At 70.3% G+C, this 56,281-nt stretch carries 56 protein-coding genes, 1 tRNA gene and 1 other RNA gene (2 of these 58 only partly in view); 26 read left to right on the top strand and 32 right to left on the bottom strand.

The features are described 5' to 3' along the window. Window positions 1–145, top strand: partial view of a S9 family peptidase gene (locus AC5L35_RS29775; RefSeq protein WP_495063035.1) — the 3' end only. 1,715 nt of this gene lie to the left of the window's left edge; only the last 145 of its 1,860 coding nucleotides appear in the window; the start codon falls outside the window, past its left edge; the stop codon is at window positions 143–145. 50 nt (window positions 146–195) lie between these two features. Here the strand turns inward: AC5L35_RS29775 and AC5L35_RS29770 are convergent, their stop codons facing one another. Then, window positions 196–618: an organic hydroperoxide resistance protein gene (locus AC5L35_RS29770; protein WP_495063034.1), complete on the bottom strand. Its 423-nt coding sequence runs from the start codon at window positions 616–618 to the stop codon at window positions 196–198. 133 nt (window positions 619–751) lie between these two features. Here AC5L35_RS29770 and AC5L35_RS29765 point away from each other — a divergent pair, with 133 nt between their 5' ends. Beyond that, entirely contained in the window at window positions 752–1,789 is a 1,038-nt protein-coding gene (locus AC5L35_RS29765; protein WP_495063033.1) for a GNAT family N-acetyltransferase, read from the top strand. A gap of 53 nt (window positions 1,790–1,842) precedes the next feature. Here the strand turns inward: AC5L35_RS29765 and AC5L35_RS29760 are convergent, their stop codons facing one another. Continuing rightward, window positions 1,843–2,928 carry an ABC transporter ATP-binding protein gene (locus tag AC5L35_RS29760; RefSeq protein WP_495063032.1) on the bottom strand — a complete coding sequence of 362 codons (1,086 nt, stop codon included), beginning with the start codon at window positions 2,926–2,928 and terminating at the stop codon, window positions 1,843–1,845. Between the two features lie 248 nt (window positions 2,929–3,176). On the opposite strand from AC5L35_RS29760, the gene AC5L35_RS29755 reads away from it, so the two are divergent. The 3 genes from AC5L35_RS29755 (at window position 3,177) to AC5L35_RS29745 (ending at window position 6,524) form a co-directional block, all read left to right on the top strand. Next, window positions 3,177–4,562, top strand: a complete 1,386-nt coding sequence (locus AC5L35_RS29755) for an ABC transporter substrate-binding protein (RefSeq protein ID WP_495063031.1) — start codon at window positions 3,177–3,179, stop codon at window positions 4,560–4,562. An 82-nt stretch (window positions 4,563–4,644) separates the two neighbouring features. Further along, window positions 4,645–5,613 (top strand): carbohydrate ABC transporter permease, encoded by a 969-nt coding sequence (locus tag AC5L35_RS29750; RefSeq protein ID WP_495063030.1) that lies wholly within the window; start codon window positions 4,645–4,647, stop codon window positions 5,611–5,613. Continuing rightward, on the top strand, window positions 5,610–6,524 hold the full coding sequence (locus tag AC5L35_RS29745; RefSeq protein ID WP_495063029.1) for a carbohydrate ABC transporter permease: 915 nt from the start codon (window positions 5,610–5,612) through the stop codon (window positions 6,522–6,524). The genes AC5L35_RS29750 and AC5L35_RS29745 overlap by 4 nt, the downstream gene beginning before the upstream one ends. Window positions 6,525–6,536: 12 nt before the next feature. On the opposite strand, the gene AC5L35_RS29740 is transcribed toward AC5L35_RS29745, so the two are convergent. The 3 genes from AC5L35_RS29740 to AC5L35_RS29730 form a co-directional block, all read right to left on the bottom strand. Continuing rightward, window positions 6,537–7,331, bottom strand: coding sequence for an SCO4651 family lipoprotein (locus tag AC5L35_RS29740; protein WP_495063028.1), 795 nt, complete (start codon window positions 7,329–7,331; stop codon window positions 6,537–6,539). Between the two features lie 325 nt (window positions 7,332–7,656). Then, on the bottom strand, window positions 7,657–9,135 hold the full coding sequence (locus AC5L35_RS29735; protein ID WP_495063027.1) for a catalase: 1,479 nt from the start codon (window positions 9,133–9,135) through the stop codon (window positions 7,657–7,659). After that, window positions 9,132–9,395: a hypothetical protein gene (locus AC5L35_RS29730; protein ID WP_495063026.1), complete on the bottom strand. Its 264-nt coding sequence runs from the start codon at window positions 9,393–9,395 to the stop codon at window positions 9,132–9,134. The genes AC5L35_RS29735 and AC5L35_RS29730 overlap by 4 nt, the downstream gene beginning before the upstream one ends. Before the next feature lie 111 nt (window positions 9,396–9,506). On the opposite strand from AC5L35_RS29730, the gene AC5L35_RS29725 reads away from it, so the two are divergent. Then, on the top strand, window positions 9,507–10,766 hold the full coding sequence (locus tag AC5L35_RS29725) for an MFS transporter (RefSeq protein WP_495063025.1): 1,260 nt from the start codon (window positions 9,507–9,509) through the stop codon (window positions 10,764–10,766). Between the two features lie 16 nt (window positions 10,767–10,782). Beyond that, window positions 10,783–11,823, top strand: coding sequence for an endonuclease/exonuclease/phosphatase family protein (locus AC5L35_RS29720; protein WP_495063024.1), 1,041 nt, complete (start codon window positions 10,783–10,785; stop codon window positions 11,821–11,823). 103 nt (window positions 11,824–11,926) lie between these two features. Here the strand turns inward: AC5L35_RS29720 and AC5L35_RS29715 are convergent, their stop codons facing one another. From AC5L35_RS29715 to AC5L35_RS29705, 3 genes are all read right to left on the bottom strand, one after another. Beyond that, window positions 11,927–13,039 (bottom strand): aspartate-semialdehyde dehydrogenase, encoded by a 1,113-nt coding sequence (locus AC5L35_RS29715; protein WP_495063023.1) that lies wholly within the window; start codon window positions 13,037–13,039, stop codon window positions 11,927–11,929. Next, entirely contained in the window at window positions 13,036–14,301 is a 1,266-nt protein-coding gene (locus tag AC5L35_RS29710; RefSeq protein ID WP_495063022.1) for an aspartate kinase, read from the bottom strand. Before AC5L35_RS29710 ends, AC5L35_RS29715 begins: the two co-directional genes overlap by 4 nt. Window positions 14,302–14,528: 227 nt before the next feature. Beyond that, window positions 14,529–14,825 (bottom strand): hypothetical protein, encoded by a 297-nt coding sequence (locus AC5L35_RS29705; RefSeq protein ID WP_495063021.1) that lies wholly within the window; start codon window positions 14,823–14,825, stop codon window positions 14,529–14,531. A 321-nt stretch (window positions 14,826–15,146) separates the two neighbouring features. On the opposite strand from AC5L35_RS29705, the gene leuA reads away from it, so the two are divergent. Beyond that, window positions 15,147–16,940 carry a 2-isopropylmalate synthase gene (gene leuA, locus AC5L35_RS29700; protein ID WP_495063020.1) on the top strand — a complete coding sequence of 598 codons (1,794 nt, stop codon included), beginning with the start codon at window positions 15,147–15,149 and terminating at the stop codon, window positions 16,938–16,940. Between the two features lie 93 nt (window positions 16,941–17,033). On the opposite strand, the gene AC5L35_RS29695 is transcribed toward leuA, so the two are convergent. Beyond that, window positions 17,034–17,645 (bottom strand): hypothetical protein, encoded by a 612-nt coding sequence (locus tag AC5L35_RS29695; protein WP_495063019.1) that lies wholly within the window; start codon window positions 17,643–17,645, stop codon window positions 17,034–17,036. Window positions 17,646–17,782: 137 nt separating this feature from the next. Here AC5L35_RS29695 and AC5L35_RS29690 point away from each other — a divergent pair, with 137 nt between their 5' ends. Next, a complete protein-coding gene (locus AC5L35_RS29690; RefSeq protein ID WP_495063018.1) occupies window positions 17,783–18,394 on the top strand; it encodes a DedA family protein in 612 nt (203 codons plus the stop codon). Here AC5L35_RS29690 and AC5L35_RS29685 read toward each other — a convergent pair. The 7 genes from AC5L35_RS29685 to AC5L35_RS29655 form a co-directional block, all read right to left on the bottom strand. Next, window positions 18,372–19,487, bottom strand: coding sequence for an ABC transporter ATP-binding protein (locus tag AC5L35_RS29685; RefSeq protein WP_495063017.1), 1,116 nt, complete (start codon window positions 19,485–19,487; stop codon window positions 18,372–18,374). The genes AC5L35_RS29690 and AC5L35_RS29685 overlap by 23 nt on opposite strands. Before the next feature lie 5 nt (window positions 19,488–19,492). Next, window positions 19,493–20,473, bottom strand: coding sequence for an ABC transporter ATP-binding protein (locus AC5L35_RS29680; protein WP_495063016.1), 981 nt, complete (start codon window positions 20,471–20,473; stop codon window positions 19,493–19,495). Continuing rightward, entirely contained in the window at window positions 20,470–21,393 is a 924-nt protein-coding gene (locus tag AC5L35_RS29675) for an ABC transporter permease (RefSeq protein ID WP_495063015.1), read from the bottom strand. The genes AC5L35_RS29680 and AC5L35_RS29675 overlap by 4 nt, the downstream gene beginning before the upstream one ends. Window positions 21,394–21,406: 13 nt before the next feature. Further along, on the bottom strand, window positions 21,407–22,411 hold the full coding sequence (locus tag AC5L35_RS29670) for an ABC transporter permease (protein WP_495063014.1): 1,005 nt from the start codon (window positions 22,409–22,411) through the stop codon (window positions 21,407–21,409). Between the two features lie 116 nt (window positions 22,412–22,527). Then, on the bottom strand, window positions 22,528–24,201 hold the full coding sequence (locus AC5L35_RS29665; RefSeq protein WP_495063013.1) for an ABC transporter substrate-binding protein: 1,674 nt from the start codon (window positions 24,199–24,201) through the stop codon (window positions 22,528–22,530). A gap of 210 nt (window positions 24,202–24,411) precedes the next feature. Next, window positions 24,412–24,600, bottom strand: a complete 189-nt coding sequence (locus AC5L35_RS29660) for a DUF397 domain-containing protein (RefSeq protein ID WP_495063012.1) — start codon at window positions 24,598–24,600, stop codon at window positions 24,412–24,414. A gap of 116 nt (window positions 24,601–24,716) precedes the next feature. Then, window positions 24,717–25,607 carry a helix-turn-helix domain-containing protein gene (locus AC5L35_RS29655; RefSeq protein WP_495063011.1) on the bottom strand — a complete coding sequence of 297 codons (891 nt, stop codon included), beginning with the start codon at window positions 25,605–25,607 and terminating at the stop codon, window positions 24,717–24,719. Window positions 25,608–26,003: 396 nt separating this feature from the next. Between AC5L35_RS29655 and AC5L35_RS29650 the strand changes: the two genes are divergently transcribed. Then, complete coding sequence (locus AC5L35_RS29650; RefSeq protein WP_495063010.1) at window positions 26,004–26,192, top strand: hypothetical protein; 189 nt, start codon at window positions 26,004–26,006, stop codon at window positions 26,190–26,192. 108 nt (window positions 26,193–26,300) lie between these two features. Here AC5L35_RS29650 and recR read toward each other — a convergent pair whose 3' ends face one another. Together recR and AC5L35_RS29640 are read right to left on the bottom strand one after the other, a co-directional pair. Next, window positions 26,301–26,918: a recombination mediator RecR gene (recR, locus tag AC5L35_RS29645; RefSeq protein WP_495063009.1), complete on the bottom strand. Its 618-nt coding sequence runs from the start codon at window positions 26,916–26,918 to the stop codon at window positions 26,301–26,303. A gap of 167 nt (window positions 26,919–27,085) precedes the next feature. Further along, complete coding sequence (locus AC5L35_RS29640; RefSeq protein ID WP_312859301.1) at window positions 27,086–27,430, bottom strand: YbaB/EbfC family nucleoid-associated protein; 345 nt, start codon at window positions 27,428–27,430, stop codon at window positions 27,086–27,088. Window positions 27,431–27,568: 138 nt separating this feature from the next. Here AC5L35_RS29640 and AC5L35_RS29635 point away from each other — a divergent pair, with 138 nt between their 5' ends. Then, window positions 27,569–28,366 carry an N-acetylmuramoyl-L-alanine amidase gene (locus AC5L35_RS29635; RefSeq protein WP_495063008.1) on the top strand — a complete coding sequence of 266 codons (798 nt, stop codon included), beginning with the start codon at window positions 27,569–27,571 and terminating at the stop codon, window positions 28,364–28,366. A 12-nt stretch (window positions 28,367–28,378) separates the two neighbouring features. Here AC5L35_RS29635 and AC5L35_RS29630 read toward each other — a convergent pair whose 3' ends face one another. The 3 genes from AC5L35_RS29630 to ffs all read right to left on the bottom strand — a co-directional run bounded on the left by AC5L35_RS29630 (window position 28,379) and on the right by ffs (window position 33,349). Beyond that, window positions 28,379–30,751 (bottom strand): HAD-IC family P-type ATPase, encoded by a 2,373-nt coding sequence (locus AC5L35_RS29630; RefSeq protein WP_495063007.1) that lies wholly within the window; start codon window positions 30,749–30,751, stop codon window positions 28,379–28,381. A 131-nt stretch (window positions 30,752–30,882) separates the two neighbouring features. After that, window positions 30,883–33,183, bottom strand: a complete 2,301-nt coding sequence (locus AC5L35_RS29625; RefSeq protein WP_495063006.1) for a DNA polymerase III subunit gamma and tau — start codon at window positions 33,181–33,183, stop codon at window positions 30,883–30,885. 71 nt (window positions 33,184–33,254) lie between these two features. Next, an RNA gene (gene ffs, locus AC5L35_RS29620) (signal recognition particle sRNA small type) lies at window positions 33,255–33,349 on the bottom strand. Window positions 33,350–33,402: 53 nt separating this feature from the next. Between ffs and AC5L35_RS29615 the strand changes: the two genes are divergently transcribed. Then, window positions 33,403–33,487 (top strand) — tRNA-Ser (locus AC5L35_RS29615). 174 nt (window positions 33,488–33,661) lie between these two features. Here AC5L35_RS29615 and AC5L35_RS29610 read toward each other — a convergent pair. The 4 genes from AC5L35_RS29610 to AC5L35_RS29595 form a co-directional block, all read right to left on the bottom strand. Continuing rightward, complete coding sequence (locus AC5L35_RS29610; RefSeq protein ID WP_495063117.1) at window positions 33,662–34,690, bottom strand: aldo/keto reductase; 1,029 nt, start codon at window positions 34,688–34,690, stop codon at window positions 33,662–33,664. Between the two features lie 71 nt (window positions 34,691–34,761). Further along, the gene (locus tag AC5L35_RS29605) at window positions 34,762–35,187 is read right to left on the bottom strand and encodes a nitroreductase/quinone reductase family protein (protein WP_495063005.1); all 426 of its coding nucleotides are present in this window, start codon (window positions 35,185–35,187) and stop codon (window positions 34,762–34,764) included. 222 nt (window positions 35,188–35,409) lie between these two features. Beyond that, window positions 35,410–36,315, bottom strand: coding sequence for an AraC family transcriptional regulator (locus AC5L35_RS29600; protein WP_495063004.1), 906 nt, complete (start codon window positions 36,313–36,315; stop codon window positions 35,410–35,412). 468 nt (window positions 36,316–36,783) lie between these two features. Then, window positions 36,784–36,987, bottom strand: coding sequence for a hypothetical protein (locus AC5L35_RS29595; RefSeq protein WP_495063003.1), 204 nt, complete (start codon window positions 36,985–36,987; stop codon window positions 36,784–36,786). A gap of 110 nt (window positions 36,988–37,097) precedes the next feature. On the opposite strand from AC5L35_RS29595, the gene AC5L35_RS29590 reads away from it, so the two are divergent. Then, the gene (locus AC5L35_RS29590) at window positions 37,098–37,961 is read left to right on the top strand and encodes an alpha/beta fold hydrolase (RefSeq protein ID WP_495063002.1); all 864 of its coding nucleotides are present in this window, start codon (window positions 37,098–37,100) and stop codon (window positions 37,959–37,961) included. Window positions 37,962–38,006: 45 nt separating this feature from the next. Here AC5L35_RS29590 and AC5L35_RS29585 read toward each other — a convergent pair whose 3' ends face one another. Continuing rightward, window positions 38,007–38,495 (bottom strand): acyltransferase, encoded by a 489-nt coding sequence (locus AC5L35_RS29585; RefSeq protein WP_495063001.1) that lies wholly within the window; start codon window positions 38,493–38,495, stop codon window positions 38,007–38,009. Between the two features lie 89 nt (window positions 38,496–38,584). After that, complete coding sequence (locus AC5L35_RS29580) at window positions 38,585–39,265, bottom strand: SDR family NAD(P)-dependent oxidoreductase (RefSeq protein ID WP_495063116.1); 681 nt, start codon at window positions 39,263–39,265, stop codon at window positions 38,585–38,587. A gap of 304 nt (window positions 39,266–39,569) precedes the next feature. Here AC5L35_RS29580 and AC5L35_RS29575 point away from each other — a divergent pair, with 304 nt between their 5' ends. From AC5L35_RS29575 to AC5L35_RS29565, 3 genes are all read left to right on the top strand, one after another. After that, a complete protein-coding gene (locus AC5L35_RS29575) occupies window positions 39,570–39,845 on the top strand; it encodes a GlsB/YeaQ/YmgE family stress response membrane protein (protein ID WP_433277648.1) in 276 nt (91 codons plus the stop codon). 101 nt (window positions 39,846–39,946) lie between these two features. Continuing rightward, the gene (locus AC5L35_RS29570) at window positions 39,947–41,062 is read left to right on the top strand and encodes a bifunctional nuclease domain-containing protein (protein WP_495063000.1); all 1,116 of its coding nucleotides are present in this window, start codon (window positions 39,947–39,949) and stop codon (window positions 41,060–41,062) included. 69 nt (window positions 41,063–41,131) lie between these two features. After that, complete coding sequence (locus AC5L35_RS29565; RefSeq protein ID WP_495062999.1) at window positions 41,132–42,091, top strand: threo-3-hydroxy-L-aspartate ammonia-lyase; 960 nt, start codon at window positions 41,132–41,134, stop codon at window positions 42,089–42,091. 12 nt (window positions 42,092–42,103) lie between these two features. On the opposite strand, the gene AC5L35_RS29560 is transcribed toward AC5L35_RS29565, so the two are convergent. Both AC5L35_RS29560 and AC5L35_RS29555 read right to left on the bottom strand, forming a co-directional pair. Next, window positions 42,104–43,381, bottom strand: a complete 1,278-nt coding sequence (locus AC5L35_RS29560; RefSeq protein WP_495062998.1) for a cytochrome P450 — start codon at window positions 43,379–43,381, stop codon at window positions 42,104–42,106. Between the two features lie 72 nt (window positions 43,382–43,453). Further along, window positions 43,454–44,323, bottom strand: coding sequence for an alpha/beta fold hydrolase (locus tag AC5L35_RS29555; RefSeq protein ID WP_495062997.1), 870 nt, complete (start codon window positions 44,321–44,323; stop codon window positions 43,454–43,456). A gap of 74 nt (window positions 44,324–44,397) precedes the next feature. Between AC5L35_RS29555 and AC5L35_RS29550 the strand changes: the two genes are divergently transcribed. Next, on the top strand, window positions 44,398–44,991 hold the full coding sequence (locus AC5L35_RS29550; RefSeq protein ID WP_495062996.1) for a phosphoribosyltransferase family protein: 594 nt from the start codon (window positions 44,398–44,400) through the stop codon (window positions 44,989–44,991). A 30-nt stretch (window positions 44,992–45,021) separates the two neighbouring features. Here the strand turns inward: AC5L35_RS29550 and AC5L35_RS29545 are convergent, their stop codons facing one another. Further along, window positions 45,022–46,107, bottom strand: coding sequence for an alanine racemase (locus AC5L35_RS29545; protein WP_495062995.1), 1,086 nt, complete (start codon window positions 46,105–46,107; stop codon window positions 45,022–45,024). A 221-nt stretch (window positions 46,108–46,328) separates the two neighbouring features. Between AC5L35_RS29545 and AC5L35_RS29540 the strand changes: the two genes are divergently transcribed. Together AC5L35_RS29540 and AC5L35_RS29535 are read left to right on the top strand one after the other, a co-directional pair. Next, window positions 46,329–47,156, top strand: coding sequence for a methyltransferase domain-containing protein (locus AC5L35_RS29540; protein ID WP_495063115.1), 828 nt, complete (start codon window positions 46,329–46,331; stop codon window positions 47,154–47,156). After that, complete coding sequence (locus AC5L35_RS29535) at window positions 47,153–47,719, top strand: GNAT family N-acetyltransferase (RefSeq protein ID WP_495062994.1); 567 nt, start codon at window positions 47,153–47,155, stop codon at window positions 47,717–47,719. The genes AC5L35_RS29540 and AC5L35_RS29535 overlap by 4 nt, the downstream gene beginning before the upstream one ends. 16 nt (window positions 47,720–47,735) lie before the next feature. Here the strand turns inward: AC5L35_RS29535 and AC5L35_RS29530 are convergent, their stop codons facing one another. Further along, window positions 47,736–50,111: an FdhF/YdeP family oxidoreductase gene (locus AC5L35_RS29530; RefSeq protein WP_495062993.1), complete on the bottom strand. Its 2,376-nt coding sequence runs from the start codon at window positions 50,109–50,111 to the stop codon at window positions 47,736–47,738. A 191-nt stretch (window positions 50,112–50,302) separates the two neighbouring features. Between AC5L35_RS29530 and AC5L35_RS29525 the strand changes: the two genes are divergently transcribed. The 7 genes from AC5L35_RS29525 (at window position 50,303) to AC5L35_RS29495 (ending at window position 55,934) form a co-directional block, all read left to right on the top strand. After that, window positions 50,303–51,136, top strand: a complete 834-nt coding sequence (locus AC5L35_RS29525; protein ID WP_495062992.1) for a methyltransferase domain-containing protein — start codon at window positions 50,303–50,305, stop codon at window positions 51,134–51,136. A 38-nt stretch (window positions 51,137–51,174) separates the two neighbouring features. Further along, window positions 51,175–52,194, top strand: coding sequence for a prenyltransferase/squalene oxidase repeat-containing protein (locus AC5L35_RS29520; RefSeq protein ID WP_495062991.1), 1,020 nt, complete (start codon window positions 51,175–51,177; stop codon window positions 52,192–52,194). Further along, window positions 52,191–52,817 (top strand): class I SAM-dependent methyltransferase, encoded by a 627-nt coding sequence (locus tag AC5L35_RS29515; protein ID WP_495062990.1) that lies wholly within the window; start codon window positions 52,191–52,193, stop codon window positions 52,815–52,817. Before AC5L35_RS29520 ends, AC5L35_RS29515 begins: the two co-directional genes overlap by 4 nt. A 59-nt stretch (window positions 52,818–52,876) precedes the next feature. After that, entirely contained in the window at window positions 52,877–53,605 is a 729-nt protein-coding gene (locus AC5L35_RS29510) for a class I SAM-dependent methyltransferase (RefSeq protein WP_495062989.1), read from the top strand. Between the two features lie 256 nt (window positions 53,606–53,861). Next, window positions 53,862–54,575: a GAF and ANTAR domain-containing protein gene (locus AC5L35_RS29505; RefSeq protein WP_495062988.1), complete on the top strand. Its 714-nt coding sequence runs from the start codon at window positions 53,862–53,864 to the stop codon at window positions 54,573–54,575. Between the two features lie 34 nt (window positions 54,576–54,609). After that, a complete protein-coding gene (locus tag AC5L35_RS29500; protein WP_495062987.1) occupies window positions 54,610–55,383 on the top strand; it encodes a GAF and ANTAR domain-containing protein in 774 nt (257 codons plus the stop codon). Between the two features lie 86 nt (window positions 55,384–55,469). Next, window positions 55,470–55,934, top strand: coding sequence for an STAS domain-containing protein (locus tag AC5L35_RS29495; protein ID WP_495062986.1), 465 nt, complete (start codon window positions 55,470–55,472; stop codon window positions 55,932–55,934). 294 nt (window positions 55,935–56,228) lie between these two features. Here the strand turns inward: AC5L35_RS29495 and AC5L35_RS29490 are convergent, their stop codons facing one another. Further along, window positions 56,229–56,281, bottom strand: the 3' end of a protein-coding gene (locus AC5L35_RS29490) for an AAA family ATPase (RefSeq protein ID WP_495062985.1). It continues 601 nt past the right edge of the window; 53 of the gene's 654 nt are visible here — the last part of the coding sequence; its start codon lies off the right edge, out of view; its stop codon occupies window positions 56,229–56,231.

Below are 56,281 nucleotides of genomic sequence, written 5' to 3'. Positions count from 1 at the left end.
GAGTCCCGGTGGAGCGGCCGTGGGCAACGGCGAGGTCACCTACGAGGTGAGCCGTTTCGACGCAGGCCACGGCTCGCTGGTCGTGGACGAGACGCTGCGCCACATCGCCACGGAGATCGGCTTCGCTCTGCGCGCGGTGAGGTGACGCGCGTGCGCGGATACGGGTGCCGCAGCAGGCGTATCCGCGCACAGGGGTCAGACGGTCGCGTTCAGCTGGACGTCCACGTTGCCGCGGGTGGCCTTCGAGTACGGGCACAGCTGGTGCGCGGCCTGCACGACCTCGTCGGCCGTGGCCTGGTCGAGTCCGGGCAGGTGGGCGGTGAGGATGACGTTGATCGCCATGCTGGTGTCGTCGCGGCCGATGCCGACGGCGGCGTCGACGGTGGCGTCGTCGCTGACCTGCACGCCCTTGTTCTTGGCGGCGAGACGCATCGCACCGTGGAAGCAGGCGGCGTAGCCGGCGGCGAAGAGCTGCTCGGGGTTGGTGGCGCCACCCGGGCCTCCGAGCTCCTTGGGCGCCTTCAGCTCCTGGTCGATGATGCCGTCCGAGGAGCGGACGTGACCGGTGCGGCCGGTGCCGGTGGAGGTCGCCTCAGCGGTGTAAAGGGGTTCTGGCATGTCAAGCCTTCCGTCGGGGGAGATGTGTCGTGCCCAACGTATCTCCCGGGATCCGGCTCTGTCATGGTCCGGTAGCAGACCCGAAACATCTCAGGGGAACCCTGGGTGGTCGATCCCCGAGGAGGTGGAGCACGTGGCGCTCTGGCGAGTGCACGTTCAGCTGGAGGACCGGCCCGGCCGCCTCGGCGAGCTGGCCACGGCGGTGGGTGCCGCCGGCTGCAACATCATCTCGCTGCACGTCGTCGGCGAGCCCGCCGACGACGGCTCGATCACCGACGAGCTACTCGTCAAGGTGCCGGAGTCGGCCGATCCGGCCATGCTCGTGGAGGCGGTGGAGAGCGCCGGCATCCCGTGCACCCTCCTGGTGCGCGCCGACGCCACCGAGCTCTCCGACCCCGCCACCACGGCGCTGGCACTGGCCCGGATGGTCGCGGCCGACCCGGGCAGCGCGCCCCGTGCCGTGGCCACCATGCTGCGCGCCCGGCTGGTCGACCCGGCGGCCGAGGACCACGGGGGGCACACCCACGTCATCAGGGTGGGCGCGCAGCAGCTGCGCCTCGGGCGGGCCTGGCCGTTCACCGCCACCGAGCTCTCCCGGGCAGCGGCGCTGCTGGAGCTCGCCACGCAGCTGGCCATGCGTGCTCCGGCCCGATCGGGGTCACCCGAACAGATCCTGCTGCTGCGCGACGGCTCCCAGGTGCGCATGCGCCCGGCGGAATCCGCCGATGCGCCACTGGTCGCAGCGCTGCACGCGCGCTGCGCCCCGGAGTCGCGGCGGTCCCGGTTCCTCAGCCCCACACGGCAGCTCGCCCCCGGTGAGCTGGAGGTCCTCCTCGGCGAGGCGTCCGGATCCGGCCGAGCCGTGCTCGCGGTCACCGCCGACGGCGGGAGCGCCGTCGGGATCGCGAACCTCGACGGCGACGGGCTCGGCTCGGTGCGCGCCGCCGTGCTGGTGGAGGACGCCTGGCAGGGCCGGGGACTGGGCACAGCGCTGCTGCGCAGGATCGCCGAGATGGCCGTGGAGCAGGGGGAGGCCGAGCTGACCGGCGTCGCCCGTCCGGACGACCTGGGCGTCACCCGGCTGCTGCGCCGCGCGGGCCTGCGCCCGTCGGCGGAGATCGTGGACGGCGAGGTGCGGCTGCGCGCCCCGCTGCCCGCACCGGTCGCCTGAACGCCGAGCGGCCCCGGGACCAGCTGGTCCCGGGGCCGCTCGGCGTGGCTCACTCACATCTCGATGCGTTCCCCGGTGTCGCCGGCGAACAGGTGCAGAGCGCCCTCACGGGGCGCGAGGTGCAGCACCGCGCCCTTGCTGGGCGGGTTACGCCCGTCGACACGCGCGATGACCGGGCGGCGCTCGCCGCCCACCTCGGTGCTGCCGTAGACGTAGGCGTCGGCGCCGAGCTCCTCGACGACGTCCACCTCCGTGAGCAGGCCCGCACCGCTCTCGACGATGTCCATGTCCTCGGGACGCACGCCGACCGTGACCGACCGGGTGGCCCCGACGGCGTCGGCGGCCTGCCGCGGCACGCGGAGGTCGGCGCCGCCGAAGTGCAGCACGTCACCGTCGACGTCCACCGGGAGCAGGTTCATCGCGGGCGAGCCGATGAACCCGGCGACGAACACGTTCTTCGGCGCGTCGTACATCTCGCGCGGGGTGCCGACCTGCTGCAGGATCCCGTCCTTCAGCACCGCGACCCGGTCGCCCATCGTCATGGCCTCGACCTGGTCGTGGGTGACGTAGACGGTGGTGGTGCCGAGCCGGCGCTGCAACGAGGCGATCTGGGTGCGGGTGGAGACGCGCAGCTTGGCGTCCAGGTTGGACAGCGGCTCGTCCATGCAGAACACCTGCGGCTGGCGCACGATCGCGCGGCCCATGGCGACGCGCTGGCGCTGACCACCGGACAGCGCCTTGGGACGCCGCTCCAGGTAGTCCACGAGGTCGAGGATCTTCGCCGCCTCGAGCACCCGCTCCTGGATCGCGGCCTTCGACTGGCCGGCGATCTTGAGCGCGAAGCCCATGTTCTCGGCGACTGTCATGTGCGGGTAGAGCGCGTAGTTCTGGAAGACCATCGCGATGTCGCGGTCCTTCGGGGGAACGCGCGTGACGTCGCGGCCGCCGATGTGGATGGATCCCTTGTCGATGTCCTCCAGCCCGGCGAGCATCCGGAGGGCCGTGGACTTGCCGGAACCGGAAGGGCCGACCAGGACGAGGAACTCCCCGTCGGCGACCTCCAGGTCGAGCGAGTCGACCGCGGGAACGGTGGAGCCGGGGTAGATCCGACTCGCGCTGTCATAGGTCACAGCAGCCATGCTGTGCTCCTTCCACCGGCAGGAACGTGCCGGACGATCCGAGTGTGAGGGAGTAGCAGCGGAAGACTGTCATGTAGATCGTGTTTCGGACAGACCTACTACTCTCCGTATCCATCCAATCCACACGGTGAGGTTACGGGATCGTTACTACGAGCTGTTGCTCGTAGTACTGCGCAACCGCTTCCATGGCGAATTGCACGGCGCGGGCCCCGCGTCCGTTTCATCCCCGATGAGGTGGAGTTGTGGCGATGCCTGCTGTGCCAACGAGAAGGCCGACACGCGCGGCCGGAGTCGCGAGTGGCGTCCTCGCCCTCGCTCTCGTGGTCGCCGGATGCGGCGGCAGCAACGTCGCGGGAAGTGGTCCCAGCGGGCCTGCCCCGGAGTGCGGCGCCTACACCCAGTACGGGGACCTGAACGGCAAGACGGTCACCGTCTACACCTCGATCGTCGCCCCCGAGGACCAGCCGCACATCGACTCGTACAAGGCGTTCGAGCAGTGCACCGGGGCCAAGATCGTGTACGAGGGCTCGAAGGAGTTCGAGGCCCAGCTTCCCGTGCGGGTGCAGGCCGGTAGCCCGCCGGACATCGCCTACGTTCCCCAGCCCGGCCTCCTGGCCACGCTCGTGCGGCAGACGGGCGCGGTGAAGCCCGCTCCGGCAGGCGTCGCCGCCAACGTGGACCAGTACTACCCCGAGACGTTCAAGTCGGCGGGCAGCGTCGACGGCACCCTCTACGCCGCACCGCTGGGCGCCAACGTGAAGTCGTTCGTCTGGTACTCACCGAAGGCGTTCCAGGCCAAGGGCTACACCGTGCCCACCACCTGGGCCGAGATGACCGCCCTGTCGGACCGGATCGTGGCCGAGGGCGGCAAGCCCTGGTGCGCCGGGATCGGTTCCGGCGAGGCCACGGGCTGGCCGCTCACCGACTGGCTCGAGGACGTGATGCTGCGGGAGAACGGCCCGCAGGTCTACGACCAGTGGGTCACCCACGCCATCCCGTTCAACGGGCCGCAGGTGAGCGCGGCGCTCGACCGCGTCGGTTCGGTGCTCAAGAACCCGGCCTACGTCAACGGCGGCCTCGGCGACGTCTCCTCGATCGCCACCACCACGTTCCAGGACGCGGGCCTGCCGATCCTCGACGAGACCTGCTACCTGCACCGGCAGGCCAACTTCTACGCGGCGAACTTCCCCGAGGGCACCGACATCTCCGAGAACGGCGATGTCTTCGCGTTCGAGCTCCCGTCGATCAACCCGGCCACGCCCCAGACCATCCTCGTCGGCGCCGAGTTCGTGGCGGCGTTCTCCGACCGGCCCGAGGTCCAGGCCTTCCAGGCCTACCTGTCCTCGCCGGAGTGGGCCAACGAGAAGGCCAAGGCAGGCACGGCGCTCGGGCAGAGCGGCTGGGTGAGCGCCAACACCGGCCTCGACGTCAACAACCTGGCCAGCCCGATCGACCGGTTCAGCGCCGAGATCCTGCAGGACGAGGGCAACACGTTCCGGTTCGACGGGTCGGACCTCATGCCCGGAGCCGTCGGCTCCGCGACGTTCTGGCGGGGCATGACCGACTGGATCACGGGGACGAGCACGGCCGACGCACTGACGTTCATCGAGCAGTCCTGGCCGGCCGGCCAGTAGGGCTCCACTCCGCTGTGCCGGGGGCGGGTGCGGACCGCCCGACCCCTGGTCTTCCCCTCGGCACGTTCGGAGGTGAGCGGGCTTGACCCTGCTCGACAAGCTCGTCCAACTCCTGGTCGCCGTGGCCGTGTTCGCCGCCGTGGTCGGCGTGGTGCTGCTCGTGGCCGGCCGCGGGAAGGGGTACCGCTCCGAGAAGGTCGCCGGTTTCGCGTTCGCGGCCCCGGCGATCCTGCTGCTGATCGTCGGGCTGCTGTACCCGGCAGCCCGCACCGCGGTGCAGTCACTCCTCGACGCCCGCAGTGCGGGCTTCGTCGGCCTGGACAACTACGTACGGATCTTCACCCAGCCCGACCTGCTTCTCGTCCTGCGCAACACGGTGCTCTGGGTCGTGGTCACCCCGATCCTCGCCACGGCCACCGGGCTGGTCTACGCGGTGCTGGTGGACCGCACGCGCTTCGAGTCGTTCGCCAAGGCGCTGATCTTCCTGCCGATGGCGATCTCGTTCGTCGGAGCGTCGATCATCTGGAAGTTCGTCTACGAGTACCGGCCGAACCAGCAGAACATCCAGCAGACCGGGCTGGTCAACCAGTTCCTCGTCTGGCTCGGGTTCGAGCCGGTCAACCTCATCCTGCAGCAGCCCTGGAACAACCTGTTGCTGATCGTGGTGATGATCTGGATCCAGGCCGGGTTCGCGATGACCATCCTGTCCGCCGCGATCAAGGCCATCCCGAGCGACGTCGTCGAGGCCGCACGGCTCGACGGGGTCGGCGGGGTGCGCCTGTTCTGGTACATCACCCTGCCCAGCATCCGGCCGGCCGTGGTCGTGGTGGTCACCGCGATCAGCATCGCCGTGCTCAAGGTCTTCGACATCGTCCGCACCATGACCGGCGGGCAGTTCGGCACCAGCGTGGTGGCCAACGAGTTCTACGTGCAGAGCTTCCGGCTCTCCGACCTGGGCATGGGCTCCGCCCTCGCCATGCTGCTGTTCCTCCTGGTGGTGCCGATCGTCGTCTACAACGTCCGGCAGATGCGGAAGGCGAACGCGCGATGACCCTGCTGGACACCCGGGACGAGGCGACGACCGGCATCGTCACGGCAGCGACGACGCGGACGGCGACGGCACGCAGCCGGCTGTCGTCGCGGTGGGCGTCGCTCGCGGCCCTCGTGATCGCCGTCCTGTGGACGATCCCGACGTTCGGACTCTTCCTCTCCTCGTTCCGCCCCGAGCGCGACGTGCAGCGCACCGGCTGGTGGACGTTCTTCGCCCACCCGGCCATCACCTTCGACAACTACGCCGAGGTGCTCTTCGGCGGCAGCCAGCCACTCATCGGCTACGTCGCGAACTCGGTGCTGATCACGCTGCCGTCGGTGGCCATCCCGATCGTGCTGGCCACGCTGGCGGCGTACGGGTTCGCCTGGACGACGTTCCCCCTGCGCGACACGCTCTTCGTGGCGATCTTCGCGCTGCAGATCGTGCCGCTGCAGGTGACGCTGCTGCCGCTGCTGGAGATCTTCGTGGGCAGCGGCCTCAACAACACGTTCTGGACGGTGTGGATCGCGCACTCGACGTTCGCGCTGCCGCTGGCGATCTTCCTGCTGCACAACGCCATGCGTGAGATCCCGACCGAACTCGTGGAGGCCGCGCGCGTGGACGGCGCGGGCCACGTGCGCATCTTCACCACGATCATGCTGCCGCTGCTGAAGCCGGCGATCGCGGCGTTCGCCGTGTTCCAGTTCCTCTGGGTGTGGAACGACCTGCTGGTGGCGCTCGTGTTCGCGGGTGGAACGTCCGATGTGGCGCCGCTGACGGTGCGGGTGGCCGAGCTCGCCGGCACCCGGGGTGCCGACTGGCACCTGCTCGCCGCCGGCGCGTTCGTCTCGATCGTCATCCCGCTGCTGGTCTTCCTCGGGCTGCAGCGCTACTTCGTGCGCGGCCTGCTCGCGGGAAGCGTCAAGGGCTGAGCGCCTGCGCTGTCAGCGCCCGCCGGCCGGTCCCTGCACCGTGGCCGGGTCCGGCCGTTCCACGGTGACGGGCACGCCGAAGTCGAAGTACTCCGAGACGACGTTCATCGAGCTGACGGTGCCGCCCTGGTTCATCGTCATCTGCATCTGGAGCTTCCGGACGCGACCCTCCTGGTCCACGTAGAGGTCACCCGGAATCGGTCCGCCACTCTGCAGCGCGGCCGCCGAGTCGCCCGGCATACCCGAGGCCGACGCCAGCGCCGCGGGGTCGATGGTGAAGGCCACGTGGCGCACCTCCGTGCCCCGCAACTGCTCGGTGCCGACCATCCGGACGTCGTCGGAGACCTTCTGCAGGGTGGCGAGCTGCTGGGCGGGGTCGTACTGCTGGCCGCTGACCGCGGTGCCCTCGGTCTGCGTCCGCGCCCAACCGCCCTCCCCGGGAAGCCGCGTGTAGAAGGTGGCGCCGTCGATGATCACGTCGACGGTGCCGGGGCCCGTGCCGGGACCGGCGGTGGTCATGGCGAGGTCGCCGATCTTCCGGTCGAAGTCGTAGGTGCCCGACCCGCTGACGGTGCTCTGCTGCCCGGCCGTCTCGACATTCATCTGGAGCTCGTACCGCGCCGTGCCGGCCGCGACGGTGGCCTCGGACGCGGCCGCAAGGAGCTCGGCGGCCCCGGCGTCCTCGGCGACGGCCGCGGGGTTCTGGGCCGCCGGGGGGGCGGCGGGGGTCCCGCTGCACCCCGCGAGGAGCGCGATCGCGACGACACCCGCTCCGACCAGTGATCCGCTGCGCTTCGATCCGGACAAGGGTCCTCCTCGACGTGAGGGGGCGGATGAGGACCCGCTCGGACCGGGCCCCCCTGAGCCGATCCGATCGGTACTCGGGGAACCACCCGTGCCCGTCCCCGTTGGGCCTGACGACCCGTATCGCGATGGGCAGTTTGCCCGAGTCGCAGACGATCACCGCCCCCGGGGTGGGGTGGGGACCGCGGGGTCACCCGTTCTCGATCTCCGCGAGCGGGTCACGCTGGGCGGGACGTGTGCGCCCCGACGATCAGGCCGGAAGAACGAGGCCCCGCTCCCCTGAGCGGGAGCGGGGCCTCGTCGATGACGTCAGGCGTGCGGCGTCAGATCACTTCTCGTAGGCGGGACCGCCCGTGCGGACGGCCTGCTCGATCTTGTCGCCAGTCTCCTTGTCGACGTTCTTCCAGTACTGGAAGGCGCGCTCGAGTACCGGCTCCGACACGTCGTTGCGCAGGTGGCCCGCCACGTTGCCGACGAAGCGCTCACGCTGCTCGTCGCTGAAGACCTTGCGGACCAGTGTGCCGGGCTGGCCGAAGTCGTCGTCCTCGGCGTGGAGCTTGTACGCCGAGCGGATGACCTCGTCCTCGACCCCGTACGTGGATGCCGTCTCTCCCGCGATCGCCGGGTTGGCGTGGGGACCGCCGTAGGAGTTGGGCACGTACACCGGGTCGGCGGTGTTCGCGTACCGCATCGCGCCGTCCTTGGAGTAGCTGTTGACGGGCGACTTCGCGGCGTTGACCGGGAGCTGGGTGTAGTTGGCGCCGATCCGGTAGCGGTGCGCGTCCGGGTAGGCGAACAGGCGTCCCTGCAGCATCTTGTCCGGCGACGGGCCGATGCCGGCCACGAGGTTCGACGGCTCGAACGCGGCCTGCTCGATCTGGGCGAAGTAGTTGTCCGCGTTGCGGTCCAGAACCCAGCGCCCGACCTCGATGAGCGGGTAGTCGCCGTGCGGCCACACCTTGGTGAGGTCGAACGGGTTGAAGCGGTAGTCCGCGGCGTCCTCGTACGGCATGACCTGGACCTTCAGCGTCCAGCTCGGGTGGTCGCCCGCCTTGATCGCGGCGTACAGGTCGCGGATGTGGTGGTCGGCGTCCTCACCGGCGATACGGTCGGCGTCGGCCTGGGCGAGGTAGTCGATGCCCTGGTCGGTCCTGAAGTGGTACTTGACCCAGAACTTCTCCCCGCCCGCGTTCTCCCACAGGTAGGTGTGAGAGCTGTAGCCGTTCATGTGGCGCCAGCTCTTCGGGATTCCGCGGTCGCCCATCAGCCAGGTGACCTGGTGCGCCGACTCCGGCCGCAGCGTCCAGAAGTCCCACTGCATGTTGTTGTCGCGCAGGTGGTTGTCGGCGCGACGCTTCTGCGAGTGGATGAAGTCGGGGAACTTGATGGGGTCACGGATGAAGAACACCGGCGTGTTGTTGCCGACGATGTCGTAGTTGCCCTGCGACGTGTAGAACTTCACGGCGAAGCCGCGGGGGTCGCGCCAGGTGTCGGGCGAGCCGAGCTCACCTGCCACCGTCGAGAAGCGCACGAGGCTCTCGGTGCGCACGCCGGGCTGGAACAGCGCGGCCCTGGTGTAGTTGGCGATCTCCGGGTTGGTGACCTCGAGGAAACCGAACGCGCCGCCGCCCTTGGCGTGGACGACACGCTCGGGCACGCGCTCGCGGTTGAACTGCGCATTCTTCTCGATCAGGTAGTGGTCCTGCAGCAGGATCGGGCCGTTGGTGCCGATGGTCAGCGAGTCGTTGTCGCTGGCTACCGGGATGCCGACGTTGTTCGTCGTCGGCCGCGGTTCGGTCGCGGTCACGGAGTCTCCTTCTGGTGCTGGTTCGGGTGGCGGGACCGCCGGCAGCGCGGGCAGGTGCCCCAGAACACGACCTCGGCCTCGTCCACGAGGTAGCCCGCGGAGTCGCTGGGAACGAGGCACGGGCACGTCCCGACGACGCGGTCGACGTCGGTGGTGTCACCGCACGAGCGGCACACCAGGTGGTGGTGGTTGTCCCCGGTGCCCGTGACGCGCAGACCCGCGGCCCGGAGGCGGTGGGTCACGTCCACTGGAGATGCCATCGCGGCCCAGTCGACCAGCTTTTCTGGAATGGGTCAAGTTAAACCTGGGCCAACTCTGTCGAGTTCTGTCGGACCCGTGGTCCACCATGACCATGTGTTGAGGACGACCAGGTGACAGCGACCGACGAGAGCAGCACCGGCCTGGCCGCCTACCGCACGGTCCTGCGCCTGCCCGGGGTCGCCCCGCTCACGGCCGTCGGTTTCCTCGCACGCATCCCCGCATCGGCCGCCGCGATCACCCTCACCCTGCACGTGGTGCTCGATCTCGGGCACGGCTATGCCGCAGCCGGTCTCGTCGGCGCGTCCACCACCGTCGGGATGGCCATCGGGGCGCCACTGCTCGGCAGGCTGGTCGATCGGCGCGGCCTGCGCACGATGCTGGCGCTCACCCTGTGCGCCGAGGCGGTGTTCTGGACCGTCGCGCCGTCGCTGTCCTACCCCGCGCTCCTGGTGGGGGCGCTGCTCGGTGGCCTGCTCGGGCTGCCCGTGTACTCGGTGGTGCGCCAGTCGCTCGCCGCGATGGTGCCCACCCGGCACCGCCGTCCGGCCTTCGCGCTCGACTCGATGTCGGTCGAGCTCTCCTACATCATCGGCCCTGCTGTCGGCACCGTGCTCGCCCTGCAACTCTCCACCGGCATCGCGATGTGGGTCGTCGGGGCAGGCTGGCTCGTCTGCGGTGTTGCACTCCTGCTGCTCAACCCACCCACCCGCTCCCCGGAGAGCCCGTCCGACGCACCGCCGGGCCGGGTCCGCGAGTGGCTCGACATGCGCCTGTTCGCCGCGTTGCTGGCCACCACCGCGGCTGTCGTGCTGATCTTCGGCACCGAGCTCTCGATGATCGCCGCACTGCAGACCAGCGGTCAGGCAGCGGCCATCGCGATCGTCAACACCGTGTGGTGCCTTGCCTCGCTCACCGGAGGCTTCCTCTACGGGGTCGCCCGCCGCTCCCCGTCACTGTTCGTGCTGGTCGCCGCGATGGGAGTCGCCACCCTGCCGGTGGCACTCGGCGGTCCGTGGTGGAGCTACGCACTGCTGCTGGCGCCCGCAGGCCTGCTCTGCGCACCGTCCCTCGCCGCGAGCTCGGAGGCCGTCAGCAGGCTCGCCCCCGAGCACGCCCGTGGGGTGGTCACCGGCCTGCACGGCTCGGCCATCACGGTCGGTGCCGCGATCAGCACCCCCACGGCGGGCGCACTGATCGACGTCGGGTCCCCGGCGCTCGCGATCACCGTGGCCGGCACGGCCGGAATCGGCGTCGCCGGGGTCGCGGCCCTCCTCGCCCGCCGGGGTGCACGGGCCCATCGGCACGCGCCCGCCACCGCGCTGGTGCCCTCCGGTGCAGTGGGACCCTCAGTCGACTCTCAACCGATCTAGGGCAGACTCGCGGCCGATGACCGCACCGCCGGGCCGCCTCGACGCGGCGGCCCCCACCCCGCCACCGCCGCCTCTGCCGACGCGCCACAAGCACGTCCTGCGCTACGCGGCCGCGGTCGTATTCACGCTCGCTGTGGCCGTGTTCGCCCTCCCCGACCTGCTGTTCCAGCTCGACCGGCGCAGCCCGTTCGTGCAGCTCGTCCCGTTCCGGCCGTGGGTCCTGGTCGGTGTCGCCGCGCTGCTCGTGCTGCTGCTCGTGGTGATGGTGTTCGAACGGCGCGTGCTGCCGTTCGTCGCCGGAGTGCTGGCGGTGCTGCTCGTGGGCGGCGCGATGATCCTGCCGCGGGTGGTGGCCGACCCGGTGCCCACCAGCGGCACGTCACTCACGGTCCTCGCGTTCAACACCTACGAGGGCAGGGGCGACGCCCACCAGCTCGCGGCGCTGATCGAGCAGCAACGGCCGGACGTGGTGGCGCTCAGCGAGGCGGGCGAACCCTTCTCGAACCAGCTCGCGCCGCTGGTCGAGCCGCTGGGGTACCACCTGCACACCTCGCCCGGCTCACGCCGCCGCGACGTCAACGCCGTCACGGCGGTGGTGTCCGACCACCTCGGCGACGTCCAGGTCCGGATCGGCACGGAGACGACGACGTTCCCCTACGTCGAGCTCAGCGGCGCGGGTCTGGGCAACACACGCGTCACCGCGTTCCACTCGGTGGCGCCCGTCCCCGGGTCCGTGCCGGACTGGCGCACCGACCTCGGGCTGCTCCGGCAGTGGTGCACCGGTCCGACCCCGGCCATCGTCGCGGGCGACTTCAACGCCACGCTGGACCACTCGGTGCTGCGCGACGCCATCTCCGGATGCGGCGACGCCGGTGCGCAGCGCGGTCAGGGCCTCGTTCCGACGTGGGGCCCCACGCCACGCCTCCGCGCCCTGATCGGGCCGCAGATCGACCACGTGATCGCCAACCACGGCATCACCGCCGAGTCGTTCGGCGTGCACGACGTCGACGGCAGCGACCACCGCGCGATCATCACCCGGCTGCGGCTGCCCGGCTAGGGGGCGTCCCGTGGATCTTGGTCGATGAGAGCCGTGATCCAGGCGCGGCTATCGCGATTGAAGATCCGCGGGACGCCCCTAAGCGGGCCAGCCGCAGCCGGCGTCAGATCCGCGCTGCCACCGTCTCCGCGATCTCGTAGGTGTTGAGGGCCGCGCCCTTGCGCAGGTTGTCGCCGCACAGGAACAGCTCGAGGGTGTTGGGGAAGTCCAGCGCCTGCCGGATCCGCCCGACCCACGTCGGGTCGCCGCCCACCGCGTCGGCCGGCGTGGGCCACTCCCCGGCGGCCGGGTCGTCACGCAGGACGATCGTGGGCTGCTCGCTCAGCACCTTCTGTGCCATGGCCACCGACACGTCACCGGCGAAGGTGGCGTGCACCGCGAGGGAGTGGGTGGTGACGACGGGGACACGCACACAGGTGGCCGACACCTTCAGATCCGGGATGCCGAGGATCTTGCGGGCCTCGTTGCGGACCTTCAGCTCCTCCGACGACCACCCGTCGTCCTTGAGGGAGCCTGCCCACGGCACCACGTTGAGGGCCAGCGGCGCCGGGAACGGCGACGCGGCGGGGTCGAGACCGGCATCGGTCAGCGCCTGCGCGACGTCGCCGCCACGCATCCCGACCTCCCTGCCGCTGACGGCGGCGAGCTCGGCGTAGAGGCGGTCGATCCCGCCCTGTCCGGCGCCGGAAGCGGCCTGGTAGGAGGCCACGACGAGCGCCTCGAGACCGAACTCGCGGTGCAGCGCGCCCATCGCGGCCATCATCGACAGCGTGGTGCAGTTGGGGTTGGCGATGATGCCCTTGGGCCGCTCGCCGACCTTGTCGGCGTTGACCTCGGGCACCACGAGCGGCACCTCCGGGTCCATGCGGAACGCGCCGGAGTTGTCGACGACCACGGCGCCTCGGGACGCCGCGATCGGCGCCCACTCCGCGCTCACCTCGTCGGGCACGTCGAACAGCGCGATGTCGACGCCGTCGAAGACCTCGGGGGCGAGGGCCTGCACCGTGACGTCCTGCCCGCGCACGCGCAGCACCCGGCCCGCTGACCGGGCCGAGGCCACCAGCCGGATCTCCGACCACGGCACAGAAGGACGGCCGCCGATGATGTCGATCATCGTGGTGCCGACGGCCCCCGTGGCACCGACGATCGCGACGACCGGCCCGGTGGTGTCCGTGGACGCGTTCCGGTCCGACGTCTCGCTGGTGTAGTCGCTCATCGTCCGCTCCCCGCATGCACTACTGCCTGCTCCGCTCCGCCGAGCTCGAACGCGGCGTGCAGTGCACGTACGGCGTCGTCGAGCTGCTCCACCCGGCAGATCACGGAGATCCGAATCTCGGACGTGTTCATGGTCTCGATGTTGATGCCGGCGTTCGACAGGGCCTCGCAGAACGTGGCCGTGACGCCCGGATGGTTGCGCATTCCCGCCCCGACGAGCGACACCTTGCCGACCTCGGCGTCGTGCAGCAGCTCGATGAAGCCGATCTCCGGCTGCGCGGCGGTGAGCACGGCGACGGCACGCGGGCCGTCGGTACGCGCCAGCGTGAACGTGATGTCGGTGCGCCGCGCCCCGGAGTGGCTGATGTTCTGCAGCACCATGTCGATGTTGATCTCGGCCTCGGCCACGGTGCGGAAGATGCGGGCGGCCATCCCCGGCGTGTCCGGCACCCCGGTGATGGTGATCTTGGCCTCGGACCGGTCGTGCGCGACCCCGGTGATGATCGCGTTCTCCACGGGAATCTCCTTGATCGAGCCGCTGACGAGCGAGCCCTGCTTGTCGTTGTAGGAGCTGCGCACCCGCAGCGGGACGTCGTACCGGCGCGCGTACTCCACGGAGCGCAGGTGGAGGATCTTCGCTCCGCAGGCGGCCATCTCCAGCATCTCCTCGTAGGTGATGCTCTCGAGGTGCCGCGCGTTGGGCACGATCCGCGGGTCGGCGCTGAAGATGCCGTCGACGTCGGTGTAGATCTCGCAGACGTCGGCCTCCAGCGCGGCGGCCAGCGCCACCGCGGTGGTGTCGGAACCGCCGCGGCCGAGCGTGGTGACGTCCTTCGAGTCCTGGCTGACGCCCTGGAAGCCGGCGACCAGCACGATCGAGCCCTCGTCGAGCGCGTCGCGCAGGCGCTTCGGGTTGACCTGGACGATCCGCGCGTCGCCGTGGCGGGACGTGGTGATCATTCCGGCCTGGGAGCCGGTGAACGAGCGGGCCTGAGCACCGACGGAGTGGATCGCCATCGCGACGAGCGCGTTGGAGATGCGCTCACCTGCGGTGAGCAGCATGTCCATCTCGCGCGGCGGCGGGGCCGGGGACACCTGCTCCGCGAGGTCGAGGAGTTCGTCGGTGGTGTCACCCATGGCCGACACCACCACCACGACGTCGTGGCCCTCTTTGTGGGTCCGGACGATCCGCTCGGCGACCTTCTTGATGCGGTCTGCGTCCTGGACTGACGATCCGCCGTACTTCTGCACGACGAGGGCCACCGCCGACCTCCTGTCCTGAGCCGCGTGGGCGCGGCACCGTGGGGCTACCGTCCCCGTCGGGGACGCGGTGAGCGCTCCGGCCGAGGTGCTGGTCGGAATCTCACCTTACCGGGCAGGGACGCGGCAACCGTTGCGAATGGTCCACGCCACAGGGGAAAGCTGGGCGGTTGACGCCGGGGCGTCCCGGCCGTCGGACCGGTGGATCCGTGGCGGGACGCGGGGGACGTTCAGGGGATGCGACGCACGATCCGCACCACCACGGTGGTGATCGCGAACCAGATCAGCGCGGCCGTGCCGTAGTTCAGCACGATGCCCAGCTTCGGGTCGGCGGGCAGGAACAGGTTCGCCAGCCCCAGGTTGAACTGGTCAGCCAGTTCGTGGATCGACATGGCGAGGGTGTTGGCCGGGTTCGCGTCCAGGAGCGTGAGCACGATGTGCAGCACGAGGACGAGCACGATGAGCATCCCGACGATCCGCAGAACGCTGCCGAGGGCGTCGACGCCTCGGCGTGCCGTGGTTCCCACTGTCACACTGTCCTCCCCATGGCACTCGCTCCTCCGGTACCCCCGTTGTACCCGCAGGGCGGCGTGACCGGCACGAAGACGGCCATAGTGACACGCTCCGCATCTTCGTCCTACCGGTCGGTATCACTCGATCGGGTGGCACGGCCCGGAGGGCCGGGTTGCGGAGCTCCCCCCTGTGGGGGTTAACCTCAGAAACGTGGCACTCCTGCTCCTTCGTCGCCGCGGCGGGGTCTGACCGACCGGCCCCTCGTCGCGGGGTCTCGGCGTGCGTGCCGGTCACGTCAGGAACGTCTGATCGGCCCACACAGGAGTACATCCCGGATGACCACCTCGCCCGACGCCTTCACCTCGGCGGCCTCCCGCCTGCACACCCCCTCCCGCCCCGCGCCGGACCGCCAGCCCGTCTGGAACCCGCAGCGCGGATCGGACATGCCCATCCACCGCTACCGCCCGTTCCACGAACAGGTGGAGCCGGTCTCGCTGTCCGACCGCACCTGGCCCGACAAGCGCATCTCCTCCGCCCCGCTGTGGTGCGCCGTCGACCTGCGCGACGGCAACCAGGCCCTGATCGACCCGATGAGCCCGGCTCGCAAGCACCGCATGTTCGAGCTGCTCGTACGCATGGGCTACAAGGAGATCGAGGTCGGGTTCCCGGCCGCGAGCCAGACCGACTTCGACTTCGTCCGCGAGATCATCGAGCGCGACCTGATCCCCGACGACGTCACGATCCAGGTGCTCACCCAGGCCCGCCCCGAGCTGATCGAGCGCACCTACGAGGCCTGTGAGGGCGCTCCCCGCGCGATCGTCCACCTGTACAACTCCACCTCGATCCTGCAGCGCCGCGTCGTGTTCCGCTCCGACCGCGCGGGCATCGCCAAGATCGCCACCGACGGGGCCGAGGAGGTGCTGCGGTTCGCCGAGAAGTACCCGGCCACCGACTGGCGCTTCGAGTACTCCCCCGAGTCCTACACCGGCACCGAGCTCGAGTACGCCGTGGACGTCTGCAACGCGGTCTCCGCGATCTGGCAGCCGACCCCCGAGTCGCCGATGATCGTCAACCTGCCTGCGACGGTCGAGATGGCCACGCCGAACGTCTACGCCGACTCCATCGAGTGGATGCACCGCCACCTGGCCCGCCGCGACGCCGTGGTCCTGAGCCTGCACCCGCACAACGACCGCGGCACCGCCGTGGCCGCCGCCGAGCTCGGCTACCAGGCAGGCGCCGACCGCATCGAGGGCTGCCTGTTCGGCAACGGCGAGCGCACCGGCAACGTCGACCTGGTGACGCTGGGCATGAACCTCTTCACCCAGGGCATCGACCCACAGATCGACTTCTCCGACATCGACGAGATCCGGCGCACCGTCGAGTACTGCAACCAGCTCCCCGTTGCCGAGCGGCACCCCTGGGGCGGCGACCTCGTCTACACCGCGTTCTCCGGGAGCCACCAGGACGCGATCAACAAGGGCTTCGCCGCGATGCAGGCCGACGCCGCGGAGGCGGGCGTCGAGGTCGACCAGTTCCGCTGGGAGGTGCCCTACCTGCCGGTCGACCCGAAGGACATCGGCCGCACCTACGAAGCCGTGATCCGGGTGAACTCGCAGTCCGGCAAGGGCGGCGTCGCCTACATCATGAAGGCCGAGCACCAGATGGACCTGCCGCGGCGGCTCCAGATGGAGTTCTCCCGCGTGGTCCAGGAGGTCACCGACTCCGAGGGCGGCGAGGTCTCCCCCAAGGAGATGCGTGACGTCTTCGACACCGAGTACCTCGGCCGCGTCACGCCGCTGAAGCTGATCCGCCACCGCCTGACCAGCGACGGCGAGGGCACCGACGAGATCGTCGCCACCGTGCGCGTCGAGAACGACCTGCACGAGATCACCGGCAGCGGCAACGGGCCGATCGCGGCGTTCGTCGACGCGCTCGCCGGCATCGGCTTCGACGTGCGGGTGCTCGACTACCACGAGCACGCCATGTCAGCCGGCGACGACGCGCGGGCCGCCGCCTACGTCGAGTGCGCCGTGGAGGACACGGTGTTCTGGGGCGTCGGCGTGGACAGCTCGATCGTGAACGCCTCGCTCAAGGCCGTGGTCTCGGCGGTCAACCGCGCGATGCGCTGACGCCCGTCCCCCGGCCCCACCCCGTTGCAGCAAAGCCACTTTCATGCCATCTGGTTGCGTGAACGTGGCTTTGCTGCAACTCGGTTCGGGGTGTCAGGCCAGGCTGCGGCCCTCCGCGAAGAAGGCCGCCACCGCTGCCGCGTCCGGGAGGTCGGAGGCCGAGCGCGCCGCACCGAACGAGGCGTTCCAGAACTCCCCCTCTCGTGGGGTCCACGGCCCCACGTACGCGTACGGGAAGGCGTGCCCCGCGTCGCCGGGTGAGATCCCGTAGTTGACCTCGTCCAGGTCGATGCCCAGGTCGAAGTGCTCCGGCCAGAGCACGGGTGTCGCCTCCGGCAGGAACGCCCGCAGCCCCGCGTCACCGCGACCGAACCAGCCCAGGATCAGCTCGGCCGCGGCGGGGTCGATGGCCAGCGGCTCGTCCAGGGCGACGCCGGACGTGTCGCTGTAGAGCCCCTCGGGTGGCCCGGCGTCCACGCCGGCGGCCGCCCCGAGCTCGCCCAGCGTGCCGCGCAGTGGCCAGCGCCCGGCCGGGCCGACGAGTTCGGTGCCCTGCACCCGCAGGGCAGACGCCACCCCGGCGAACCCGCCGTCCGACACCGTCAGCCTGATCGTGCCGTGTGCGCGGTACTGAGGGCCGGCGATCACGCTCTCCGCCACCCCGTGCAATGCCCGCCGAGTCGCCACGAGTACCTGCTCGTCCATCCGTCCTCCTGTTGACGCCCGTTCCCCGCACCCCCATCGTCGCCCACGCCGCCCCGGAGCCGAACAGCTGTTCCGGTGGTGGTCAAGTGAGCAGTGCGGCTCCGAGGTGCGGATTCGTGATCGGGTAGCGTCAGTCTGTGCGACTGCCGGTAGATCCGACCGCCGCGTATCTGGTCGTCCTGTTGTGGACGAGCCTCCCGTTCACCCCGGCCGAGCCGGTGCTGGTGCTCGGCGGCTCGTGGTCGGCAACCGGTGCGCTGTGGCTGCCGCTCGTGATCGCGGCCTCGGCCGTCGGTTCCCTGCTCAGCGACCTCGTCAAGTACGCCGTCGGCTGGTACGCCGGGCCCGCGCTGCTCGCGCGGCTGCGGCGGCGCCCTGCCGGGGCCCGGGCGGTCGACTGGGTGGAGGCCCGGATGCGCACCGCCGGGGCCGGGGTGATCGTGCCGTCGTACTTCGTGCCGGTCGGGGTGGTGGTCTCCACCCTTCTGTGCGGCGCGCTGCGCCTGCCGCTGCGCGCGGTGGTGCGGGCGTCGGTTGTCGGCGCGGTGCTCTGGTCGGCGATGTACGTCCTGATCGGCTACGCCGGCGGGAGGGTCACGGGTGACCCGCTGCTCGGCCTCGCGATCGGCCTGCCCGTGGCTCTCCTGCTCGGCGCCCTGCTGGCCCACCGCGCCCGAGCGCGATCCGCCGAGGACCGGCGGCGGGCGGCCGTGACGACACCGCCGATCAGCGACCCAGGATCTCCGTGACCGAGCCGGGGAGATCCGGGACGACGCCGGGCGCGAGCACGTCGTCGACCGCCTCGACCTCAACGCGGTGCGGCTGGAGCCGCCCACTGCGGATGTCCTCGGCGTAATGGCAGGCCACCCGGTGCCCCGCGGGTGCACCGGCGATCACGCGCAGGGCCGGACGCTCGTCGTCGCAGCGCGTGGCCTGGCGCCACGGGCAACGGGTGTGGAACCGGCACCCCGTGGGGGGCGCGGCGGGTGAGGGCAGGTCCCCGGTGAGCAGGATCCGCTCGCGGTGGTCCTCCACCTCGGGGTCGGGCACCGGCACCGCGGACAGCAGGGCGCGGGTGTAGGGGTGCTGCGGGTCGTCGTAGAGGTCCTGCGACGGCGCCTCCTCGACGAGCCCACCGAGGTACATCACGCCCACCCGGTCGCTGACGTGGCGGACGACGGCCAGGTCGTGGGCGATCACCAGGTAGGTGAGGCCGAGCTCGGCCTGCAGCCTGCCGAGGAGGTTCAGCACCTGGGCCTGCACCGAGACGTCGAGCGCCGACACCGGTTCGTCGGCGACGATCAGGTCGGGTTCGACGCTGAGCGCGCGGGCGATCCCGATGCGCTGTCGCTGGCCACCGGAGAACTCGTGTGGATAGCGGCGCAGCGCGCCTGCCGGCAGCCCGACCGAGTCGACGAGCTCGCGCAGCCGCGCCCCGTCGGCCGCGGGGCCGCGCGACAGCCCGTGTGCCTTCATGCCCTCGGTCAGCAGCGACTCGACGGACTGCCGAGGGTCCAGGCTGGACATCGGGTCCTGGAACACCATCTGGAAGCGGCGGCGCATCAGCCGCAGCTGTTCGCCCTTGAGCTGGGCGACGTCGACACCGTCGAACGTCACCTGCCCCGCCGTCAGATCCACGAGCCGCAGGATCGCCCGGCCGAGGGTGCTCTTGCCGCAGCCCGACTCGCCGACCAGGCCGTAGGTCTCCCCGCGTCCGATGTGGAGCGACACGCCGTCGACGGCGTACACGTGCCCCACCGTGCGGTCGAGCACCAGCCCCCGCTTGATCGGGAAGTGCACCGCGAGATCGCGGACGTCGAGCAGCGGTTCGCTCGTCTCCATGGTGGTCACTCCGCGCTCGCCGGGACCGGATTGTGGCACCGCAGCAACCGGCCACCGCTCGTCTCGGCGACCGGGGTGACCTCGGTGCAGGTCTCGGTCGCCCGGGGGCACCGCGGCGCGAAGGCGCAGGCATGCCCCCACGGCAGGTTGTCGACCACAGAGCCTCGGATGGCTTCGAGCTCCTCCCCCTGCGGCGCGTCCAGCCGCGGGATCGAACGCAACAGCCCGTGCGTGTACGGGTGCCGGGGTGTGGCGAACAGCCGGTGCCGCTGCGCGCGCTCCACGATCCGGCCGCCGTAGAGCACGTTGACCGTCTCGCACAGCCCCGCGACGACCCCCAGGTCGTGCGTGATCATGATCAGGGCCGCGCCAGTCTCCCGGACGAGCTCGGAGAGCAGCCCGAGGATCTGCGCCTGGATGGTGACGTCGAGGGCGGTGGTCGGTTCGTCGGCGATGAGCAGCCGCGGCTGGCAGGCGAGCGCGATGGCGATGAGTGCGCGCTGCCGCATGCCGCCGGAGAGCTGGTGGGGGTAGGAGTCGAGGCGTCGCCGCGGGTCCGGGATGCCCACCCGCTCCAGCAGCTCCGCAGCTGCCTGCCGGGCCTTGTCGCCTGCCATCCCCCGGTGTCGGCGCAGCACCTCGGTGACCTGCAGGCCGATCGGGATCACCGGGTTGAGCGACGAGAGCGGGTCCTGGAACACCATCGACAGGTCGCGCCCGCGGCGCGCCCGCATCTCCGACTCGGACAGCGTCAGCAGGTCGGTGCCGTCCATCCGCACCGAGCCGCTCAGCCGTACCCCGCGGGCCGGCAGGAGGCGCATGATCGCCAGCGACGTCACGGACTTCCCGCACCCGGACTCCCCGACGAGACCGACCACCTGGCCGGGAGCGACGTCGAAGCTCACCCAGTCGACGGCGACCGTCTCGGGTTCACGGCGGCGGGTGAAGGCCACCTGCAGGTCGCGCACCTCCAGCAACGCGGTCATCGGCGCCCCTTCGGGTCGATGGCCTCGCGCAGCGACTCCCCGAGCAACGTGAAGCCCAGCGCCACCACGATGATCGCGGCGGCCGGGAAGAAGGCGAGCGCAGGCCGCACATCCAGGTACGTCTGCGCCTGGGCCAGCATCAGCCCCCACTCGGCGCGGGCGGGGTCGGCGTCGCCCAGGCCGAGGAAGGACAGCGCCGCCGCGTCCAGGATGGACGTGGCGAGCGTCAGCGTCGCCTGCACGATCACCGGGCCGATCGCGTTGGGCAGCATGTGCCGCAGCACCACCGCGCTCCGCTTCACCCCGAGGGACGTGGCCGCGACGACGTGGTCGCTCTCCCGCTGGGCGAGCATCGACCCGCGGAGCAGCCGAGCGAAGATCGGGACGCCGACGATCGCGACGGCGATGATGACGGTGGTCTGCGACGGGCTCGCGGCCAGCGCGGCCACCGAGATGGCGAGCAGCAGGCTCGGGATGGCCAGCAGGACGTCGGTGATCCGCATGAGCAGGGAGTCGACCCAGCCGCCGAACGCGCCCGCGACGGTGCCGATCACGATGCCGACCACGAGCCCGATCAGCGTGGCGAGCACTCCGACCAGCAACGTCTGCTGCGCAGCCAGGATCACCCGGGAGAAGAAGTCGCGGCCCAACTGGTCGCTGCCCAGGGGGAAGCCGTCCTGTGGGCCGGGGATGGCACCCGGGCGCAGGTTCTCCTGCAGCTGCGGGAACGTCTCGGCGGCGCCGTGCGGGGCGATGAGCGGGGCGAGAGCGGCGACCACGACGAACAGGCCGACGATCACCGCACCGGCGATCGCCGCCGGCTCGTGGCGCAGCCGCCGGAACGCCTCCGAGGTGAGGCTGCGCCCGGCGGACAGATCGTCGATCCGCGCCTTGCGGCGCTGCGCCCAGGTGACGGTCATGACAGGACTCCGCTCACGACAGCCGCACCCGCGGATCGATGATCGCGTAGGACAGGTCGACGAGCAGGTTCACCAGCACGTACACCAGCGCGCCCAGCAGCAGCAACGCCTGCAGCCGCGGGTAGTCGCGCTGCTCGATGGCTCCGGCCAGCAGGGTGCCGATGCCGCCCCAGACGAACACCTTCTCGGTGAGCACCGCCCCGGCCAGCAACAACCCGACCTGCAGGCCGATCGTCGTGGACACCGGCAGCAGCGCGTTGCGCAGGACGTGCCTGCCCCGCACCGTGCTCGGCGAGAGCCCCTTCGAGTTGGCCGTGCGCACGAAGTCGGAGCCCAGCACGTCGAGCACCGAGGCCCGCGTGATCCGGACGATCACGGCGAGCGGGATCGTGGCCAGCGCCACGGCAGGCAGCACGAGGTGGCTGAGCGCGTCGAGGCTCGCGTCCCACTCCTGGGTGAGGAACCCGTCGAGCACCGCGAACCCGGTGACGTTCGTGGCGTCGACGTCCACGGCCTGCCGGCCGGACGGCGGGAACCAGCCCAGCTGGACCGCGAACACGCTCTTGAGCAGGTAGCCGAGGAAGAACACCGGTACCGCGACGCCGAGCAGCGTGCCGATCACGGTGGTGACGTCGAGCGGGCGGCCCCTGTGCTGCGCCGCGACGTAGCCCAGCGGGATCCCCAGCACGACCGCGATCACCAGCGCCGTGAGCGACAGCTCGATGGTGGCAGGCAACGCGCGTCCGATCTCGGTGAGCACGGGCTCGCCCGTGATCGTCGAGGAGCCGAAGTCGCCGGACGCGACCCGGACGAGGAACCGCCAGTACTGCACCAGGACGGGCTGGTCCAGGCCGAGGACCCGGTTGAGCTCGGCGATCCGCTCCGGGGTGGCACGGTCACCGAGGAACGCGGATGCCGGACCGCCGGGCAGGCTGCGCAGCCAGGCGAAGACGAGCAGCGACAGCAGCAGCAGCGTCGGGATCACCTGCACGAGGCGCCGCAGCACGAACCGCAGCATGTCCCCCTCCTGCTGTGTCGATACGGGCTCCCGCCGGCACCTGGGTGCCGACGATCACTGATGGCGAGCGAGGGTGGCACCGCCGACTTCGGCGGTGCCACCCGGGGTCCTGTCGATCAGCCCTTGCTGACCGTGTAGAACCGCTCGTCCGTCAGCGGGGACGGGATCACGCCGGTGACGTTCTCCCGCACCACGATCGCGGGCGGTGAGCTGCTCAGCGGGACGGCCGGCAGGTACTTCGTCATCAGGTCGCGGTTGACCTGCTCGTACGCCGCGGCGTGGCCCGCCGGGTCGACCGTGGCGTCCGCGGCGCCGACCTGCTGGAACAGCGCCTGGTCGGTGATGCCGAACTCCGGCTTGTTGCGCCCGAAGAACGTGCCGAGGAAGTTGCCCGCGTCGTTGTAGTCACCGGTCCAGCCGAGGAGGTGCAGGTCGTGGACGCCGTTTGCGGTGACCGAGTCGAGGTAACCGCCGTTCCACGGCTGCGGCACCGCGTTCACCGTGATCCCCACCTGGCGCAGGTTCTCCTGCAGCGTGGTGAAGATGTTGGTGGGGTTGGGCATGTAGGGCCGCGTGACCTCGGTGGGGTAGTAGAAGTTCACCGTGAGGTTGGACTGGCCGGCCTCCGCGAGCAGCGCCTTAGCACGCTCGGGGTCGTACGGGATCGGCTGGATGTCGCTCGCGTAGCCGTCCACCGTCTCCGGCAGGAACTGGCTGGCCACTACGGCGCCCTCGGGGAGCTGGTTGCGCACCAGGGACTCACGGTCGATCGCGTAGGCCAGGGCCTGGCGGACCCTGATGTCCTGCAGCGCCGGATTGTTCTTCTGGTTGATCCCCAGGTAGAGGATGTTGAACACCGGCCGGACGAGCACGTTGTAGCCGCTGCCCTTCAGCGACTCCCAGTCGGCGGGTGACGGGTAGTCGTAGCCATCGATCGTGCCGGCCTGCAACTCCTGCTTGCGCGCGTTCTCGTCAGGGATCACGCGGAAGATCAGCTTGTCGACCTTGGCAGGCTCACCCCAGTAGTCGGGGTTGCGCACGAGAGTGATCACGTTGGCCGTGCGGTCGTAGCTCTCGAACTTGAACGGCCCGGTGCCGGTGGGGTGCTCGGTGGCGTAGGGGCCGTAGGTGAAGGCCTCGCCGCTCTGCTCGATCTGGTCGGCGTTGTACTGCTGCAGCGCTGCCGGGCTCGAGATCGACAGCGACGTGAGCCCGAAGGCCGCCGGGAACGCGCCCTTGGCCTTGTTCAGCTTGATCACGGCCGTGGCGGGGTCGGGTGCGGCGCACGAGTTGAAGACCGGCGTGCCGGTGGCGCTCGCCTGGTTGTTGGTGAATCCCTCGAACGTGTCGCTGTAGTAGATCGCCTGCGCCTGGGCCGCCGCGTTGGGCAGGTTCACCCAGCGGTTGAAGTTGAAGCAGACCGCCTCGGCGTTGAAGTCGGTGCCGTCGTGGAACTTGACGCCCTCACGGAGCTTGAACGTCCACTCGGTGAAGTCGGCGTTCGCGGTCCACTCCTGTGCCAGCGAGGGCGCGAGCTCCGCGGTGCCCTGCTTGTAGGTGATCAGGGTGTCGTACATCTGCCGGGCCGGCCGGAACGTCTCGCCGTCCTGGGCGAAGATCGGGTCGAAGTTGTCCGGCGCGCCGGGAACCCCGAAGACCAGCGTGCCACCGGTGGCACCGGACCCGCCCTGAGCAGCACCGTCACCCCGCTCGGACTGGGCGCACGCGGCCAGTGTGACGGCAAGTGCTCCGGCTGCGAACACGGCGGAGAGACGTCTAGCTGACCTCATGCGGGCAACACCTCTTCGGGTCGGAGACCCACGTCGGGTAAAAGGCAGGGATGCAGACGGTAATGGGCGGCCATACCGATCGGTAGATCTTCGTGTCACGGTTGGGCTACAGCTGGGTGCTCAGCCCTTACGCGGCGTGGTCGCCGAACCTCCCGCCAACGCAGGGAGGGGCCGTTCCTGCCCGGAACGACCCCTCCCTGCGACTGCCCGTCACGCCAGGTCGAACTCCCCGGCCTTCACGCCTGCCACGAACGCGGTCCACTCGTCACGGGTGAAGAGGAGCGACGTGCTGCGCTCCGGATCCTTGGTGTCACGCACCACGACCGGCCCCTCGGGCGAGCGTCCGACCTCGACGCAAGCGCCGCCACTGCAGTAGCTGCTGATCTGGTACTGAATCACCGGGGGGCCTTCCTCAGGTAGTGCGCTTTCCCAGACAACGAGTTATGACTCCCCGACGGTTCTCCGAGACGGGTGGCGAGGGGCGTCGGCGCGAACATACCGTCCACTTGCGACTCTCACGAAGGGGAGTCGCCCCACCGGTAACCGCCGATGATCCTCCGAGACTCCCCAGGCGAGAGGGAGCTCCGGAGGACATCGGCGAACACGCCCCGGTAGTGGTCCACATCGGACTTCGCATCGAGGAAGGTCTCCCCTGCCTGGCCCTCGATGTAGACCACATCGGACCCCAGCTCTTCCGGGATCTCGAGTAGCGAGAAACGTCCGAAGTGTGCTCGGATCAGTCCCGAGTCAAAGGGCAGCACGCGGACGGTCACCGTCGGGAGGTCGGCCATCTCGAGGATGTGCTCGAGCTGCGCCGCCCACACCCCGGCTCCTCCGACCGGGCGCCGTAGCACCGCCTCGTCCAGCACGGCGACGTGTTGCAGCGGAGAACGGTCGGACCGGCGCAACGCCTCCTGCCGCTTGAGGCGCAACTCCACCAATCGGTCGATCTCCTCCGCGGAATGGTGCGGAAGCAGGATCGACAGGACCGTACGGGTGTAGTCCTGCGCTTGCAGGAGCCCGTGCACGAGCGTCACCTCGAACGAGCGCACTATCGTCGCATCGCTTTCCAGCGCGGCGTACCGGCTCGGGGAGTCCATCACGAACCGCTCCGGCGGCACGCCGTCGGTGAGCGACTCCCACCAGCCGTGCTGCCGCCCGTCCCGGACGAGCCGTAGCAGCATGTCGCGCTCGGTGTCGGAGGCCACGCCGTAGATCCGCATCAGCTCGCGGACGTCGGGCACCTTGGGGATCCCCTTGCCCGTCTCCAGCCGCGAGATCTTGGACGTGGAGCAGGTCATCAGCTCCGCGACATCGTCCAGCGTCAGCCCGGTCTTGAGCCGGAGACGCCGGAGCTCAGCTCCCAGCCGGCGACGAGACCCGACGGGGCTCTGTGGTGCAGCCATCCCTCTCCCGATCGCCGGTCCACCACTGCTGCGGCCGGGTGATCAGAGCGTCGCCCGCAGCTTTGCAATTGCATAACGCACTGTCTTCAGGCAATCTAAGCATCCGTAGGTTGGTTGTGGTACTCACCACGCCGACCGCGGCTCCCAGGAGAGGAGGCCGCTGTGATCACCTACCTTCCGCTGCTTCCCCCGTCCTGGGATCGACGTCCTGCGTTCCATGCAGCGGCCGCCCCGGGACCCGGAGCGTCTGCATCCCGTCCCGGTTCGAACCCGGGATCCCCCACTGTCCGACAACCAGTCGGAGTGAGTTGCAACGGGAAGGGGCTCGACGGTGATGTCCAAACTGAGCAGCAGCAGCACCCGCGAGGTGGCCGTCCACCAGGGCCGGTGGTCGCCATGATCGCCGTGATCATCGGCGGGGTCGCCGTGATGGTGGCGATCGCGATCGCAGTCGGGATCATCGACAACGTGCACGCCCGCTCGTGGCGCGAGGTCGCGGCGGAGCGGCGGAGGAACTGGGAGGCCCGTCAGCCCGAGTACCACGGCGTCGACGACCACGACGCCGAGTCATGGGACGAGGACTGACGCGGCGCGGTCGCCGGGGGGTGATCGCGCCGGCGGCGGTGCCGGCTCTGCAGTCCGGCGCCGCCGCGGTGCCCGGCCCACGAGGGTCGGGCACCGCGCGGACGCCCGTCAGAGGGCGCGTCGGCCGGACAGTGCCCGGCCGAGGGTGAGCTCGTCGGCGAACTCCAGGTCGCCGCCCATAGGCAGACCGGACGCCAGCCGCGTGACCGACAGGCCGGGGAAGTCGCGCAGGAGCCGCACCAGGTAGGTGGCGGTGGCTTCGCCCTCGGTGTTGGGGTCGGTCGCGATGATCACCTCGGCGATGTCCGTCTCGTCCTGGGCCGGACCGGTCCCCCCGAGGCGGGCGAGCAACTCGCGGATGCGCAGGCCGTCCGGCCCGATGCCCGCGAGCGGGTCGAGTGCACCACCGAGTACGTGATAGCGCCCCTTGAACTCACGGGTGCGCTCCACGGCGAGCACGTCCTTCGGCTCCTCGACGACGCAGACGATCGTGGGGTCACGGCGCGCGTCGGAGCAGTATCGGCAGCGCTCCCGCTCGGACACGTTGCTGCAGACCTCGCAGAACCGCACGCCCTCCTTGACCTTCTGCAGCACGTCCTGCAGCCGCGACACGTCCACGGGGTCGGCCGCCAGCAGGTGGAAGGCGATCCGTTGAGCGCTCTTCGGCCCCACCCCGGGCAGCCGGCCCAGCTCGTCGATCAGGTCCTGGACCGGTCCTTCGAACACGGGCTAGTGTCCCGCGCCGGAAGTCTGGTGCGTATATCGGCGGATCCAGGTTTCTGCCGGGTGCGCCGGTGGACGGTCCTCGTACCGGGTGTACTCGGGCCGGTCGCCGGTGCGGCCGGCGGGGAGCTGGGCCGTCGAGATATGTGGTCGACTTGCGGCGCGGGACACTAGCCGAGTCCCGGAAGTCCGAGGCCGCCTGCGGCGTCGCCGAGACCGCCTGCCAGCGGCCCCATCTTCTCCGCCTGCATCTCCTGTGCGGCTCGCGCGGCGTCGTGCAGCGCGCCGACGAGGAGGTCCTGCAGGGTCTCCACGTCGTCGGGGTCGACGATCTTCGGATCGATCCGTACGGAACGCACCTCGCCCGCGGCGGTGGTGGTGACCTGAACCAGTCCGTTGCCGGCCTGGCCGATGACCTCGGCCTCCGCCAGCTCGGCCTGGGCGGCCATCAGCTGCTCCTGCATCTTCTGCGCCTGCTGCAGGATCATCTGCATGTCGGGCTGACCCGGTTGCACCAGCGGTCTCCTCGCAGTCGTGCCCGGCGCGTCGGACGCGGCCGGCTCAGGGCAAAAGGCTAACGCTTCCGCAGCACATCGACGCCCCCAGGCGGGGAGATGGCGTGGCGCAGTGGCCACCGTGCCACGCTGAGGGTCGTGCGCACCTCCCGCCTGTGGCTCTGCGCCGTCGCGCTGTCGGCGGTGCTGGGTGGCTGCGCGACGCCCGCGCCGCAGGCGCCCCTCCCTGCGGCCGCCGGCCCGGCACCGTCCCCGGCCGGAGCGCCGTCGCCCGTGTCCGTGGCACCGCCGGTGGTGGTGCTCGACCCCGGCCACAACGGCCGCAACGCCCGGAACCTCGCAGCCATCAACCGGCAGGTGCCCGACGGGCGTGGGGGCACGAAGGCCTGCAACACCACCGGCACCCAGACCGACGCGGGATATCCCGAGCACGCCTTCAACTTCGACGTCGCATCGCGGGTGGAGCAGCAGCTCACCGCGGCGGGTGTCCGGGTCGTCATGACACGCACCGACGACGACGGCGTCGGCCCGTGCGTCGACGAACGCGGCCGGGCGGGCGACAGCGCGGGCGCCGCCGCGATCGTCTCCATCCATGCCGACGGCGCTCCCGCCCGGGGAGCCGGATTCCACGTGGCCTACTCCGACCCCCCGCTGAACCCGGCGCAGGAAGCACCCGCGCACGAGTTGTCCGCGGCGCTGCGCGACGCCATGCGCAGCGCCGGGTTCGTGGACTCGAACTACATCGGCCGCGACGGCCTCTCCCCGCGGTCCGACCTCGCCGGGCTCAACCTGGCCACCCGCCCGACGGCACTCGTGGAGTGCGCCAACATGCGCAACCCCGCCGAGGCCGCGCTGATGAGCAGCCCGGAAGGCCGGGCCCGGTACGCGAGTGCGCTGGCGCAGGGTGTGCTGGCCTACCTGCACCGCCCCGGCTGACCGCTCCGGCGGTCAGGCAGCGGCACGGGCGCGGCGGGCGTCGATGTGCTGGTTGACGCGCGCTGCCAGTTCCACCAGCAGCGCACCCACCGCCGCCACCACGAGCGCCAGCAGCATCGTCGGGCGGTGGCCGGGGTCGAGCTGCCAGAAGTCCTGCCCGAACAGGACCGGGAGGAACAGCGCGTAGCAGAAGGCCACGACCGACGCGGCGATCATCACCGTCTTCCACCACACGAACGGCCGGGCGACGACGACGAGCACCCACGTGGCCACGAGGTACAGCGTCACCACCGCGGCGGTGCTCTGCTGGATCGGCGTGGCCGTCGCGTCGGTCCGGGCGAGCAGGTAGGTGACGAAGGTGGCCAGCCCGGTGATCACCCCCGCCGGTAACGCGAGCCGCAGCACCCGGCGCACGAAGCCCGTGCGGGCCCGTTCGGTGTTCGGCGCGAGCGCGAGGAAGAACGCGGGGATGCCGATCGTCAGCGAGCCGATCAACGTCAGGTGCCGGGGCAGGAACGGGAACGGCACCTCGACCACGCCGATGAGGATCGCCAGCAGCACCGAGTAGACGGTCTTGGTGAGGAACAGGTTGGCGACACGCTCGATGTTGCCGATCACCCGCCTGCCCTCGGCGACGACGTGCGGCAGCGTGGCGAACGAGTTGTCCAGCAGCACGATCTGCGCGACGGCACGGGTGGCCGGGCTTCCCGAGCCCATGGCCACGCCGATGTCGGCGTCCTTGAGCGCGAGCACGTCGTTGACCCCGTCGCCCGTCATCGCGACGGTGTGCCCGCGCGACTGCAGGGCGCCCACCATGTCGCGCTTCTGCGCCGGTGTGACGCGGCCGAACACCGTGCTGCGCTCGAGCGCGCCTGCCAGCTGGACCCGGTCCTCCGGGAGCTGGCGGGCATCGACGGGGGCGCCGGCGTGCGGCAGGTCGAGCGACGCCGCCACCGCGCCGACCGACACCGCGTTGTCCCCCGAGATGACCTTGACCTCGACGTCCTGCGCCGCGAAGTAGGCGAGTGTGCCTGCCGCTTCCGGCCGAACCCGCTGTTCGAGGACGACCAGCGCGGCGGGCTCGACGGTGCCGGGCGCCGTCGCGGCGTCCACCGGGCGGTCGGAGCGGCCGAGCAGGAGCACCCGCAGGCCATCGGCCCCCACCCGCTCGGCCTCCGCACGCTCGGGACTGCCTGCGGGCAGCAGGACGTCAGGGGCGCCGAGCACCCAGTCCCCGTCGGCGCCGAAGCTCGCTCCGCTCCACTTGCGGGCCGACGAGAAGGGCGCCGTCGCCGACACCGTCCAGCCGGGCGACGGGCACCCCTCGCCCACCGCTGCCAGGCTCGCGTTGGGCCGCGGATCGGCGGCGGCCAGCGCGCCCAGCGACCGGCGCAGCTCGCCGTCCTCCGGCGCCCCTCGCAACGGCTGAACCCTGGCCAGCCGCATGCCGTTCTCGGTGAGCGTGCCGGTCTTGTCGGCGCACACGACGTCGACGCGTGCCAGGCCCTCGATGGCCGGTAGCTCCTGGACGAGGCACTGCCGGCGGCCGAGCCGGACCACCCCGACGGCGAACGCGATGCTGGTGAGCAGCACCAACCCTTCGGGCACCATCGGCACCAGTGCCGCGACCATCCCGCGCAGCGCGTCGTCGATGTCGCTGCCCACCGTGTGGAGCTGGCTCCAGATGATCAGCGCAGCGGCAGGCACCATCAGGTAGGTGACGATCTGCAGGATCCGGTCGATGCCCGACCGCAGCTCGGAGTCGACGAGGCTGAACCGGCTCGCCTCCTCGGCCAGCTTCGCCGCGTAGGCCTCGCGCCCCACCTTCGTGGCCTGTTGGGCGCCGGTGCCGACGGTCACGAAGCTCCCCGAGAGCACCTGGTCGCCCGGCTGCTTGTGCACCGGGTCGGACTCGCCGGTGAGCAGCGACTCGTCCACCTCGAGACCGTCCGAGGCCAGCACCACGCCGTCCACCACGACCTTGTCGCCCGGCCCGAGCTCGATGACGTCGTCGAGCACGACGGCACTCGGTGACAGCTCGACCGACGCCCCGTCGCGGCGCACCCGGGAGCGGGCCTCCCCGATGATCGCCAGCCGCTCGAGGGTCCGCTTCGCGCGCACCTCCTGCACGATGCCGATCAACGTGTTGATGATGATCACGAAGCCGAACAGACCGTCCTGGACCGGTCCGATCACCAGGATGATCGCGAACAGCACACCCACGATGGCGTTGAACCGGGTGAGCACGTTGGCCCGGATGATCTCGCCGACACTGCGGCTGGCCCGGGCGGGGACGTCGTTGGTGTGGCCGCCTGCGACCCTGGCGGCGACCTCGTCGGCGGTCAGCCCGACGAGGACGTCCGTGCGCGCTTGTCCATCGGCCACGTGGCGGCAGCCTACGCAGAGCGCGGTTGCCACCCGCTCGGACGCCCGCTCACCGACGCGACGTCACCCGGTGGCGCACCCGGGGCCGGCACGGAGGGCCGTGGACAGCCGGACCGGTCGGCCGCGCTCGGTCAGCGCTGCTCGATCGCCCGGGCTCCCAGCTGCGAGCTCAGGAGCTCGATCGCCGCCTCCTCGGGGTCGCGCCGCCGCTCCACGGGCAGGTCCACCGGGCCGGTGGCCGCGTCGGCGATCATCGACTCCTCGTCGTCCGGCGGTGGCTCCTCCTCGGGCGGCTCGGGCGGGAGTGGTTCGCCGTCGTCGGGGGCGGCCGAGCGACGCACGGGCGGCGGCCGGGACGGCCGGCGCTGCGGGGCGGCAACGGGGGACGGTGGCGGACCGGCCGCGGCAGGCGCGGACGTCACGGCGTCACCGTGCTCGCAGCGCACCCGCCAGCGGACACCCAGCACCGCGTGCAGAGATTCGGCGATGACCTCGGTGTTGCTCTGCTCCGAGAGCAACCGGGCCAGCGGGGCGGTGCCGATGCTCAGCACCAGGGTGTCGCCCTCCACGGCCCGCACGGTGGCGCTCACCAGCAGCGCGGCCGTGCGCTTCTTCCGGTCCTTGGCGGCGGCCAGCACCTCCGGCCACGCCCGCCGCACCGCCGCCGCGTCGAGGGGGGCGACGGCCGCGGGCTCGGCCTGGCGAGCGGGGCCACCACCGTCGTACCGGGCGGCCGCGTCGTCCGGAGCCGGCGGAACCGGCCGGTCGGAGGCGGCGGGCGCAGCCCGTTCGGGGACGGGGCGCGCGGAGGCGGGACGGGCAACGGGCTCCCGTTCGGCGGAACGGGCCGGTGCAGCGTGTTCCACGGCGGGACGATCACCGGCCGCGCCCGGGCGTTCCGTCGAGGGTTCACCGGCCCGGCGACCGGCACCGGCGGCCTCACCGGCAGGACGATCGACGGCCGAGGGGGGAGCCTCGGTCTGGTCCGGTGGCACCGGCTCCCGGCCCTGGCGGCCGGCATCGGCGGGCTCAGGAGCAGGGCCGGTGGCACCCCGCGGATCGGCGGCGGGACGATCTGCGGCGACCCGCTGCGGGGCGGCCTGCGCGGGCTCGGCGGGCGCTGCCCCGGCTCGGCCGTCCCGAGCCTCCGCAGGCGCACCAGCGCCCGCAGGCTGCTCGGCCCGCTCGCTGCGGCGCTGGAACCGCGGTCGCACCTCGGCCGGCTCCTCGCGATCGGCCACCGTCTCCCCCGGAGCCAGCGGAGCGGACGCGATGGCGTTGCGCCGCTCGAGCCGCTCGAGGCGTTCCAGCAGCCCCGGCTCGGCCACGGTGGCGGCGGGGAGCAGCATCCGCGCGCACAGCAGCTCCAGCAGCAGCCGCGGCGCCGTGGCCCCCCGCATCTCGGTGAGCCCGGTGTGCACGATCTCGCCGTAGCGGGTGAGCGTGGCCTGGCCGAGCTTGCCCGCCTGCTCGATCATCCGCGACAGCTCGTCCTCGGCCGCCTCGACGAGCCCGCGCTCGGCCGCCTCGGGCACCGCCTGCAGCAGCGTGAGGTCGCGCAGGCGTTGCAGCAGGTCGGCCGCGAAGCGGCGGGGGTCGTGCCCGGCCTCCACCAGCCGGTCGACGGCCTCGAACACGGCGGCGCGGTCGCTCGCGGCGAGCGCGTCGACCACGTCGTCGATCAGGGAGACGTCGGTGACCCCGAGCAGCGCCACCGCCCGCTCGTACGTGACGCCCTCCGGTCCGGCCCCGGCGAGCAGCTGGTCGAGCACCGACAGCGAGTCGCGCGCCGAACCGCCCCCCGCGCGGATGACGAGAGGGAAGACGGGGGGTGCGACGACCGCGCCTTCCTCGGCGCAGATGCGCTCCAGCAGCTTGCGCAGCGTGCCGGGCGGGATGAGGCGGAACGGGTAGTGGTGGGTGCGCGAGCGGATGGTGGGCAGCACCTTGTCCGGCTCGGTGGTGGCGAACACGAACACCAGGTGTTCCGGCGGCTCCTCCACGATCTTGAGCAGGGCGTTGAAACCCTGCGTCGTGATCATGTGGGCCTCGTCGATGATGAACACGCGGTAGCGCGACTCGGCGGGCGCGAAGAAGGCGCGGTCGCGCAGCTCCCTGGTGTCGTCCACCCCACCGTGGGACGCGGCGTCGAGCTCGGTGACGTCGATGTTGCCCGGACCGCCCGGCGCCAGCGAGATGCACGACGGGCACACGCCGCACGGGTCGGGAGTGGGGCCGAGCTCACAGTTGAGCGACCGCGCCAGGATCCGCGCCGACGACGTCTTGCCGCAGCCACGGGGGCCCGAGAACAGGTAGGCGTGGTTGATGCGGCCCGCCGCGAGCGCCGTGCTCAACGGCTCCGTGACGTGTTCCTGCCCGACCACCTCGGCGAACTTCGCCGGGCGGTACTTGCGGTACAGAGCCAGCGCCACGGGCGCGAGGCTACCGACCGGCACCGACAGCAGGCCGCGGGGGAACGTAGTTGGCCACACGGGCCGGAGACGAAAGGGGACCCCGCGCACCCGACAGAGCCCGTTGACCCTTGCTGCCTTCCGGCCCTGGGGGAGTTCACAGGATGGACGCCGCGCGGGGTCCGTGGAGGAGTGTAGGCGGTCGTCGGCGGCGCGAGCGACCCGGCTATGCTCCGACACGGAGGATTCGCCTAGTGGCCTATGGCGCACGCTTGGAAAGCGTGTTGGGTTCACGCCCTCGCGGGTTCGAATCCCGCATCCTCCGCTCTCTGAGCAGCACGAACGCCCGGGTTACCCGCTCACGCGGGGCCCGGGCGTTCGTCTTCAGTCTCAGTTGCAGTCTCAGTCGGCCCCCGTCGGACCCCGGATCAGGCCACCCACCCGCGTGGCCACGTCGTCCCGAACGGTGTTGGTGCCGGATCAGTCATGCGGGTCTCGCTCACGCTGCGGAGCGTTCGGCGACCGGCCGGCGACGCAGGCCCACGGTCGTCACAGCCGGCGGTGCGTAGGCCACCTCGTTGGGACCGGCATCAGTACCGGGCGGGGCGATCTCGTCGATCCGGCCGAGGATCTCGTCGTCCAAGGTGACGTCGGCGCTGGTCAACAGGTCGTCGAGCTGCTCCATGGTGCGCGGCCCGATGATCGCCGAGGTGACGCCGGGGTGGGCGATCGCGAACGCCATCGCGAGGTGGGTGATCGGCAGACCCGCCTTCTCGGCGAGCGGGATGAGCTGTTCGACGACATCGAGCTTGCGTTCGACGTCGAAGTGGTGCGGCATCAGGCCGTAGCGGTAGCTGTCGGACTGCTTGCCCTTCCGGAACCGTCCGGTGAGCAGGCCCTGGCCCAGAGGGCTCCAGACCAGCGTGCCCATGCCGTAGCGCTGGCAGACCGGCAGCACCTCGCGTTCGATGCTCCGGTTGACGATCGAATACGCCGGCTGCTCGGTCCGGAATCGCTCGAAGCCACGACGCTCGGCGACCCACTGCGCCTCGACGATGTCCGAGGCGGGAAAGGATGACGTGCCGATGGCGCGCACCTTGCCGCTGTGGATCAGGTCGGACAGTGCCGACAGTGTCTCCTCGATATCGGTTGTCGGGTCGGGGCGGTGGATCTGGTACAGGTCGAGGTGATCCGTCTGCAGGCGTCGCAGGGAGTGCTCGACCGCGGTGGTGATCCAGCGCCGCGAATTGCCCCGGTGATTGGGATCGTCGCTCATCGGCAGATGCACCTTGCTGGCGAGCACGATGTTGTCGCGGCGGCCCTTGAGAGCCTTTCCGACGATCTCCTCGGACTCACCGGAAGAGTACGCGTCAGCGGTGTCGATGAAGTTGATCCCTGCGTCCAGGGCCCTATGGATGATCCGGATCGAGTCGTCGTGGTCGGAGTTTCCCATGCGCCCGAACATCATGGCGCCCAGGCAGTAGGGGCTGACCTGGATTCCGGTTCGGCCCAGTGTGCGGTACTTCATGTGCCGTATCCTTGCACTCGATTTTTGCGCGTACGGTGATTGATCAACCCGACGCCTGGTGGTTTCTGCTGCTACACGGCCCGAAACCGTTCGTCGTCGAACACGACCTCGACCAGCGGGCTGCGCGCGAGCCACTCGTCGGGCTCCTGGCGCCTGGTGACCCGCGCCGCAAGCTGGGGCCGATCCTGCAGGTCGACCACCGCAGTGATCACTCTGAATCGTGTCGGCTCGTCGACCGGTACGGCGGTCGCGGGCAGGTCGGCGGTGACCCCGTGCTTGAGGTGCACCACGAACCGCGGATTCGCGCGCAGGTTCGCGTACCAACTACGGGCAACAGGCATGCCGCTCAGGTACCAGCGCCCGTCGATATGGTGGAGCCAGATCTCGATGCGGCGCGGGAGGCCGCTGCGCGCGCCCATCGTCGTGATCTCGATCGTGCGTTCAGCGGCAGAGGAGTCGGGCCCGATCTCGAGGGCGCGGGCAACGGCATCTTCCATGGTCACAGTCCTGTCCGCCGATCGTCTTCGTGCGCCACGGCACAATTCCCGATTCCGGACGGGTCCAGCCTGCGGTACCGCATACTTCTCCCCGTGGTGGCGCTTGACAACCGTCCCGGAATCGGTGGAAAGTTCCGGCGCCTTCATCAAAACAGCGACGCCATCGGAAGGCCGGCAAGACGGTCTCGCTCACTTACACGATCCGCTACGCTCAGAAGATTCTCATGGCAGCACCGCAAACATTGCGCCCGCCCCGTCACGCATGCGAACCGCGTCGATGCTGGGCGGGACGCCGAATTGACGGCGGTATTCCCGACTGAACTGGGAGAGGTTGTCGTATCCGACGCGCTGGCTGACGCTGGTGATGTCGCGTGGACGGTTCGCCAGCAGCAACCTGGCCGCCTGTAGCCGTATGTGCTTCTGGAACTGGATCGGGGTCATCGCGGTCACCGCTTGGAAGTTCCGGTGGAAGGCGGAAACGCTCATCCCCGAAAGCCGTGCCACTTCCTCGACCCGGAAGGGCTTGGTGTAGTTGTCCCGGATCCAGCCCACCGCGCGCCTGATGTGGCTCAGGCTGCTGTCGGCCAGGCCGAGTTGGCGCACGAGGTCACCTTGGTCCCCGGTGATCAACCGCCAGAGGATCTCGCGCTTGAACAACGGGGCCAGCGCCTTTCGGTCCCGTGGCTGGTCGAGCAGACGCAGCAACCGCACGACAGCGTCGAGCAACTCGTCCGGGGCGTCAGTGACCGCGATTCCCGGTCCCGGAGCTCCGGGCGACCGCGGCAGGTCACCCGGGCCGGCCGCCAGCAGCAGCTCAGCGATGGCGGCAGGGTCCAAGGTCATCCCGAAGCCGAGCGAGGCCTCGCCGGGCGCCGTGTCGACGAAGTGACCGCTCAGCGGGAGATCGACCGAAGCGACGAGATACTGCCCGGCGCCGTATTCGAAGACGCGGTCGCCCAACGCCAGTCGCTTGTCACCCTGGGCGATGATCGCCAGCACCGTGCCCGACATCGCGGTCTCCGGCGCGACGGCGTGGTCGGCCCTGCAGATCCGGACGCCATCGATAGCGGTAGTTCCGTCGGGTCGCACATGACGGTCCAGCAGATCGCGAAGCTGGCTCAGAGACATGTCACAGATTCCAGCACACGATCGACCCGCGACCGTCGCTGGTGAGAGGAATGTGCAAGAACGCGCGAGTCTTGTCCAAACGGCGTGGAGGCTCAGGTCGGGTTCGGGTGGAACCGGCTCGACGTCCCGCCGACCGGCTCGAGCACTCAAGCCGACAGCGCATACGGCCGTGACGGATCGATCCAGCCGGCCATGGACTACGACGGCAACGGTTGCTACCCCACTCCTGTGCCATCGGGCCGGACGGGACGCTCAATCCGGGCCTCAACACGACCGGCGCCGGCACCGGGAGCTGCCCAGGATGGTGCGCGTACCTCTATCGTTTGATCCGAATGCCTGAGCCGGGGAACGTCGAGATCCGCCGATGACCGACAACCGCGTCATGGACACATAACGCGGAATCAGACCGTGCTCGAACAGCGACACGGGACCACAACGCGGCCAGAAGGACGCCGAACGCCTGGATCATCACACCCGGCCAGCAGCGAACGGCATCGGCCTCATACGGAAGGTCGAGTACGTGACGCTCACCCCGTCCCGTTCCAGCCCCCGTGACGCCACGGTCTCGACGTGCAGCCCGGCGCGGCCGGCGAGGCCCAGGATGTGGTCCTGATCGCCGGAGGTGCCGAAGAACATCAGTACCCGGCCACCGGGGTTGAGCCGCTCACGCACTCCGGCGAGGAAACGGCCGATCGTCGCGTACCCCGGAAGATAGGTCTCCCGCCGGCCCGGCAGCAGCGAATTTCCGCAGGCCCGTCGCACTGGGAGCGATACCGTGCGCGGTGCTCGATGAGGAATTCCTTCGCACGGCGGACGACGTGTCACTGTTCGTTCGCAGCCATGGCGATCCTGGCGCCCCCGTCCTGCTGGTGCTCCACGGCGGGCCGGGGTGGGACCACTCCTACCTGCTGCCGGCGCTCGACGATCTGATCGACATCCGCCGCGTCGTTCTGTTCGATCTGCGTGGCTGCGGCCGCAGCAGCCGGGATCTCCCCACCGACGCGTACCAGCCCGACCTCTGTGTCGAGGACGTGGCGTGGCTCGTGCACGAACTCGGCGCCGGCCGGGTGGACGTACTCGGCTTCTCCTACGGCGGACAGCTCGCCATGATGGTTGCCGAGCGCCACCCGCATCTCGTGGATCGGCTGATACTCGCATCGACCACCGCTTATCCGGATATCGAGGACGACCTCGCGAAGAACACCGAGTACCTGAGACGTGTCGCAGCGGTCGATGCCGAGATAGCGGCGATCTTCGCGGATCGGTCGACCGACCAGGCGGAGAAGACCCGCCTCATGGCGATGGCCACCGCGCCGATGAACGTGTGGGACCTCGGGTTGCTCGACTCGTGGCGTGCCGTGCTGTGGAGGGTCCGGTTCTCCGGCGCATGGAATCCGGGCTGGCTCGCGGGCAGGTTGCGATCACCCCGGCCCGCCGACCCGGAAGCGGTGCTACGCGAACTCCGTCGTCCCACGTTGATCCTGCACGGTGCGCAGGATCTGGGCTTTCCCGTGCAGGTAGCTCGTCGGCTACACGCCGCAGTGCCGCACAGTGAACTGTCTCTGGTGCCGGAGGCCGGCCATGCTGCGCACTTGGAACGGCAGGCCGACTGGGTCGGCCGGGTACGGTCATTTCTGACCCGCTGACCAGCGACACCGGCGGAGCCGGCTTCCTCGTGGTCTGCCGGACGGTCACCCGGGCTCGTCGGCTCCGGGCGGCGGTGCCAGTGACCGGATGAACCTCGCCGGGTTGCCCGCCACCACCGCATACGGTGCAACATCCTTCAGCACCACCGATCCGCCACCGACGACCGCATGCGCCCCGATCGTCACAGGCCCTGCGACCAGCACGTTGGTCGCCAGCCAGACACCTTCGGCGATCTCGATGTCGTAACCGCTACGGGGGATGGCCTGTTGCCGTTCGATGCCGAACTTGTCGACCTCGTGCACGCCGGCCAGCACGCACACGTTGTGACCGAAGAAGACGTACTCCCCGACGGTGATGTGGCCACCTCCGGTGTTGAAGATGGCGTTGTTGACAACGGCGGTTGGGTGGATCCGCAGCCGGGCGGGGTCGCTGTGGACGCGGTAGCGGTAGAGCGCATCGAGGCGTTCCTCCTCGATGCGCTCCGCCACCAACCGGTCCACCGTCGGCTTCAGCACCCGCTCCAGCAGTCTCATCGAAGCTCGGGTACCCGAGTTTCCGCTGATCACGCACCTGTCGAGGCCGAACACCAGAGCCGGTAGCCGCCCCCGATGGACCGCCGCCGTCACTGAGCGGTCCAGCCCCCGTCCATGACCATGACGGCGCCGGTGATGAAGGCGGCATCGTCTCCGGCGAGGTAGGCCACGAGCGACGCCGGTTCGTCCGGGGTGGCGAACCGGCCGATGGGGTGCACGCCGCGCATCGCCTGCTCGAACTGGGGCGTCGCGGACATGATGTCCCTGACTCCTGGGCTGAGCACCGTGCCCAGCGCGATCGCGTTGACGCGCACGTTCTGCGGCGCAAGCTCCAGTGCCGCCGCGCGCGTCAGCCCGTGCACACCGTGCTTGGCCGCCACGTACGAGCTGATCAGGGCGCCGGAACCGACGTTGCCCACCGCGGACCCGTTGTTGATGATCACGCCGCCGCCGCGGCGCAGCAGTGCCGGGATCTCGTTGCGCATCGAGTAGAAGACGGTGTTGAGGACGCCGTCGATGTCCGCTCGCCACGACTCCGGCGTACGGTCCGCGACCGGCCCGAACGCGCCGCCGGCTGCCGCGTTGTTGAAGGCGATGTCCAGCCCACCGAAGTGCTCCTCGGCGATGCGGACGGCAGCCGCGATGTCCTCGTCGGACAGCACATCGGTCCGGACGGCGAGCGCCTCACCTCCCGCGGTCGCGATCTCCGCGGCGGACCGCGGAGATGCTCGAGATGGGCGAGTACCTGCAGCGGTACCGGCAGGCGGCAGAGGACGACGCCGTCCTCGCCACCGCGTTGCTGCGCGTGATCAACATGCTCGACGGACCGGACCGGACCGGCTGGTGGCTCCCGACCTCCAGGAGCGGGTGGTCCGTGGTGCGGGGCAGGCACGGCCGCTGCAGGCCGACGGCGCGCGGATCGGGTAGCGGCGCTCCGCATCCGGCCGAGTGCGATCGTCCGACCGGAACAAAGATCGGCGACGTTGTGTCGATCACGCTTGATCCCGTGAGGGACCGGGAACTCGGCCACAACGGGTCGTCAAGAGCGACCCCTGGGGCGCAACTGGAGGAACCGTGACCGTCACGGGCATCATCACTGCCATCGTCGTGGGGCTCATCATCGGCGCACTGGGCCGCCTGGTCGTGCCCGGCAAGCAGCCGATCCCGATCTGGCTGACCATCGTCATCGGTATCGTCGCCGCCTTCATCGGCTCGTTCATCGCCGGCGCCCTGGGCCTGGCCACCGGAGGCGGCTTCCACATCGGGGAGCTCATCCTCCAGGTCGTGGTCGCGGCCCTCGGGGTCTTCCTGGTCACGGGTATGTACAGCCGCAGGTCCGTGCGTCGCTGAGCTCAGAACACCGGCCGAACGCCGGGTCCGCCTCGTGAGGTGGACCCGGCGTTCGTCGTTGGGCGGCTAACCCCGGACGCGGCGGCAACCACTATGAGGACGTGTGGAGGGCAAGCACAGCCGGCGATGACGCTGCGCTGGTACACGCAGCGCGTCACGGCGACCGGTCCGCGTTCGCCGTACTGGTCGAACGGCATCTCGACCTCGTCCGATCACTGTGCGTCCGCTGGCTCGCCGACCCCACCGGGGCCGAGGACGTGGTACAGGACGCGGTGCTCGCCGCCATGACGAGCCTGGACAAGCTGAACCGGCCCGCCAGCTTCGGGCCCTGGCTGGCCGGCATCGCCCTGAACACCGCCCGCACACTGGCCCGGCAGCAGTCACGGAGCCCGATCTCGCTCGAGGTTGCACTCGGCGGCCGGTGGATCGCCGAACCGCAGGACGGTGGCCCGGGACCGGACGCCGTGGTCGAGAACCGCCTGCTCGCCCGGCGGCTCACCGAGGTCGTCGCGGCGTTGCCGGCGGGGCAGGCCGCCGCGGTCACCGCGTTCTACCTGCACGGACTGAGCATCGCCGAGACCGCCGAGCATCTCGGCGTCTCGGTGACGGCCGTCAAGAACCGGCTGTACAAGGCGAGGGAGAGCCTGCGGCGCAGCGTGCCCGAGCTCGCCTGCCGACCCACGATGGAGGAGCCCGCCATGGAACCCGAGTCCGCCGGCCCGATCCCGATGCAGGTCACGGCAGTGCGCCGTGTGGACAGGGAGGCCGATGTCGTGCACATCGTCGTCCTGTCCGACGCCGATGGACGGCACACGCTGCCGATCTGGGTCGGCGCGGCCGAGGCCACGTCGCTCGCGCTCGCACTCGACGGAGCCGACCTGCCGCGCCCGAACACCTACCAGCTGACGGTCGCCCTGCTGGCGGCCGCAGGCGGCCGGATCGAGGCCGTCGAGATCACCGCCCTCACGGCCGGGGTTTTCTACGCGCGCCTCGCGCTGGCGGACGGCTCGGCGGTCGACGCCCGCCCGAGTGACGCGCTGAACATCGCAGTGCTCGTGGACGCGCCCGTCCGCGTCGATCCCGAGGTCGTCGCGGCCGCGAACAACAGTCCGCGGCGCCCGGCTCCCGGACCCAGTGACCATCCGGCGATAGCAGCCGAGGCCATGGCGGCACTGGCGTCCCTCGCGCACACGGCGGACCGCGGCTCCGGCACATAGTCAGGGCCGGGCAGGACGGCGTCGGGCTCGTCGACCACGATGCGAAGGACGCACCGAGACGGGAGCACAATGCCGACACCGCCCACCTACGCCGACGTGCAGGCCGCCGCCGAGCGGATCCGGGGCCACGCCCACCGCACCCCCGTGCTGACCTCGCGACTGGTCGACGGTGAGGTCGGCGCGTCGGTGTTCTTCAAGTGCGAGAACTTCCAGCGGATGGGCGCGTTCAAGTTCCGCGGCGCGTACAACGCCTTGTCGCGCTTCGACGAGGCGCAACGGCAGGCGGGCGTGATCGCGTACTCCTCGGGAAACCACGCCCAGGCCGTTGCGCTCTCCGCGCGCATCCTGGGGATGCCCGCCACGATCGTCATGCCGCACGACGCCCCGGCGAGCAAGGTGGCCGCCACCCGCGGGTACGGGGCGTCGATCGTCGTCTACGACCGGTACACCGAGGACCGCGAGGAGATCGGCCGCGCCCTCGCGGCCGAGCACGGCATGACGCTCGTGCCGCCGTACAACCACCCTGACGTGATCGCAGGGCAGGGCACCGCCACGAAGGAGCTGCTCGAGGAGGTGGGCGAGCTCGACGCGCTGTTCGTCTGCCTCGGGGGCGGTGGGCTGCTCTCCGGTGCGGCGCTGGCGGCCCGCGCGCTCTCGCCGTCCTGCCGGATCTACGGCGTGGAACCGGAGGCGGGCGACGACGGGCTGCAGTCGCTGCGTAGTGGGTCGATCGTGCACATCGACACGCCCGACACCATCGCCGACGGCGCACAGACCCAGCACCTCGGCGACCTGACCTTCCCGATCATCCGCCGGGATGTGGACGACATCGTCACCGCCTCCGACGACGAGCTGGTGGAGGCGATGAGGGTGTTCGCCGCGACGCTCAAGATCGTGGTGGAGCCGACCGGATGCCTGGCCTTCGCGGCCGTGCGCAGGCTCGCCGGGGAGCTGTCCGGGCAGCGCGTCGGCGTGATCGTGAGCGGCGGGAACATCGACATCCCCCGCTACGCCTCCCTCCTGGCGTAGCCGCCTGCCGACTCAGTGGAGCGTGACGGGGAGCGCGTCGACCCCGAAGACGAACGACAGCTTGCGGTAGGACAGGTCGCCGGGGTCCTTGGCGAGCTTGATGTCAGGGAACCGGCGGAGGAGGGCCGGGTACGCCGCGCGCAGCTCCATCCGCGCGAGCTCGGCACCGATGCAGCGGTGGAGGCCGTAGCCGAATGCGAGGTGCGGCCGGGTGTCCCGCGTGGGGTCGAACCGGTCGAGCCCGTGCCCGTCGCGGTTGGCTCCGCTCAGCGAGCACAGCACGATGTCGCCCTTGGCGATGGTGCGACCACCGATCTCGATCTCCTCCTTCGCGAATCTCGGGAAAGCGACCTGCACGACGGTGAGATAGCGCAGCAACTCGTCGACGAACGGGTCGATCGCGTTGTCGTCGTCGCGGACGGCGATACGGCTCTCCGGCTGCTGCAGCAGCACGATGGTGCCCAGCGCGAGCATGCTCGCGGTGGTCTCGAGGCCGCCGGTGAGCAGGCCGTCGGCGAGCCCGGCCAGCTCGTGGTCGCTGATGTCGTCGCCGTGCTCCCGCACGAGCATGCCGAGCAGGCCGTCGCCGGGAGCGACACGCTGCTTCTCCACGATGCCGAGCAGGTACTCCATGGACTCGGAGATCGCGCCGATCGTGCCGGTGACCCCGCCGAGCAGGTCGAAACGGGTGGTGCTGAGCCGCTGGAAGTCGGCGCGGTCGGAGTAGGGGACGCCGAGGAGCTCGCAGATCGTGAGCGACGGGATGGGGAGCGCGAAGGACTGCAGGATGTCGACGACCCCGTCCGACTCCGCGATCCCGGCCATCTCGTCGAGCTGACCGGCCACGATCGCCTCGATACGCGGGCCCAGCCTGCGTAGCCGGTGGCCGGTGAACTCGGGAGTGAGCATCCGCCGGAGGCGCGTGTGCGCCGGTGGGTCGGTGAAGCCGAGACCGCCCGGGTTCTGGTCGGCCGTGATGCCCACCGTGCCGACGAGGTTGGTGAAGTCGTTGCTGAAGGCGCTCCCCGCCCCGAGCACCGCCTTGCTCTCCTCGTAGCCCGTGATCAGCCAGGCGCGCAGGCCGAACGGGAGCTTGAGCTGGCTGACCGGCTCGTCCTCGCGCAGGGCTCCCAGCGCCTCCACCGGGTCGAGCCCGATGCGTTGGAGCGGCACCAGCGCCGAGTCGGGGAGCATCGACAGCAGTGCGTCCGGCGACCCGCCGCCCGCCCGTCTGCGTCCCAAGCGCCGGCGAGCCAGAAGGCCTATGATCCGTCCGCGAACGCCACCCATGATCCCGACTCTAGGCAAGTACCCGGACATCCGGTCTCTCGCATGCGTCCGAAACGCCACAGATGCACAGCCTCAGGCTCGGAGGAAGGCGAGAATCGCGTCGGCGAGCTCGTCCGGCGCCTCCTCGGCCATGTGGTGTCCGGAGTCGATCGGACCGCCCCCGCGTAGGTCAGTGGACCACTCGCGCCACACCGCCAGCGGGTCGCCGTGGAGGTCCTCCAGGTCGTCGCGGCTCGACCACAGGACGAGAAGCGGGCAGGTCACGCGGCGTCCGGACGCCCGGTCGGCCTCCTCGTGGGCACGGTCGATCCCCAGGCCGGCGCGGTAGTCCTCCAGCATCGCCCGCACGGTGGCCGGGTCGTGGATCGCACGGTGGAACTCCGCGTACGCCTCCTTCCCCATGCTCGCCGGATCGCCGCCGTACCAGGCGTCGGGGTCGGCGAGGATCGCGCGCTCGGGCTTGTCGGGCTGCGCGAAGAAGAACCAGTGCCACCACGCCGATGCGAAACGCGCGTCGCACCGGGCGAGGTGCTCGGTGATCGGGATGCAGTCCAGCACCGTCAGCCGGTCGACCACCGCCGGGTGGTCCAGAGCGAGGCGCAGTGCCACATAGCTGCCCCGGTCGTGGCCCACCACCGCGAACGTCTCGTGGCCGAGCTGACCCATGAGGCGGGCCATGTCGTGCGCCATCGCCCGCTTCGAGTACGGCGCGTGGTCATGCGTGGTCTCCGGCGTGGACGAACGGCCGTAGCCGCGCAGGTCCGGCACCACGACCGTGTGGCCACTCTCACGCAGCCGCGCTGCCACCAGGTGCCACGTCGCCCCCGTGCGTGGGTGCCCGTGCAGGAGCAGGACCGGCGATCCCGCACCCCCGTACCGGACGTGCAGTGCGGCCTCCCCGACGTCGACGGTTCTGGCCGTGAACCCCTCGAAAAAGCCCACTGCTGCACCTTTCGGTCGCGTTAGCATCGCCACGATGACCGGCTCGCCGGTGCCCGTCCAACAGATATGACCCCATGAGCACACCCGATGACCTGAACCATGCCGTCATGGGGCTCATGGCCGCGCGGACGGGGCACTTCCTCCTGGAGTCCGGCCACCACGGCGACCTGTGGCTCGAACTCGACGGCCTGTTCTGGTCGGACGGGATCAACGCGCCCGCCGAGCGCCTCGCCGACCGGATCCGGCCGCACGCCGTGGACGTCGTGTGCGGGCCGCTCGTGGGCGGGGCCCTGCTCGCCCAGCTCGTAGCCTCCCGGCTAGGACTCGCCTTCTGCTACACCGAACGCACCTCGACAGGCGTCGGGCTCTACTCGGCGACCTACCGGTTGCCCGCCGCCCTTCGCTCACGGCTTCCGGGACGACGCGTGGCCGTCGTCGACGACGTCGTGAACGCGGGCTCGGCCGTGCGCGCCACCGTCGCCGATCTCACCGCGGCGGGCGCGGAGGTGGTCGCGCTCGGCGCGCTGCCGGCGCTGGGACCGACCCCGGCCACGGTCGCCGCAGGGGCAGGCCTGCCCCTCGAGGTCCTCGTGGCCCGGTCCAACGAGATCTGGGAGCCGGACCGGTGTCCGCGATGCACCGCCGGAAAACCGCTGCACCAGCCGTGACCAGGTGCGCCACCACCGTGGCCGAGAGGGTCAGGTGTTGGCGTTCCGGGCGGCCACCTTCCAGCGGTCGACCGGGACGCCCTGAGCGAGCACGACCAGTTCATCTGCCAGGTTGACGGCGGAACACACGTGGTTGGGAGCCACCCGCACGACGTCGCCCCGCTGCAGCGGCGCTCCGTCCTCGGGAAGGACGACGGTGGCGTGATGTTCGGAGAGCGCGACGATCCGGGCGCCTGGGTGGTCGGGGAGCCGACCGCCGCCGGTGGCCCAGGCCGGCTGGTCGGCTCCCAGCACCTTGCTCCCCGCATCGAGCACGACATGGCGCCCGGCCCCGCTCACCACCGTGCTGACCGCCGTGAGAGCAACGTCGGACCAGCCGCAACTGCCCAGCTCGGCCTGCTGCGCGTCGTTGAAGACGTACACGCCGGGCCGGATCTCGGTCAGCGCGGTGGGATCGGCCATGGCCGCCGACGGTGTCGAACCGCCGCTGACGACCTCCACGTCCAGACCTTCCTTCCGCAGCGCCGCGGCCGCCCCGGCCAGCGCGTCGGCTTCGTCGGCTGCCGCCTGCTCCCGGCGACCGGGCCCGTAGCTGTGGCCGGGGAAGGTGAACACCCCCGATACCCGGAGCCCTGCGCGGGTCGCGGCCGTGGCGACCTCAACGGCCCGGTCCGGCTGCACCCCGCTCCGGTGGTGGCCGCTGTCGATCTCGACGACGGCCGCCACGTCCGTGCCTGCCACGGCTCGGGCGAGGACCTCCGCACCCTCAGCTGAGTCGACACCCACCCGGAGCGACACCTGCTCGGCCACCGCCCTCAGCCGGGCTCCACGTGCGCCCGAAACCCAGATCGGATAGGCGATGAACAGGTCGCCGAAGCCGGAGGCGGCGAAGATCTCGGCCTCGCCCACCGTGGCGACGGTCAGGCCGGCTGCGCCGTGCCCGACCTGGCGGCGGGCGATCTCCGGGCACTTGTGCGTCTTCGCGTGCGGGCGCAGCGCGAGACCCCGCGCCCGTGCCACACCGGCCATCCTCGTGAGGTTGCGCTCCAGTGCGTCGATGTCGACGGCAAGGAAGGGGGTGTCGAGGCCGTCACCGATCAAGCCGGTCGCAGTCATGCCGCCGATTGTGACCTTCCGACGGCGCGACCCACCGCCCCGGCTGGAGGAAACCGGTGACCTTGCCATCGGCAGCTGTGCCGGATGCCCCGGCCTGGTCATCCTCGACGACTTACGGGAGGATCAGGCCGAAAAGGTGGCATTCCGTTTCAATTCTCTCGGGCAGCGTTTTCCAGCGACGTACGATCAGGCCACCCGCCCCTGTTCAGAGGAAACCTCGGATGAGCGCAGGATCGCCCAGATCATTGACCGCGTCCTTTACGGACATCGACCGCAGCTCCGAGGAGCTGAGGGGCCAGGCAATCGAGTACCTCAGCGGCACGGCGAGCAACCCCGAGATCCGACGGATGCGCGCCACCGCCTTCCAACTGTTCGCGGCGACGGAGGGGGAACGACTGCTCGATGCGGGGTGCGGGTTGGGCGAGGTCGCACGTCACCTCGGTTCGGCGGTGGGGCCCCGAGGAGCGGTGGTCGCCCTCGACCGCTCCGCCGACGTCATCTCAGCGGCGGAGGCACAGCACGACGGCGGCCCCGTCACCTACGTCGTGGGCGACGTCACCGCCCTCGACTTCCCGGACGACCACTTCGACGGCGTCCGCTCCGAGCGGGTACTCCAGCACCTGGCCGACCCCGGCGCGGCGATCGCGGAACTGGTGCGGGTGACCCGCCCGGGCGGCCGGGTCTGCGTGATCGACACGGACTGGCCGTCACTGACGCATGACGGCTTCGCGCATCTCGACGACCCGTCCGTCCGGTCGTCGAACATTCTCCTGTCCACCGCCGGGCGCACCGCGCGCTCACTCATGGTGAAGGCCGGCCTGCGCAATGTCACCACCGCGCCTGTGACCGTGTGCTTCACCTCGCCCACCGACGCGGCCACCGTCCTCGCGTTCTTCGATCCGAAGCGGGCAAGAGTGGTTGACTTGATCCCGGAACAGCTGCTGGAATCGTTCTTCGCCTCGGTGGAGCGAGCCGCCGAACGCGGCGATTTCCTGGTCGCTTTCACGATGTGGATATCGCTGGGCCAAAAAGGAGAAAACACCGAATGACCGGAGTTCGAAAGCCAGCGACAACCGGTCTCGAGATCGAGACGCTCCCCGCCGCCGCGGCCGATGACACGGGCACCGTGGCGACACTGACCGACCTGGTCAACGTGGTCTACGCGGTCGCGGAGGACGGCCTGTGGATCGACGGCACCAGCCGCACCACGGTCGAGGAGCTCGCCGGCCTCATCCGGGCGGAGGAGATCGTCGTGGCCCGTTCGGACGGACGGACCCTGGGGTGCGTCCGGGTCCAGCGCCTCGACAGCGACGTCTACGAGTTCGGCATGCTCGCAGCCGACCCCGCTCACCGCGGCGTCGGCGTGGGCCGGGAGCTCGTGCGGTTCGCCGAGCAGGCCGGACGGGACGCCGGTTGTTCCGTGATGCAGCTGGAACTGCTGGTGCCCCAGGACTGGACGCATCCGTCGAAGCAGTTCCTGGCGGGGTGGTACGGCCGCATCGGCTACCAGGTGGTGCGCACCGGGGCGATCGAGGAGTCCTACCCGCACCTGGCCCCCTTGCTCGCCACCCCGTGCGACTTCGTGATCTACAACAAGGACCTCACGGCGTAGGCCGAGCATCTCGGCATCAGGACATGTGTGCCGGCTCCGGATCCGTCTTGTGGGACGAGTCGGATCCGGTCCGGTCCTGACCGCCTGCCGTGGTACTGCTCCGCCCACCCGTTCCCTCCGGGACGACCGCCACGATGACCGACTTGTAGGTCGGCTGGTTGCTCGAGACGGCTGTCGAGTCGAGTGGCACGAGTGCGTTGGTTTCCGGGTAGTAGGCAGCCGCCGAACCGCGGGGGGTGTTGTACTCGACGATGCGGAACGAGGGAGCGCATCGGACGAGGTCGTCGCCGTCCCATCGGGTGACGAGATCGACCTTGTCGCCGGGGCCGAATCCGAGCGCGGTGATGTCCTCGCGGTGCATGAAGATCACGCGGCGGCCTCCCTCGATACCGCGGTAGCGGTCGCTCAGGCCGTAGATCGTGGTGTTGAACTGGTCGTGACTGCGGAGCGTCTGCAGGATCAGGTGTCCTGGTGGTACCTGCAGGACCTCGATGGGCGACGCCACGAACTCGGCGCGGCCGGACTCCGTGGTGAACGTGCGCGAGTCCCGTGGCGGGTGTGGCATGACGTAGCCGCCGGGACGGCGGACGTTCACCTCGTAGCTCTCGCATCCTGGCACCACACGCGAGATGAGTTCCCGGATACGGCGGTAGTCGTCCCGCATCGCCTTCCAGTCGATGCCGTGCCGGTTGCCGATCGCGGCCTCGGCGATGTGGGTCAGGATGGCGACCTCGGATTTCAGGTGCGAGCTCGCCGGCTTCAGCGGACCCCTGGAGGAATGCACCGCGCAGGTGGAGTCCTCCACCGTGATGAACTGCGCACCGGTGGCCTGGACGTCCTTCTCCGTGCGGCCGAGGGCGGGCAGGATGACAGCGGTCCGCCCGCAGATCAGGTGCGAGCGGTTGAGCTTGGTCGAGATCTGCACCGTCAGCCGGGTACGGCGCAGAGCCTCCGCCGTGACGTCGGTGTCGGGTGTGGCCTGAACGAAATTGCCGCCGAGGCCGATGAAGACGTGCACCTTGCCGTCGCGCATCCCGCGGATCGAGTCGACGGTGTCGAACCCGTTCTCGCGGGGCGGATCGAAACCGAACTCCTCCTGCAGCGAGTCGAGGAAATGTCCGGGAGCACGCTCCCAGATGCCCATCGTGCGGTCTCCCTGCACGTTGGAGTGCCCACGGACCGGGAACAGACCGGCGCCCGGCTTGCCGATGTTGCCCTGCGCGAGCGCGACGTTCACGACCTCCTTGATGGTGGCGACGCCGTTGCGGTGCTGGGTGAGTCCCATCGCCCAGCAGAACACGGTTCGGTCCGAGTCGCGCAGCATCTGTGCGGCTTCGATGATCTGTTCCCGGGAGAGGCCGGTGCTCTCGGTCACCGCGTCCCAGTCGATGGCCGCGACATGCTGCTTCCACCCGTCGAAGCCGGTCGTGTGCCGGGCGATGAAGTCGTGGTCCAGAGCGTCCCATTCGACGAGCAACGCCCCGAATGCCTGGAACAACGCCAGGTCCCCGTTGAGCTTGATCGGCAGGTGCAGGTCTTCCAGGTCGGTGCCCCGCCCCACGACACCGCGGGGCACCTGGGGGTTCCTGAAGTTGACCAGTCCGGCCTCGCGAAGCGGGTTGATCGAGATGATCTTCGCACCGTTGCGCTTTGCGGTCTCGAGCGCGGAGAGCATCCGGGGATGGTTGGTGCCGGGGTTCTGTCCCGCGATGACGATCAGCTTCGCGTCGTAGACGTCGCTCATCACGACGCTTGCTTTCCCGATGCCGATCGACTCCTGCAACGCGATGCTGGTCGACTCGTGGCACATGTTCGAGCAGTCGGGCAGATTGTTCGTGCCGAACGCCCTGGCGAAGAGCTGATACACGAACGCAGCCTCGTTCGAGGCTCGGCCCGAGGTGTAGAACGTCGCCTCGTCGGGGCTCGCCAGGCCTGCCAGCTCGGCGCCGATGAGGGCGAACGCGTCGTCCCACGAGATGGGCTCGTAGTGCGTGCCGTCGGGCCGCTTCACCATGGGCTGGGTGATCCGGCCCTGCTGGCCGAGCCAGTACTCGGAATGGCTGTCGAGGTCGGCGATGCTGTGCGCCGCGAAGAACGCCGGCGTCGCCCGGTCCTTGGTCGCCTCCTCCGCCACCGCCTTCGCGCCGTTCTCACAGAACTCAGCGCTATGCCGGTGCCCCGGATCGGGATCGGGCCAGGCGCAGCTCATGCAGTCGAAGCCCTCGGCCTGGTTGAGCGCGAGCAGCGTCCGTGCGGTGCGCCCGGGGCCCATCCGTTCGAGCGAGCGCTTCATCGAGACCGCCACCGCCGTCGTCCCGGCGGCGTGGTCCTCCTGCGGGTGGACCTCCAGGCCCGATTCGTCGTAGTCAGCCGTCTGTCGCTTCTTCCGCATGGTGTGCCGCAGTTCCTTACGTCGGGGGCTGTGCCGGCCCGTTGGGCGCCACAGGTCGTCGTCGACTCGACCGCCGGATGCGGGGGTGGCGTCCGTCGAGGGGGGCGACAGGTTCGCTGGCTTCCCGTTCTGAGCAGCGCTCAACCACTGCTTGCCAGTCCCGAGGACAGGACGGGAGCGACAATGCGGGAGTGACCGAACAGGGCTGGTCCTGGGACTCGACGCTCTACACCGGTAGCGCCCCGTTCTACCCAGCCGGCCGCGTGGCCTACCCGCCGGAGCTCGCTGATCGGCTGGCCGACGCACTTCACCTCGACGGATCCGGGCGCCTGCTCGACGTCGGCTGCGGTCCCGGCTCGCTGACACTGCTGATGGCCCGCTTCTTCGCCGAAGCCGTCGGGATCGACGCCGACCCCGAGATGGTGGCGGAGGCCGCTCGTCAGGCAGACCGGGCCGGCGTCACCAACGTCACCTGGTGCCACCTGCGCGCCGAGCAGCTACCCGCCGGCATCCCTGCCCCCACAGTCGTGACGTTCGCCCAGTCCTTCCACTGGATGGACCGCAACCGCGTAGCGGGGCTGGTGCGCCACATGCTCGCCGACGGTGGCGCGGTGGCGCACGTCAGCGCGATGACCCATGAGGGCGTGGACACCGACGACCAGCTTCCCCACCCACGTCCACCGCGCGCCGCCATCCGCACGCTGATCAGCGAGTTCCTGGGTGACGCTCGCCGGGCAGGCCGATCAGTACTCCCCAGCGGCGAGACCGCGGGTGGCGAGGAGCGGATCTATCGCGGTGCCGGCTTTCGCGGCCCCGAACGCCTGGAACTACCGGCGCGGACAGTACGGCGCACCACCGAGGAAGTCCGGGCGTCGATCTACTCGCTCTCCAGCGCCACGCCGCATCTTTTCGGAGCGGAGTTCGACGCCTTCGACGCGCGTCTCCGTGCATTGCTCGACCGGACCGCCTCCGACGGCGTGTTCAGCGAACGCCTCCGTGGCATCACCGTCGACATCTGGCGCTGATCCATCGAAAACGGAGCGACGCTGGCTAGGGTCGCTCCATGGTCACCGAGACCCTGATCGCGTGGCTCCGCGACTCCGATCCGGCATTGCGCTGGCAGGTCGAGCGCGATCTCGTGGGCGAACCACCCGAGGTGTGGGAAGCGACGCGGGCGACGATTGCGACCACCGGCTTCGGTGCGCGCCTCCTCGCGCTCCAGGACCCGGACGGGCAATGGGCGGGCGGGGCGTACTTCCCCGCAGACTTCGACTTCCAGAATCCTGAAGCGGCAGACGATGCCGGGCAGCCCTGGACGGCGACGACGTGGACGCTCACCTCGTTGCGGGAATGGGGTCTCGACTCCACGGTGCTGCGCGAGCGCCGCACAGCCCAGCTTCTCGCCGAGAACAGCCGGTGGGAGTACGACAACCTGCCGTACTGGGGTGGCGAGGTCGACTGCTGCATCAACGCCGTGACGGTCGCCAACGGCGTGTGGCTCGGCGCCGACATCACCGGCATCGTCGACTGGTTCCTCGAGCACCGACTACCTGACGGCGGCTGGAACTGCGAGTGGGTCGAGGGCTCCACACGATCGTCGTTCCACTCGACGCTCAACTCCCTCAAAGGGCTGCTCGCCTACGACGCCGCAACCGGAGGCACGGACGCCACGCGCGCCGCCCGGCGCGCCGGCGAGGAATACCTCCTGCAGCGCGGGCTCTTCCGTCGTCGCTCGACGGGCGAACCGGTGGCCCCGTGGGTCGGGCACTTCTCCTACCCGTACCGCTGGTTCTACAACGTGCTCAACGCGGCCGAGTACTTCCGCGAGGCGGCACTGCTCGACGGCGCGCCGCCGGACCCGCGCATGGCTGACGCGATCGAACTCATCCGCGCCGCCAGGCAGCCGGACGGCACCTGGCTCCAGGCCCGCAGGCACCCCGGGCGGGTGTGGTTCGAGGTCGACGTCCCGGCGGGCGAGCCGTCGAAGTGGCTGACCCTTTCCGGGACGCGGGTGCTCGACTGGTGGGACGCCCAGCCTGACGCATGGGAGAGTGCGCCGGTGCCGATCGAGGTGCCATCGTGACCGCGGAGTTCGATCGGGGCTTCTGGGAGGAACGCTGGTCGCAAGCCCTGCGCGAGCACGGGGACGCCGTCGCGAAGCGGCCGCCGAACACCCATCTGACCGAGGTGGCCGGGAACCTGAGTCCCGGTGTCGTCCTCGACGCGGGCTGTGGTCACGGCTGCGACACGCTCTGGCTCGCCGCGCGCGGGTGGCAGGTCACCGCGGTCGACTTCTCCGCCACCGCCCTGGCTCATGCCCGGTCGACAGCCGAGACCATCGGTGCGGACGTCGCCGAACGCATCGACTGGGTCGAGGGCGATCTCGCGACCTGGACCCCGCCAACTGGACGCTACGACCTCGTCGTCTGCCTGTACGTCCACGTGGCGGGGTCGGTGGAGGAGATGGTGGAACGGATGGCGGAGGGGGTCGCGCCCGGCGGCACCCTGTTCCTCGTCGGTCACCGCCCGATCGACCCGGCCACCGGAGCCGCGACTCCCGCGGCCGGTCAGGTGCAGGTCTCCGTCGACGAAGCGGTCGCTGCGCTCGACCCCGCCCGCTGGGAGTTCGTCATCGCCGAGGACCGCCGGCGCGCTGTGGCGGGAACCGGTGTCGACGCCGTCATCTGCGCGCGACGCCTCCCCTGAGGACGCTGCCGCCGGTTACTCGCTTGTCCTCCCGCAGTCGGTGCCCGGAGTCTCACGGGATGCCGGATGCGATCTTCGAAGACCAACGCCTCGTCTCCATCTACGACGTGCTCGACTCCGATCGTCAGGACCTCGACGTGTACGCGGCGATGATCGATGAGTTCGGGTCGAAGGCCGTGATCGACCTGGGCTGCGGAACCGGGCTGCTGGCTCGCCGGCTGGCCCGGTCAGGGATCGCTGTGACGGGCGTCGACCCTGCTGCCGGGTCACTGAAGTACGCCCGAGCCCAGCCCGGCGCACGTCAGGTGCGCTGGGTCCTGGGCGACGCATCGGTACTCCCGACCGCAGCCGCCGATCTCGTGGTGATGACCGGAAACGCTGCTCAGGCCATCATCGAGCCGGCCGACTGGGACACCATGCTGCGACGCACCTTTGCGGCACTGCGTCCTGGCGGCCGCTCGGTGTTCGAGACCCGAGATCCGGCCTGCCGGGCCTGGGAGCGCTGGACCCGAGCGGAATCGTGGCGCCGGGTTCAGATCGACGGGGTCGGGTCGGTCGAGACCTGGGTTGACCTGACCGGCGTGGACCTGCCGTTGGTCAGCTTCCGTCACACGTGGGTGTTCGAGTCCGACGGTGCCGTCCTCACCTCGGACAGCACGTTGCGATTCCGGAACCGCGGAGAGATCGAGCATGACCTTCAGCGCCACGGATACGCGGTCGACGAGGTGCGCGATGCCCCCGACCGGCCGGGGCTGGAGTTCGTGTTCGTCGCGCTTCGAGCCGGCTGACGGGGCACGAGCGGACGGGACGCGTCCACAGAGCCGGTCGGCGCCGGCGCCGGTAACGTGGGCCCGGACCGTCGGTGCCGATCAAGACCCCGCCGTGCCCGGCTACAGCTGTCGCGGGGCAACCTGATGACGAGACGGCGCCTGCAGATGACCCCACCCACACAGCACCTACAACGACCGCCCCGGTGCCGCACGCCCAGGTCTTCCGGGCGCAGGAATGCTCGATGTAGCCGGGCTCGGTGGGGCGGTGTCTGGCGTGGCTGAGCTGGGGCCGGTGACCCGCGCGCTGCTGGGCTCCGGGCGGGACGGAACCGACGAGCGTGGGCTGGCCGGGCTGATCTGCTCCGCGTGTGTGCAGGGCCTCGACGTCGACGGGGCGGCGATCTCGCTGCTCACCGCGAGCGTGTCCCGCGAGACGCTGTGGGCGACCGACGCGACCGCCGAACTGCTGGAGGACCTGCAGTTCACCCTGTACGAGGGCGCCTGCATGGAGGCGGCCACCACCGGCCGCCCGGTCCTGGTGCCCGATCTGCACCACGCCACCGAGACCGCGCGCTGGCCGATCTTCGCCGCCGCGGTGGCCGAACAGACCGACGTCTGCGCATTGTTCGCGTTGCCGCTGCAATGGGGTCCGGTGAACCTCGGGGTGCTCGACCTGTACCGGGTCACTCCGGGGGGGCTCAGCGATGTCCAGTGGCGCGACGCGCTCGCCTCGGCGGACACGGCAGCGTTGATGATGCTCGGGCAACGCACCGACCCGGCCGGACCGGATGGCTGGCTCGATCAAGCATTGGGTCACCGCGCCGAGATCCACCAGGCCACCGGGATGGTGGTGGCTCAGCTCCGGATCAGACCCACCGACGCTCTCGCCCGGCTACGCGCGCACGCGTTCGCCGGTCAGCGGCTGCTCATCGACGTCGCCCACGACGTGGTCGAACGGCGGCTGGTGTTCACCCCGCACATGACCTGACCAATGCCGCTACTCCAAGGAGAAGGGGGCTGTCGTGAGCCAGCCTGAGCGTGAACAGCAGATCAGCGGGGCGTTCGTCGCGCTCGCCGACACCCTGGTCGATGACTACGACATCATCGACCTCCTCAACCAGCTCGTCGAGCACAGCGTCGAGCTACTCGCCGCCGACGCCGCCGGGATCCTGCTCGGGGACGCCCGCCGCGAGCTGCGCGCCGTGGCGTCGAGCAGCGAGGACGCCGAAACCATGGAGCTGCTGGCCCTGCAAGCCGACCAGGGCCCCTGCTTGGACTGCTACGCCACCGGCGACCCGGTCAGCGTGCCCGACATCACCGATGTGGCCGAGCGGTGGCCGACCTTCGTCGCCTTCGTCGCCCGGGCCGGGGCGTTCCGGTCGGTGCACGCCCTGCCGCTGCGGCTGCGCGGGCAGGCCATCGGCGCGCTGAGCCTGTTCCACCGCACACCTGGACCGCTACCGCCCGCGGACCTGGCGCTGGGCCAGGCACTGGCCGACGTGGCCACCATCGGCATCCTGTCCGAGCGGGTGATCCGCCGCGGCGAGGTCGTCAACGAACAGCTCCAGTCCGCCCTGACCAGCCGGGTGATCATCGAGCAGGCCAAGGGCGTGATCGCACACCAGCTGGGCCTGAGCATGGACGCCGCGTTCGACCGGCTCCGCCGCCACGCCCGCAGCAACAACCTTCGCCTGAGCGAAGTTGCCCGCCAGGTCGCGAACCTGCAACTCGACGCGGCCCAGATCACTGTGCCGAACCCGGCCGCCACTGCCGGGCAGAATCACCACGAAGATTGACTTGTCCTACCCGGCACGTAGCCTTAACCGTGTTGCCCCAGCCCCCGGCGACAGCTTCGTCTGTCAGCCCAGAAGGGGGCGCGTCCGTGTCGACCGGCATCCGTTCCAACCCCACCGTGGACCACACGGACGATCGTTCCCCCGCGTCGCGGGCCTATCCAGGCGGTCCCTCCGGGACGTGCTGGTGCGACATCGAGACCGAGACCGGGCCGGCCGGGCCGATCGTGGTTCTGCGTGTGTTCGGGGAGATCGACATGCTCACCCGGCCCCTGGTGCGGACCGCGCTGAGCACCGCAACCGACCAGGCGCACGGCGACCTGGTGCTGGATCTGGCCGGGGTGAGCTTCTGCTGCGTGCGCGGGTTCGAACTGCTCGTCGACACCGCACACTCCGCCCGAGCGGCGGGGATCCACTTCGCGCTGTCGGGCCTGAGCGTCCATCTCGACCGGGTCATCACGATGCTCTGGCCCGACGAACCTGCCGTCCGCTACCGCAGCGTCGCCGCCGCGGTGACCGCCATCCGCATCAACCACACCCACCGGCTCACCTGACCCGGCCACTCCGGACGCCAAGGCCGCCGACGGCCGTGTAGCGCGGCGACTGCAGCCAGAAATGCACCGAACGACGAACGCCGGGCTCTCCCTCGACGGGAGGCCCGACGTTTCGCCTGGTGAGCTGGCGGTAGCGGTAGGATTTGAACCCACCGAGGCTTGCACCTCACACGCTTTTGAGATCTGCGGACGGGAGTCCGTGGCGAGTCGTATCCGTTCCTACCTGCCACATCGCCGCGCCGACCGCGCCAGCCGGGCCCAGCCAAACGGCGCCGAATGAGACTATGACTGAGACTATCGAAGATCATCGGCGGTAAGCTCGTCCACCCGGCAGGTTCCGAGGCCGA

The organism is Pseudonocardia sp. OZ21 (genome assembly GCF_059359135.1).
The sequence above is the reverse complement of the archived record's forward strand: the minus strand, read 5'-3'. Positions and strand labels throughout refer to the sequence as shown.

Coding starts and splice junctions, on each gene's coding strand:
- AC5L35_RS29770 (WP_495063034.1), bottom strand. CDS start 618: ATGCCAGAACCCCTTTACACCGCTGAGGCGACCTCCACCGGCACCGGC.
- AC5L35_RS29760 (WP_495063032.1), bottom strand. CDS start 2,928: ATGGCTGCTGTGACCTATGACAGCGCGAGTCGGATCTACCCCGGCTCC.
- AC5L35_RS29755 (WP_495063031.1), top strand. CDS start 3,177: ATGCCTGCTGTGCCAACGAGAAGGCCGACACGCGCGGCCGGAGTCGCG.
- AC5L35_RS29745 (WP_495063029.1), top strand. CDS start 5,610: ATGACCCTGCTGGACACCCGGGACGAGGCGACGACCGGCATCGTCACG.
- AC5L35_RS29730 (WP_495063026.1), bottom strand. CDS start 9,395: ATGGCATCTCCAGTGGACGTGACCCACCGCCTCCGGGCCGCGGGTCTG.
- AC5L35_RS29720 (WP_495063024.1), top strand. CDS start 10,783: ATGACCGCACCGCCGGGCCGCCTCGACGCGGCGGCCCCCACCCCGCCA.
- AC5L35_RS29715 (WP_495063023.1), bottom strand. CDS start 13,039: ATGAGCGACTACACCAGCGAGACGTCGGACCGGAACGCGTCCACGGAC.
- leuA (WP_495063020.1), top strand. CDS start 15,147: ATGACCACCTCGCCCGACGCCTTCACCTCGGCGGCCTCCCGCCTGCAC.
- AC5L35_RS29695 (WP_495063019.1), bottom strand. CDS start 17,645: ATGGACGAGCAGGTACTCGTGGCGACTCGGCGGGCATTGCACGGGGTG.
- AC5L35_RS29685 (WP_495063017.1), bottom strand. CDS start 19,487: ATGGAGACGAGCGAACCGCTGCTCGACGTCCGCGATCTCGCGGTGCAC.
- AC5L35_RS29680 (WP_495063016.1), bottom strand. CDS start 20,473: ATGACCGCGTTGCTGGAGGTGCGCGACCTGCAGGTGGCCTTCACCCGC.
- AC5L35_RS29675 (WP_495063015.1), bottom strand. CDS start 21,393: ATGACCGTCACCTGGGCGCAGCGCCGCAAGGCGCGGATCGACGATCTG.
- AC5L35_RS29670 (WP_495063014.1), bottom strand. CDS start 22,411: ATGCTGCGGTTCGTGCTGCGGCGCCTCGTGCAGGTGATCCCGACGCTG.
- AC5L35_RS29665 (WP_495063013.1), bottom strand. CDS start 24,201: ATGAGGTCAGCTAGACGTCTCTCCGCCGTGTTCGCAGCCGGAGCACTT.
- AC5L35_RS29655 (WP_495063011.1), bottom strand. CDS start 25,607: ATGGCTGCACCACAGAGCCCCGTCGGGTCTCGTCGCCGGCTGGGAGCT.
- AC5L35_RS29650 (WP_495063010.1), top strand. CDS start 26,004: ATGATCGCCGTGATCATCGGCGGGGTCGCCGTGATGGTGGCGATCGCG.
- AC5L35_RS29610 (WP_495063117.1), bottom strand. CDS start 34,690: ATGAAGTACCGCACACTGGGCCGAACCGGAATCCAGGTCAGCCCCTAC.
- AC5L35_RS29605 (WP_495063005.1), bottom strand. CDS start 35,187: ATGGAAGATGCCGTTGCCCGCGCCCTCGAGATCGGGCCCGACTCCTCT.
- AC5L35_RS29600 (WP_495063004.1), bottom strand. CDS start 36,315: ATGTCTCTGAGCCAGCTTCGCGATCTGCTGGACCGTCATGTGCGACCC.
- AC5L35_RS29585 (WP_495063001.1), bottom strand. CDS start 38,495: ATGAGACTGCTGGAGCGGGTGCTGAAGCCGACGGTGGACCGGTTGGTG.
- AC5L35_RS29565 (WP_495062999.1), top strand. CDS start 41,132: ATGCCGACACCGCCCACCTACGCCGACGTGCAGGCCGCCGCCGAGCGG.
- AC5L35_RS29560 (WP_495062998.1), bottom strand. CDS start 43,381: ATGGGTGGCGTTCGCGGACGGATCATAGGCCTTCTGGCTCGCCGGCGC.
- AC5L35_RS29550 (WP_495062996.1), top strand. CDS start 44,398: ATGAGCACACCCGATGACCTGAACCATGCCGTCATGGGGCTCATGGCC.
- AC5L35_RS29545 (WP_495062995.1), bottom strand. CDS start 46,107: ATGACTGCGACCGGCTTGATCGGTGACGGCCTCGACACCCCCTTCCTT.
- AC5L35_RS29540 (WP_495063115.1), top strand. CDS start 46,329: ATGAGCGCAGGATCGCCCAGATCATTGACCGCGTCCTTTACGGACATC.
- AC5L35_RS29535 (WP_495062994.1), top strand. CDS start 47,153: ATGACCGGAGTTCGAAAGCCAGCGACAACCGGTCTCGAGATCGAGACG.
- AC5L35_RS29530 (WP_495062993.1), bottom strand. CDS start 50,111: ATGCGGAAGAAGCGACAGACGGCTGACTACGACGAATCGGGCCTGGAG.
- AC5L35_RS29520 (WP_495062991.1), top strand. CDS start 51,175: ATGGTCACCGAGACCCTGATCGCGTGGCTCCGCGACTCCGATCCGGCA.
- AC5L35_RS29510 (WP_495062989.1), top strand. CDS start 52,877: ATGCCGGATGCGATCTTCGAAGACCAACGCCTCGTCTCCATCTACGAC.